This is a genomic window from Nitrosomonas sp. (genome assembly GCF_019752415.1).
Taxonomy (GTDB): domain Bacteria; phylum Pseudomonadota; class Gammaproteobacteria; order Burkholderiales; family Nitrosomonadaceae; genus Nitrosomonas.
The window spans coordinates 57,672-113,158 of the sequence record NZ_JAIEME010000035.1 but is presented as its reverse complement, the minus strand read 5'-3'; the positions used below and the strand labels follow the sequence as shown (position 1 = coordinate 113,158).

The window sequence follows — 55,487 nt, the reverse complement described above, 5'->3', positions numbered from 1 at the left end:
TGCATAACTTCTAAATGTGTTGTAAGCCTTACGGAAAGAAACCTGTAAGCGACTATTCGATTTCCGGCAATAAAATAACATTTCACAAGAGCCATTTTCTTTGAAAAATGGAGCGGGAAACGAGGCTCGAACTCGCGACCCCAACCTTGGCAAGGTTGTGCTCTACCACTGAGCTATTCCCGCAATATGAAGTTGCTGTGCGACTGGTATCACTTCAGAAACGAAGGGTGGATTATAGAGATGCTGTACGTTTTGTCAAGAAAATGCAGATTGCGATTGTTTGGCTTAGATCGAATTTTGGCGGGTAATCGATTCGTTTGGATGATTGTGTATGTATTTCTAGCACTGGATTGCTACAGTTTTAGTTGTAACAAGTGGAAGACATTTGTCAATAAAGCATCCCGCCGCAAGCAGCGAGGTATTACTTGCGCTCTTCAATCTGCTGGATTTTAACCGACTTTCTCCCCAAGGGGCGTGGAATTGAGCCTGTAGAGATAAAATGCTCTATCATAAGCATCATCAGATGATCTGTAACCAATTTGCCGTAATAGTCGCCTAGGATCAGATTAAAACGTGCAGAAATAGCAATATTAGCCTGTTCTTTTGTTTCACTTGTTGCATGATTGTCTGTTCGCCAATGAAGATACTGGTTAACTTGCTATTCCCCGTGGTCTTGCCGCGGGGATAGGTGCAGGGTACGCGAAGCAAATTTATTGTGTATTTACTTAAGCTAATGATCCGAAACGCTTCACTGTGCTTGTGCCGTATCATTGACGCTACTCTGCTGTTTGGGAAACAAATCAAGGCGGCGTGGTTTGATAAATACTTCATCGCCTTTTATCAGTTGTAACTCACGAAAACGTTCCTTACTGATTTCAACTTGAATCGGGGTTTTGTCTGCATCGTCGATGCGCATTACCTCCAATCGCACGATCGGACCCACGGAAAGAACGTGAACGACACGGGCTGCCAATGCCGCTTCACCATTCTGCGTGCGTTCAACTTCGATCTCATGGGGGCGAACGTAGGCGACTGCCGTGAGTTCGTCAGCTTCCGCGTGCTCTGGTACGTCCACTTCGATGTCACCAATCCAGGCGCGTCCACGATGCAGACGACTATGAAACAAATTCACATTGCCGAGAAACTCATACACGAAGGGACTGGCGGGTTGCTCATACACCTCATCCGGGGTGCCGATTTGTTCAATCCGGCCTTCATTCATGACAACGACCCGATCGGCGACTTCGAGTGCTTCTTCCTGATCATGCGTCACGAACACACTGGTGATATGCATATCATCGTGCAATCTGCGCAACCAGGAACGCAATTCCTTGCGTACCTTAGCATCCAATGCGCCAAAAGGTTCATCCAGCAATAACACTTTGGGTTCTACCGCCAGTGCTCGTGCCAACGCAATACGTTGACGTTGACCGCCTGAGAGCTGATGGGGATAGCGATCTGCCAGCCAATCCAGCTGCACGAGATGTAATAATTTCATAACCCGATCACGGATTTCCGTTTCAGAAGGACGAAATTTCTTGGGGCGCACGCGCAAGCCAAAAGCAACATTTTCGAAAATAGTCATGTTGCGAAACAATGCATAGTGCTGGAATACGAAACCAACTTGACGTTCACGGACATGTTGATCGGTGGCATCCTCACCGTGGAATAGCACTTGACCGCTATCGGCTGTTTCAAGTCCGGCGATCACACGCAGTAACGTGGTTTTTCCCGAGCCGGAAGGCCCCAGCAATGCCAGCAATTCACCGGAGTGTACTTGCAGGTTGACATCATGCAGCGCAGTGAAGGTGCCAAATTGTTTTGAGAGATTAAGGACTTCAATGCTCATTCGTGACCTCTTGATTTTTGATGTTGTTTGTTGCGGAATTCGATCAGTGTTTTTAATGCCAGCGTCACCAATGCCAGCAGTGCCAGCAATGAGGCCACTGCAAAGGCGGCTGCAAAGTTGTATTCGTTGTAGAGAATTTCGACATGTAGCGGCATCGTATTGGTACTGCCGCGAATATGCCCTGATACCACCGATACCGCGCCAAACTCTCCCATCGCCCGGGCATTACACAAGATTGCACCGTACAGCAGTCCCCATTTGATATTGGGTAACGTAATTTGATAAAAGGTTTGCCAACCGCTTGCTCCCAGCACCACGGCCGCTTCTTCTTCTTCAGTGCCTTGCGCTTGCATCAGTGGAATCAACTCACGCGCGATAAACGGCACCGTCACAAAAACAGTTGCCAGCACGATACCGGGAACAGCAAAAATAATTTTCATGTCATGCTCTGCCAACCAAGGCCCCAACCATCCTTGCAGGCCAAAGACAAGCACATAAATCAACCCTGAAACCACCGGAGATACGGAGAAAGGCAAATCGATCAGCGTGATCAATAGGTTTTTGCCGCGAAATTCAAACTTGGCGATCGCCCAAGCCGCGGCAACACCGAACACCAGATTCAACGGCACCGCGATAGCCGCTACGGTCAGTGTCAATTTGATGGCGGAAACCGCATCAGGGTCGGTGATTGCAGCAAAATAAACTTCTGCGCCTTTTTTGAATGCTTCATAAAAAACCGAAATCAGTGGAATGAAAAGAAATAGCGTTAGAAACGCTAGTGCCAATCCAATCAAGGACCGGCGTACCCAGGCGGGCTCTTGTGTGGCTCGTTGCCTAAAAGTTTCACCGGATGCGGGAAATGTAATCGTGGACATAGTTGTTCTCAGGTAATAGTACTGCGGCGACGGCTCCACCATTGCAGCAGATTAATGATCAGTAACAAAATAAAAGAAATCACCAGCATCACCACCGACAATGCCGTGGCGCCTGCATAATCATATTGTTCCAGTTTGGTGACAATCAGTAGCGGGGTGATTTCGGAGATCATCGGCATGTTACCGGCAATGAAAATCACCGATCCGTACTCGCCAATCGCACGTGCAAAAGCCAGTGCGAAACCGGTCATCAATGCAGGAAAAATCGCCGGAAAAATTACCCGGGTAAACGTTTGCCAGCGATTGGCGCCGAGTGTCGCTGCCGCTTCCTCCAACTCGGACTCGATATCCTCAAGTACCGGTTGCACGGTACGCACTACGAATGGCAGGCCGATAAAAGTCAATGCCACAAAAATACCGATCGGCGTGAAAGCCACCTTGATGCCAAGCGGTTCCAGAAACTGGCCAATCCAGCCATTGCCTGCGTACAGCGCGGTCAACGCGATGCCGGCCACCGCAGTTGGCAGGGCAAAAGGAAGATCCACTAATGCGTCGACTAATTTTTTACCGGGAAAATGATAACGCACCAACACCCATGCCACTAACAGCCCAAATACCACATTGACGCATGCGGCGGCGAATGAAGCACCAAATGTTAGTCGGTACGAAGCGACGACTCGCGGCGTGGTGACAATGGACCAAAATTCCGGCCAGGTTAACTCGGCGGTACGGATAAACGCTGCCGAAAGCGGAATCAGTACGATTAAGCTCAGATACAGCAGGGTAAATCCCAGCGCCAGATTGAAGCCCGGCAGAATGCTGTGTTGTTTAAAGGTATTCAAATCTAACTCCTGTTAAATTCATTGTGTTCTTGTTTACACCTGTTTATGTGTTAATTTTCTGGAATAGGTAATAGTTCGATCATTCCAATTGCATGTGCCGGTTTACCGAGTAAATTTCCTTGCAGATAATCCGCGTCAGTCTGTCTGGCAGCAATTAATTGCTCGGGTGTTTCGATATCCCGAACCAATAAGCTTGCGCCAAAGCTATGTATGGTATCTGACAGTGGCGTAATTGCTTCATGCAATACCAGATCTCGTGCTTCAATACGTACGATATCCGGGTATAGACTCCCCAGTTCCGTCATCCAATCGCTACGTGTACCGGTGTAATTAGCCGCAATTTGATAGCCACGAGAACGATAGTTGGTGATGACATGCTGGAGCAGTTTCCAGTTGCGATTAACGATGGCTGGAATTTCGATGACTACTCGTGAGGTTTTTATACCAATCAAATCGAGAAAATTTTCAAATGCGCGACCGTGATCGTCTTTAACGCTTTCCAGAAGTCGCGGATGCACATCGACAAACAAACTGTCTACTTTGGAATTACTATTGAAATAGTAATTCAGCGCGTGAATTGCCCGGCATAACCGATCCAAATCAACCAGTTGTGCATCTTTTGATGCCAAGGAAAAAACCTGCCAAGGCCAAAGCGCGACTTCTCCGTTTGATAGGGAGCGGATATAGGCTGCGTGACCAATAGTTTTTCTCTGAGCGATACTAAAAATGGGTTGAAAAACACTGGTTAGTTCGCAATGATAGAAATGTCCGCTTATCCAGCCATTCTCAGCACGATTCAGAGAATAATCGGTCGCTGATTGGATCAGCTCAAATTCATCTCCAACAACGAAGGTATTGTTTGTTGATGCATTCATGGAACAACTCCCACTTAAGTTGATGTCGCTAGCGATAGATCAAACCAATTTTTTTGAATTGGCTTGATCTGTCATTTTTGTCTGCTGCCAATTAGACCCATTAATGGAATTTTTGAAATTGGCTTTTGGCTTCGCAAAAACTTCTACAACAACAATCCTCATCCGTTTGATGCGTATTCAACTTGTCTTTCAGCTCGTTGACAGAACGGTGGCAAAACATTAATGGGATACCGCCACGATTTGCTTTCTCTTTCACTGAATTGGCAAGGGAATGATTAACAAAGTCGCAAATAACAATAACTAACCGGGTTTCGTTTGGAATCTGCCGCTTGTTAAATCCTTTCTTGCGGCCGTTCCAATGCTCGACACGCGCATAGTTCTGGGTGGAAATGAGGTGTTTGAACGATGTCACATAATCCCCGCCGACAATTAGAACGCTCATGTTCAATCCTTTATAGGTTGTAGCGCACCGCGGTGCGCTACGTTGTTATTACTTCAAGTAAATCTGATCAAATGTGCCGCCATCCGCAAAGTGGATTTTGTGTGCATTCTTCCAGCCGCCAAAGGCATCGTCGATTTTGAATAGCTCAACCTTTGGAAACTTACCGGCATGTTTTTCAGCAACCTTCGGATTAGTAGGGCGATAGAAATGCTTGGCAACTATCTCCTGGCCTTCTTCGGAATAGAGATACTGAAGATAGGCTTCAGCGACTTGGCGTGTGCCTCTCTTATCAACCACTTTATCGACTACCGCTACTGGCGGTTCTGCAAGAATACTCAATGACGGAATTACAATTTCAAATTTGTCCGAACCATATTCCTTGAGTGCCAGAAAGGCTTCGTTTTCCCAGGAAATGAGCACATCCCCAACGGCGCGTTCCACAAACGTTGTGGTTGAACCGCGCGCGCCGGAATCGAGGACAGGTACATTTTTGTATAGGCTACTGACGAACTCTTGTACTTTGTCTTCACCATATTTCCGTTTGCCAAATTCCCATGCCGCCAGGAAATTCCACTGCGCGCCCCCGGAAGTTTTCGGATTGGGTGTGATTACAGCTACGCCAGGTCGAGCCAGATCATCCCAATCTTTAATCCCCTTGGGATTGCCTTTGCGTACCAGGAAAATGATTGTCGAGGTATACGGCGTGCTGTTGAGTGCTAATCGTTGTTGCCAATCCTCGGGAAGCAATTTGGCTTTCTCGGCGATGGCATTGATATCATTGGCCAAAGCCAGTGTCACAACATCTGCTTCCAAGCCGTCAATCACTGATCGCGCTTGTTTTCCTGAACCGCCATGCGATTGCTTAATTGCGACGGTTTCTTTGGTTTTCTCCTGCCAATGCTTGGCAAAAGCAGCATTAAATTCCTGGTAAAGCTCACGGGTTGGGTCATAAGAAACATTGAGCAGTGTTTTTTCTGCTAATACGTTGCTGCTAATTATCAAACTTGCCGTCAAGAAACTTGTTGTTAGCCATGTTTTAATTGTCATGATTTTTTCTCCAATAAGAAATTTAAGATTATTTACAAGAGACTGATTAATACTTCAAAGTACAAGAAGTCAGTGTTGCCTGAGCGCTGGTCGACGCAAGGGTGCGTGTTAGTAGTAGCGCAGGAATGTGCTGCGATACGGTTTTGTACGAATTCACCCGACGTAAAATGGGTATAGCCGAGGATAGTATTAATTCGTGGTGTGGGTTGATAGCGTATGCGTCCTTCCAATGCATGGCCACCGAAATTACCGCTTTGTCCAGTGCGATCCCGATTGAATCCAGGATCCTGGACGGTATTGCTGATGTTGCCGTCGAGAATATCGAACATGCGGTCGGTTTTGCTGGCCAGCCAATAGGCGCCATAACCTACCTCAAATCCTAGTTTCTGAGTCGGACTAATCTCAAACCTGAGTTTGGGTGCCTTCAGGTTCTCATAAACCACATAGTGATCGGCTGACCAAGGCCGTGCAAATCCAAAAAAGCGATCAAACCGGTTGTCAACATTGTCATTGGGATCTTTGTCACCGCTGGCGTAGCCGTAAAAAGCACTGAGGCGGGGTTTCCAAGCATGCTCAAAGCCGCGACCTACTTCGATGGTATATCCTTGTGCATCGACACGATTGGGGCCGGAATACCCTAGCTGGTGGTTGTAGCTGACATCGAAATCAAGAATGCTACCAGCCTTGCCGTAAACGCGGAACCCAGGCATATGAATTTGCCGATCCAGCCGATTGGTAGCTGTAAAACCATCGGGATTAGCCGTTTGTTTCTGACCATGGTAATACGCTTGAAAAGTAGCGATTTCAGACCACTTGCGCCAAGTGCCGATCCCTCCAAAAAACCATAAATGATCATTGGCCTTATCAAATTGGGTTTGCAGACGCAAAACGGGTTGCAAGCCAAACAGATCAAGCTCCCAATCATTGGCTTCGCGTCCCAGATTCAGGCGAAAGCCTTCAAACGTATTGGTGGTGTTGCGCCACTCGTTACGTGCGATAAAACGCCGGTCCGTTGTTTCATAAGCCATGCGTCCTACGCGAAATCTGATCGGACGGTCATTACCTCGATCATCGGCTCCGAGCGCTTTTTTGAAATGTAATTCACCGTAGGCATTGAGCAGGTCGTACTCATTCCTTTCTTGATCTGTGATGGCATGCTTATTGTTATAGACGCGGGAATCCTGAAACTCGACTGCGAAACGGAATGGATCCAAAATATCCTTGATCCCAATCCATGCACGATTTCGTAAAAAGAAGGGGTTATCCTCGCCACCTTCAATACGGCGTATATCATTATTGCGCCATTCATAACGTGTGCGGTGTTCGAGACCGACATCCAGCCAGGTAATATCTTTAAATCGCTCAACACCTATATCGCTTAATTGACGTACATAACGTGGCGGATCCGATTCAGGGTTGGTAGCATAGCTGTTGGAACGCTGGTGATAGCTGGTCGGTTTTTTTGCATCCGCCACTTTTGCTTCCGGTACAATGGCAGGCAATGATTTTTCCAGCTCAGATGGTTTAGCCTGCCCCGATGATTTATCGATTAATGGCTTGCCGGTATCAACTGAAGTTTGTTGGGATACCCGGACAATACTTGGGAGTATTGCTTGGGAATCTACAGACGATTTACTGTCTGAAGATGCCTTGGTTGGGCTGACTGTGAATGTGCTCAACGCTACAATGTGTAAAATAAACCAAATAAACTTCACTATATTCTCCTTAATGAACTTCCCGATATTCCGGTTGAGTCACTGCTGATTTTTTACTCTTTTACCACCAATTTTGTTGGCCGGTGTCATGTTGCTATTTGTGAAATGGGTTTGATCTTGAAGTGTCAGACCCAAAACTTATTCAACTATGATTTCGATGTTTTGCGTCCAGAACTGCTTTGACCCACACGAATTTTTTCCCGACATTCTATTTGTACAACTTTATTCTCGTGTATGACGACTTCAACCGATCCATATTCGATGCTGGCCACAGCGCGCAGAATTTCCTGAGCAACATCAATAGGTATCTTTTTGTCAGTATTCTTACCTGTCATAATTTCTGGATCCAAACCGGGGTTAATAACTATTTATACTTCCCAATGAAGTAGTGGATGTTAACGGAAGCGTAAGATAACAACTTTACGATATAAATAGAAATACTATTTATTGATTAATTTATAACTATAAGTTATAAAGAAATTGGATTCTGAATGTGCACCAGAACAACGCAATAATGAAATGATTCCAGTAGAATTAACACGTGAGATTATGAGAATATTCATAATCATTTGATTCTTTAGCTACCCGATCAGGATTTACTCCTGAAGTCTTCGGATTAACAATAATGCTCACTGAAACTTATTGACGGAGACGGAGACGGAGACGTAGATGAATAACATTAGGATAAATATGATTAGTTTAAGAAAATTTATATTCTCTGCTGCACTATCGGCTGTATTGGCTATCTCAGTTTCCGGGTGTTCTGTTTTTATGGCGGCAAAACAACCCGAAAAGAAAGATATCAGTCTATTAAAAGAAGGCGTATCGAGAGCTGTGCTGATCTCTGAATTTGGTGCCCCTGTAGTCAGTGAATATAAAAATGATAAAAGGTTTGAAATCTTCAAATTTGTGCAAGGGTATAGTACAGGCGCCAAGGCAGGCAGGGCTTTTTTTCATGGTGCAGCAAGTGTTGCTACGTTGGGATTGTGGGAGCTTGTTGGTACGCCTGCTGAAATAACGTTTAATGGCGATGAGATGGCCTTTCAAGTCAGTTATGATGAAAATGATCTGGTTGATGAAGTAAAGTTAATAACCAAAGAATAAATTGCGTATTGCGTTGAATGATTACAAGCCGTTTTGCAGTCCTGGTATACCGATGCGCTGTATATGGATAGCATTGTTCCCTTCTTCGTAAGCGAGCAATTTCCCTTCTTTTTGCCAGAGACGGAATGCCAAGGAGTAGGATAATACCCGAATTGGGTAGTCGCGCGGCAGCGTTTGTAGATAGGGCTGAATCGTAGTGAAATTGGTGGCGCCGTATTGCTGCATGATAAAGCGCAAACCGCCGTTGGCCGGGCCGATGTTATAGGCTAATAAACCCAGAAAGAGGTCGCCGTTCATTTCGGCTAGGTAGTGTTTGAATGTGGCTGCACCGACAAAGGCGTTGTGCCGGGGATTTTCCAGCGAGATTTTTTCAGTGCCCAGCCGTTTATGTGCTTGAACCAAGACTGTTTTCGGGACTTGGGTGATTTGGAATAAACCGCGCCCGCCGTCACTACTGTCTCTGGGTATGAATGACGATTCTGTTGCTGCGATGCCCTGTAATAGATTGACATCGACATTGAACGATCTGGCGGCATCTTCGATGGCTTGTTGATATTCTTGTGACCGGCTAATCATTTTTTGCAGTTGTGTTGAACTGTGCCTGCGATAAGCTGCATAGACTTGATGTGAGATTGTCACCCGGCTTGCTTCTTCCTTTCCGCCTACCAATGTACGGAAATTTCCGTAAGCCAGAGTGAATTGGTCATGGGTAACCAAAAAAGCGATTAGCAGGGCAAATGCAAGGGATAGGATCGGGGTCAATAACTCAGAATGGGACTGTAGCCATTTTCTCAGTTTCCACCAACCGATGAGAAAAACGCAGGCAACCAACACCAATGCTAACACGCCGATCGCGAACGGAAGTAGGCTGCTGAAAAAACTGGTGCCTGAGAACCGGCTTGCGGAATAGCCTAATAGCACGATGATGGCAGAAACCGCAATAATGCTCAAACCGAGGATCTCTAAGCTGATCAGCAATAAATTCCACTTGAATTCACCAACCTGCTTTTTTCTCAACCGTTTCTGTGGCTTATCTTTGCCAGAACGCACTGCTGCACTACGTCTTCGCCTGGGTTTAGGCTTTGTATTGTTGGACTCTGGGTTGTTGAGATGAGCCATCTTATCCATTGGCATAAGAATCGATACGTTTAATAAGTCAATAGAATCGTGACAGATTAACAAACATCTGTAGCGAAGTTCAAAGTATTTGTTGGATGTCCTCTCTCTTGGGCGTAAAACGATCTACGCCGTTTCCTAGGATAATACCTGCTGAAGCTAAGATTTTCTCATAATGTGACACGGACTGAAGTGGAACGACAGCTTAGAGTAATCTCAACCCAAAGCGAGTAACTGGGATAAGGGATATACACAACTACAAATTTCACATATGCTCATACCAATCAAATAATTGGGTACGAACCTGATGTTTAGCACGGAAATAATCGGTTAAACGACATTGATGGCATCTAAAAAAAGACTTCGCAATGTATCCAATTTTATTTTATCGTAATGATGAAAGCCTGGTTCAATAGGCTCATACAAGCAGTGATGTCTTTTATCAGATCGATAAAAGAGGAGGTTTTCGCAAGAAAACATGATTTGTACGGTTAATGAAAATTGATCGATCAGGTTCCTGTGGTATCAACCGAGGAGATAAAAAATGAAAGCGTTAGTTTCTTCCATTCGCCAGTTTGATTAAGGCAATGCAGTTTCCAATTTGCAGCAGGCACTCACTTCCTTAGGTTTTCTCATTTCGGATGATGAGTAGATTGCGTCTTTTTTGGTGATACAACTTCCTGCGCACTGAGGCGTTTTCAGGAGTCTTTTCAAATCCCCGCAACAGATAGCGTTAATGAGAACACTGCAAAAACTCTGAATGAGTTTCTGAGGATAAGCAACTGCGTTCTTGCAGAACCATTAATTAGAGTTTACACAGAAATTCAGCGATCAGATATGCGCTGCCAAGCAGGAATTCCGGTTTGAGATGACTTGGCGGGCATGACCAGGTCATGTTTCCCTTTTTTTTTAGAATGTAGAGATGGTTATCAGCGACTAATCACTGAATGTCTATGTTTTATTTTTGAATACCTAATTGGCTAATAATTTCTTTATTCATAACTTAACAAAGTAAATTGAAATAAATTTGCGTCGTTTAATTGCATCTTCACATTTTTAACCACTGTAGAAGCGTTGATCATGACGGATGGGATGTGCAATTGGCCATTCCCGCTCGAAAAAGTTGCGATATTCACAGGATTGCTTGGCAATGAAGTAACACTGGCGGGATCAAGCTCAAATACATAGGCTGGCTTATCTCCAATTAACAGTAACTTAACTGCTAATGCTTCGCCCGTTCCAATATCTACAGCAAAAGTTAGAGCGCTCTCACTAAATACACCAGTTGTATCGGTTACCTCTACTTGGTTAATTTGGACGAGGTTGTCAGTAGAAATTGATGAGTCGCTTGTACCTATCGTTGGTGTGGCAGTCAGGCTGCTGCTACCCAGGTTGGCTATTGGTAGTTTTTCAATGGCATCAAAGACGTTCATTCCATCAAAAATAATACGCCCGAATACCGTAAAGCCGCCATTCTGATTATCCAGATTCAGGGAATTATCTGCGAGATTGACAAACCATTGACTGGTTGCGCTGTTTGGATTGCCCGAAAGTTTCGCCATGGCAACAGTTCCGCGTGTATTGGAGATATTAAATTCATTGGTAATCGGGGCAAATGTATTAACGGGAGCGAGCGTTTTTCTAGTGGTACCATCAACGATCTTGAAGCCGCCGCCTTGAATAACAAATTTAGGAACACTGCGATGGAAGATTCCGTTTGTATAGGCGTCGCTATTGATGTAGTTGAGAAAGTTGGCTGTGGTAATTGGTGTTTGTGTTTCAAACAATTCGATACAGAATTGACCCATATTGGTATTAAAACAAGCGACTGAGTTAGCTTGGGTATTGTTTGCCAAAAAGAACAAGCCGACAAATAATGCTGTTTTATAAGATGTTGGAATAAGGCGCATAGTGATTGAGCGTGTAGTAAGAATAAAATTGGATTGTCTGATAGAACTTAAAGTGAAGCAATCGTTTTATGATTGATAAGTCTTAGTTTTGTTGTTTAAAGGTATCCTGTATTAGTCAGAAAACAGATCAATTACTCAGATTCAACTTGCGATTCCCCGTGGACTTGCCACGGAGTCGTTTATTGCCTTTCCTTCAGACTTATTTCTGGATTGGAATATACTGGAAGAATCTTTTCAAAGTAGAAATCGTATATCGATATTGGCTTACTGAAAGCCATCGGCGCGATTGGATGCCGTGAAAACACTTGGTAAATCAAGTCTTTAATAAACTGGCCATCGATTTTTAAAATATCGACGGCTAGATTCTTCGAGTAACCGAACGACGATGCCCCCGCACCAAAATCATCGAGCGCAACACGCACACCGGGACGACTGACTTGTTCAATAAATGATGACGTATCCGCCAAGTTCATAACGGCAGCGGTTTCGGTAATTTCCAGACAAATTTTCGCGCAAATAGTTGATCCGGCTTTTCTGAGCATATTGGTTGCGTGGCTATGAAAGATACGATCGCCGATAGATTGCCCTGAAAGATTAATACACAGCATATCAATAGCAGGGGCATCTTCAGAGCGTTCAGAAAGCCATTGGATGACACTGCGTAAAACCAAGAGGTCGAGGAGAGATGCCAGGTGGAATCTTTCCACTGCGGGTAGCCCATTGATGGAGTGTAATTAAAGTTTCGGTTTATTCAGTCGTAAAAAATCCAAATATAAATAGTATGTTTGCCAAGTATGCTCAGAAAAAACTTAAGACTTTTGGCTATCGCTTTCTCGAAAGAAGACGAGAGATTTTTGTATTCTCAGTTAAATAATATTCATGTGTATAAGAACACAAATAATCTTTCGGATATACATTCTGCCGTGTGGGAATTAGATTGGGACGTGATACTTTTTAATCATGACAAATCTTGCCTTGATTACAACGCTGCACTGAATGTATTAGAGGAAAGTGGAAAGGATATTCCGTTTATTATTTATTCGGATGACACCGATGAGGATGCTGTTCATTCTGCCTTATATTCTGGTGCGCATGACTATGTCCTTAAGGGTAATACTTTGCATCTGGCTCATGCCATTGAGAGGGAAATAGGAAATGCCGAAATCCGGAAAGCAAAAGCTAAAGCTGAGGATCAAATATATCACTTGGCTTATTACGATGGATTAACCAACCTTCCCAATTGTAATTTATTTTCTGTTAAAGCTTCGGCCATGCTCGCGAGACTAGCTGTGTCCGATACTATTGCGGCATTGTATTTAGTAAATTTTGATCGTTTGCCTTATATCAATAGTACCTATGGCTCTGGTGTCGGTGATCGGATAATTCAACAATTTTCGCATCGATTATCTGATTATAGTAATGAGAACTGCTGGTTGACCCGGATCGAGGGTTGTAAATTTGCTTTTTTTAATGCGAGTGTAACGGATGCAGAAAGTGTGCAAGAGTTTGCCAGTCAAATTATTAAATTGGTGATTTCTCCGATCACTATTGATAGCTTGGTATTTTATCTGCGACTTAGTATCGGGATTTGCGTGTATCCGGCAGGTGGCAACAGTATTTCTAAGCTATTGGCTAATGCTGAAAGTACCTTATCGCATACCAGCTATCTGTGGAAAAATACTTGTACGTACTACACAAAAGAAACAGAAGAAGCTGCAGTAAAGCGTTCAGTATTGGGAGAATCGTTACGCACCGCAATTGAGAAGAATGAGCTATTATTGCATTATCAGCCTATTGTAGATCTCCAATCCGGTGCTTTGTTTGGAGTGGAAGCACTGGTCCGCTGGAATCACCCTGAATTTGGTTTATTGCTACCAGAAAAATTTATTCCATTGGCGCAAGAAACCGGACTCATTATTGATCTCGGTAGATGGGTGTTACGGCAAGCATGCAGACAAGTCGAGTTATGGCACCAAGCAGGCTATGGATCGCTATCGATTTCAGTCAATATATCTGCAATTGAATTTGATCAAATGCAGCTGATTAGTAGTATTTCGTATGCGCTTACCGAGACAGGCATTTCTCCTGAATTGCTGGAGCTGGAAATTTCTGAATCAACTTTGATGCGAGATGCTGAAACAAGTACCCAGATTTTGCAAGCATTAAAAGATATGAATGTTAAAATCGCGATGGATAATTTTGGTACTGGCTATTCATCATTAAGATATTTAAAGCATTTTTCCATTGATATTCTTAAGATAGATCGCTCCTTAACACATGATATTATTATTGATCCTGATAGCTCAGAAATTATTGCAGCAATCATCGCAATGGCTAAAAATCTTGATCTATCTGTACTGGCAACAGGAATTGAAACTAAAGAACAGTTTGACTTTTTACATCATTTACAATGTGACCGTGCCCAAGGCTTTCTTTTCAGTAAGCCAATGATCGCTCAAGATATGCTGCATTTACTGGCGCAACGTAAAATCGCGACACTTGCTTAGTCTCCGTATCTCTAAGAAACTCCAATATCCAATAAAATTCTGTTGCTTTCGCGTAGGTAAAATTCCTACATTGCGATAGGAATAGCACCTAACTTCGTTTAGGCTGAACTTCCATTTACTTCCGATGCTGCATAATCGAAAATCTACACCTACGCATTTACATTTTTGATTAAAACTTTATTTAGTCTAAAGGGGTATTGAAATGGAGACAAATCAAATTCTTGATGAAATCAGAGACATCAATTTGAGTTATTTATTGCTGGCTAAACAGATGTTGCGCGATGATAGGGTATCGGCAATCTATCGACTGGGAATTAACCAGGATCTCGCTGATATTTTGGATAACTTAAGTTCGGCACAATTAATCAAAATGGCTGCTTCAAACATGTTGCTTTGCCGTTTTCGTTTTGATGACCGTCTAATTGCTGAAATGTTAACCAGTGATAATCGTGAGCAAGCGGTTATTAGGTCTCATGCAGCGATACTAATGGCAGGAAAGCCGGCGGAAGCTATAGTTTAAGAAATTAATCGACGGGAAAGGGATATATTATGCGCAATCGAAGTATTATAACTGAGGCCAGGCAAATTCAGCTTGCCACTGAATTAATCGAGTTGGGTGCGCGCTTACAAGTTCTGGAAATGAATACTGATTTGAGTCGTGAAAGACTGGTTAAGTTGTATAAGGAAATTAGAGGCGTATCCCCACCTAAAGGTATGTTGCCTTATTCAGAAGATTGGTTCATGAGCTGGCAGCCCAATATGCACTCTTCACTATTTATTAATATATACAATTATATTGCAGTGAATGCTGGGATTGATGGCATAGACGCGCTGATTAAGAGTTACAAACTTTATATTGAACACATCAATGTCAATAAACTTGAGAAGGTATTAAGTTTGACGCGTGCCTGGACTTTAGTACGTTTTGTTGACAGTGGCGTATTGTGTATAGCACGGTGTGTGAGCTGCCATGGCAACTTTGTTGTGCATACGCTGGAAATTCATTCAAATCACGTGTGTGGTCTTTGCAATGTTCCGTCACGAGCTGGGAAAACAAAAAAGGCAGCTATTGCCGCCGCTCTACATTAAGCAAGTGTAGTTTCTTCTACCGAGTCAGATCACTTAAGCAAGTTCTTAATACGATTTAATGCTTGCTGCAGATTTTCCAATGAAGTAGCAAAAGATAAGCGAATATAGCCTTCACACCCAAAAGCGGAACCTGGAACAACAGCGACACCCGCATTTTCCAGGAGATACTCGCTGAACATAATATCGTTCTGTGCACCAATCAAGTTTCTTTTATAGAGATTCTCGATTGATTGGCGAACATCAGCGAATGCATAAAATGCACCATCGGCAGATAAGCAACGAAAGCCACGGATTTGATTTAATTGCTCGGTGACAAAAATGTTGCGTTCTTTGAATGCGGCAACCATTGGGTTCATACACGATTGATCGCCATTTAGTGCGGCTTCAGCGGCCGCCTGTGAGATCGAGCTGGGGTTTGATGTGCTTTGCGACTGAATATTCTCCATCGCGGTTATGATATGGGCAGGCCCGCCACAATAGCCGATTCGCCATCCGGTCATAGAATAAGCTTTGGATACACCATTCAGAACCATCGTTTGCGGAAATAATTCCGGGCACGCATTGACGATATTAATAAATTTCTGATTCGATAACAGAATATGTTCATACATATCATCTGTGGCGATGAGAATTTGCGGATGTTTGCGTAATACCTCACCCAATGCTTTGAGTTCATCATGGGTATAAACCGCTCCCGATGGATTGCTGGGGCTGTTGATGACAAACATTTTTGTTTTGGGAGTAATTGCTGCTTCCAGTTGTGCCGCAGAAATTTTGAAATTCTGTTCGATCCCGGTATTAATGAATACCGGCTTGCCTTCCGCGATTAAAACAATATCCGGATAGGAAACCCAATAGGGTGCCGGGATAATCACTTCATCCCCGGGATTGATCATGGACAATACCAAATTAAAGAAGCTCTGTTTGCCGCCGCATGAAACTAAAATTTGTTTAGCTTCAAAATCAAAGTTATTTTCACGTTTAAACTTCGCCACAATGGCATTTTTTAAACCAGGTGTACCACCGACTGCGGTATATTTGGTCAAACCCTTATTAATCGCAGCGATTGCAGCATCTTTAATATGCTGTGGAGTATCAAAATCAGGTTCGCCTGCGCCCAGTCCTATAATATCTTTGCCTTCCGCTTTTAATTTAGCAGCTCGAGCGGTAACAGCAAGGGTAGGGGATGGCTTAATGGTTTGAACGCGATTAGAAAGTTCCACAAAAAATCCTCACACAAAAATAGGTGGACCGGCATGTTAAAATGATAAAAGAAACAAATCAATCTTGGAATTATACCTGTGATCGTAACCTTCCCCAATAGTCCGTACAAATTACATCAATCTTTTGAGCCAGCAGGCGATCAACCCCAGGCAATTACCAAGTTGGTCGACGGTATTCATGATGGTCTTGCGTCTCAGACATTACTAGGCGTTACGGGTTCAGGGAAAACCTATACGATTGCCAACATGATTGCACGTCTCGGCCGCCCGGCAATTGTGATGGCGCCGAATAAAACACTCGCAGCTCAGTTGTATGCTGAGATGCGCGAATTTTTCCCTGAAAATGCGATCGAGTACTTTGTTTCTTATTATGATTATTATCAACCTGAGGCATATGTGCCGTCACGCGATATTTTTATTGAAAAAGATTCGAGTATTAACGAGCATATTGAGCAAATGCGTTTATCCGCCACAAAATCATTGCTGGAACGGGACGATGCAATCATCGTCGCCAGCGTATCGTGCATCTACGGTATCGGAGATCCTGTTGATTATCATGGCATGATTTTGCATTTGCGTAGCGGCGAGAAAATCACGCAACGTGAAATGATTAAACGTCTGACTGAAATGCAATACGACCGTAATGAATTAGAGTTCAAACGCGGTGTATTTCGCGTTAGAGGCGATGTGGTGGATATCTTTCCAGCTGAAAGCTCTGAAACGGCTGTGCGTGTTTCGCTATTTGATGATGAAGTCGATAGCATGTCGTTATTTGATCCGCTAACGGGTCGCATATTACAAAAATTATCACGTTACACCGTATATCCTTCCAGTCATTATGTAACGCCTCGGAGTACTACGCTGCGTGCAATCGAAACAATCAAAGTTGAGTTACGTGAGCGTTTAGATTATTTCTATCAGGAGCACCGGTTGGTTGAAGCGCAACGCCTTGAGCAACGCACACGATTTGACCTGGAAATGCTCAATGAATTGGGTTTTTGCAAAGGCATTGAAAATTATTCACGTCATCTTTCCGGCAAGCAACCGGGCGAACCACCTCCAACGCTTCTCGATTACCTGCCGCGCAATGCCTTAATGATCATTGATGAAAGCCATGTCACCGTGCCACAGGTGGGCGGAATGTATAAAGGCGATCGTTCGCGCAAAGAGAATCTGGTGAATTATGGTTTTCGCTTGCCATCCGCATTGGATAATCGTCCTTTAAAATTCGAGGAATTTGAAAAAAGGATGCCGCAAACTGTTTTTGTATCGGCAACGCCAGCTGATTATGAAAAAATAAACAGTGGTCAAGTTGTGGAGCAGGTTGTCCGGCCGACAGGATTGGTTGATCCAATCATTGAGGTGCGTCCAGTGGCAACGCAGGTTGATGATTTGATGTCTGAGGTCAGCTTGCGGACAGCTAAGAATGAACGAGTTTTAGTCACTACCTTAACGAAACGCATGGCCGAGGATCTGACGGATTATTTCTCCGATCATCATATCAAAGTGCGTTACTTGCATTCGGATATTGATACCGTTGAACGAGTCGAGATTATTCGTGATTTGCGTCTTGGTAAATTTGATGTGCTGGTTGGCATTAACTTATTGCGCGAAGGATTGGATATCCCGGAAGTTTCATTGGTCGCCATACTGGATGCCGATAAAGAAGGCTTTCTGCGCTCGGAAAGATCATTGATTCAAACCATTGGCCGGGCTGCTCGTCACATCAATGGCACGGCAATTCTTTATGGAGACAGAATAACCAAATCAATGCGCTTTGCAATCGATGAAACCAAACGCCGGCGTGATAAGCAAACGCAACATAACCTGCAACATCAGATAACACCGCGATCTGTCCATAAGCGGATTAAAGATCTGATCGACGGTGTGTACAATTATGAATCCGCACAACAGAATCATAAAGCGGCGCAAGTACAGGCGCGTTATGATGCCATGAGTGAAACCCAGTTAGCCAAGGAAATTCAGAGAGTTGAAAAGCAAATGCTGAATGCCGCAAAAAATCTCGAATTCGAGCAAGCAGCATCGTATCGGGATGAATTAAAAAGCCTCAAGAATAAATTGCTGATCGGTTTTACCGATGTTTCCTAAAAAATTATTTCTTAACTTCGGTAGAAGAAACAAAAATGACGGTACTGAAGGTGCGATTCAACGATTTGCTGGTGAAGTTAGTCATCACCATACTTTCAACGAAACGGATATGGTCACCTTTGCTGACTTTGGTCGTAGGCGCTGCAATCCAGAACTTATTGCCACCATTCTCTAATTCCATATACGTATAACCGGTTGTATCGAGGATAGCGATGACTGTTCCTTCGTTGGTAGCTAATTTTCCAGCGGATCCTTGACTGTTCGGCGGTTCATGGTGAAGTGCCATGACATTGACCGGATTCAATAGCAAACATCCAACCAGGGCGATAAGGGATAAAAATAAATTTTTCATGCAAGCTCCAAAAATACAGTGTTGTTCGGCGCAGTATAATACACTGCTGCATTATTTAGTTCCAATATTGGAAAATTCTGTTGATGCCCTATCCTGACGTACTTTTTCAAAAAAACAAATGGCAGCTGCAGCTGCAGCATTGAGTGATTCGGTTTTTCCAGGCATGGGAATAGAAATATTCTCGTTGGCCGCTTGGATCATTTCTTTCGACAATCCGGCTCCTTCGTTACCGAACACAAAGGCTATCGATCCAGCTAATGAAATCTCAAAAAGCGTTTTTGTGGCTTGTATGGAAGTGGCAATGACAGTCCCAGAACATTCCTGCGCAACTTTTTGTAAGTCACAGTGCTCATGAATGTGCAGAAAAAAATGCGCCCCCATGGAGGCTCGGAGTGTTTTGGGAGACCAGGCATCGGTGCATTGTTTTGAAAGATAGACATCTCTAACGTTAGCGGCGGCTGCTGAACGTAAGATGGAGCCAAGATTTCCAGGATCTTGAATTGTCTCAAGAAAAACACTAAAAATTTCTTTTCTAGAATCACTTTCTTTCTTCAATTCAGGAATTTCAATGAGCGCGAGAATTCCTGTCGGTGTCTTAACAGGGGATATGCCACGAAGCAGGGCATTACTGACAATGGTTATTTTAGGGCGCGTATTGCCAAATAGCCTATCTAGAAAACGCTTGTTTTCTAGATCTTCATAATAAGTTTGACCGACAATCAGATTCTCCGGCGTGCCCAGTACCGAGCAATAGATCTGAATGAGATGCACGCCATCCAGCAACGTTAGCCCTGTTCTTTTACGGTACTGTGATGATCCTTCTAACTTGATTAGTTGCTTGATGAGCGGATGTTCGCGCGAAGTAATAACTGGCATGACTATATCCCGCAGTTATCGAGAAGTGATTACGATAGTCATCCCCGGCTTATCGATCTTTATAGCGATACTCTGCTGACATGGCATGCGCTTGTAACCCTTCTCCATGCGCTAAAACAGATGCAATTTCTCCGAGTTTTGCAGCGCCTTGCTGAGAGACTTGAATGAGGCTGCTGCGCTTTTGGAAGTCGTATACGCCCAATGGGGAAGAAAATCGCGCTGTTCGTGATGTGGGTAGAACATGGTTAGGACCGGCGCAATAATCTCCAAGCGCTTCACACGCATTGCGGCCGAGGAAAATAGCGCCGGCATGGCGGATTTTATCCACCCAGATTTCCGGCTGATCGACAGATAACTCCAAGTGCTCAGGCGCAATTCTGTTGGCGATCGCACACGCTTCACCGAGGCTTTGTACTTGAATCAAAGCGCCGCGATCTTCCAGTGACGCGCGAATGACAGCTTTGCGTGGCATGTCGGATAACAAGCGATTAATGCTGTGCATTACTTGATCCAGGAATTCGGTGTCGGGCGATAACAGGATTGATTGCGCCATTTCATCGTGCTCCGCCTGCGAGAATAAATCCATGGCAATCCAGTCGGGATCTGTTTTGCCATCGCAGATAACCAAAATTTCAGAAGGACCGGCAACCATATCAATACCGACGACACCGAATACCCGGCGCTTGGCGGCAGCGACATAGGCATTTCCGGGACCCACGATCTTGTCAACCTGCGGTATCGTTTCAGTGCCATACGCCAGCGCGCCGACAGCTTGCGCACCGCCGATGGTAAAAACCCGATCAACCTGACTGATTGCAGCCGCCGCCAGAACCATATCATTTCTTTCCCCGCCCGGTGTCGGCACAACCATGATCAGTTCCTTCACACCAGCCACCTTCGCGGGGATGGCATTCATCAGAACGGACGAAGGGTAGGAGGCTTTGCCGCCAGGGACATAGAGGCCGACGCGATCCAATGGGGTTATTTTTTGACCTAACAGCGTACCATCGGAATCCGTGTATTGCCATGAATTCAATGGCTGTTTCTCATGGTAGCTGCGAACGCGTTCTGCAGCTTGTTCCAATGCATTACGCTGGATTGACGGTAATGCTTCCAAGGAATGACGCAAGTTTTCCTGCGTTAACTCGAGATCCTTACCGGATGTTGCAGAGAGCCGGTCAAAACGGTTGGTGTATTCGATCAAGGCGGCATCTTTTCGGCTTCTGATGTCGGCAAGAATCTTGGCTACTGTGATATCGACCGCATCATCTTGCGCATTTTCAAAAGCCAATAATTTTTCAAGATTGGAATCGAAATCAGGATCGGTTGAATTGAATCGTTTAATTCGGATCATGGTATGAGGTGAATTGAATTCCTGATGAATGCGATTTGCTGGCAGGTTTTATTGTTTCACGGCTTCAGAAAACGCATCCAATACGGGTTGAATAATATCTCGCTTTAGCTTCAATGCGGCTTGATTAACAATCAATCTTGCCGAGATTGGCATGATTTCTTCGACAGCTACAAGATTATTTGCTTTTAATGTGTTGCCGCTTGAAACCAGATCAACAATTGCATCAGCCAAACCCACCAGTGGAGCCAGTTCCATCGATCCATACAATTTGATCAGATCGACATGGACGCCTTTGCCAGCGAAGTGTTCACGAGCAGTCTGGACATATTTAGTGGCAATGCGCAGTCGTGCGCCTTGCCGCACGGCGGAGTCGTAATCAAAACCTTCAGGCACGGCTACCATCATGCGGCAGCGGGCGATATTCAAATCCAGCGGCTGATAGAGACCGGAGCCGCCATGTTCGATCAATACGTCTTTTCCGGCAATGCCAAGATCCGCCGCACCATATTGCACATAAGTCGGCACATCCGATGCGCGCACAATAATCAAGTGAACATTGGCGCGATTGGTGGAGAGAATCAATTTGCGCGATGATTCCGGATCATCCAGCGCAATGATTCCCGCCGCTTTTAACAAAGGCGCCGTGTCCTCAAAAATTCGCCCTTTTGACAGGGCGATTGTAATATCAGTCATAAATCAGGAAATTATCCAAGATTAGCTGCGGCAAAATCCCAATTGATCAATTTATCCAATACCGTATTCACATAGTCGGCACGGCGATTTTGGTAGTCCAGATAGTAAGCGTGTTCCCACACATCAATGGTCAATAATGGGCGGACATTTTTAGTGAGCGGTGTTTCAGCGTTGCCGGTTTTGGCGATAGCAACCTTGTCTCCATCCAACACCAGCCATGCCCAGCCACTTCCAAATTGTGTCAATGCTGCTTGAGCCAAATCTTTTTTGCACGCATCCAAGTTGCCAAACGACGCTTCAATTTTTTGTTTGAGCGCAGCGGATGGCTCGCCGCCGCCGTTGGGTTTCAGGCTATGCCAATAAAACATATGATTCCAGATTTGCGCGGCATTATTAAAAATTGCAGCCTTATCAGCTTGTCCGGCGGTTGCCCTAATGATCTGCTCCAGCGATTGTCCTGCCAGATCGCTGTTTGCCAGCAGATTGTTCAAGTTATCGACATAAGTCTTGTGATGTTTGCCATAGTGAAAGCTGAGCGTATTGGCGGTGATCACCGGCTCCAATGCATTATTTGCATACGGAAGGGGTGCCAGCACATATTGCGAACCGGATTGGGCGGCTTTGGAAAAATTATCGAGATTGACAGCGGACATAGGAGTCTCCTTAGAATGAAAAGTGAGTTTATTGTAATAACTTTTAATTAATTCAATCATGATCGGGAATAATCCTCAGTGAGCATTATTGGTTTCCGTGGTGAATGTGATTTTATTGTAACCTGCCAGCCGGGCAGCTTCCATCACTGTGATGACAGATTGATGCGCTGCTTTGGCATCCGCATTGATAATAATAAACGGATCCGGTTGATTCTTGGCTGCTGAGAGCAACGCATCGCGCAAGCTTTCGATACTGGAAAACTTGATCGGTACCAGATTGATTGTATAGTCTCCTAGTGCGTTGACAGTAATATCAATGCTATTGGGTTTGTCGATATTTTTGTCGACTTTCTCCGCATTGGTCTCGGGCAAACTGATTTCAAGTTCAGCAAATTTTGAATACGTGGTCGTAACAACCAAAAATATCAGTATCACCAGCAATACATCAATCATCGGTATCAGATTGATTTCCGGGTCGTTATTTTGTTTTCCGCGTTGAAAATTCATTCCGGTACAGGTCGTGTTTAAGGATAATCTAAATAGCAAAACGTTATACAGCAATATTTCATTCAATGAGTAGACGCATTGCTAAAGCAGATTAGTATAATACCAATTGTATTTTTTATTGAAGCTATCGAAATAATCACACAATTATTGCACAGACTTATAAAATAGCCAGCCGTGTTTTTATCGTTTGCTCGTGCACGATCTTTTCAATAGTTATTTTCTAATTTTTAGCCGACTAATGCCAAATGATTAAACCATTAATAAGCGTAGTGATGGGCAGTAAAAGCGATTGGGATGTGATGCAACACGCCATTGCAATATTAGACGAATTCCATATTGCTTATGAAGCCAAAGTGGTCTCGGCGCATCGTACGCCGGATTTGATGTTTCAATTTGCCGAAGCAGCCAAGGCACGCGGGATCAAATGCATTATTGCCGGCGCGGGCGGTGCTGCACACTTACCCGGCATGATTGCCGCAAAAACCACGCTACCGGTTCTGGGTGTGCCAGTGAATTCAAAACATTTACAAGGACTGGATTCACTGCTCTCCATTGTGCAGATGCCGAAAGGCGTGCCTGTGGCTACGTTTGCCATCGGCGAAGCGGGTGCGGCCAACGCGGGATTATTTGCTGTTGAATTGCTGGCGGTGAATAACAGTGAATTGAGTGCGCAACTGGACGAATACCGGCGGAAACAAACCGAATCTGTTCTTAACGCAGAGCTGCCAAAATAATGCGCATCATGCCTGGGGCGATGCTGGGTGTTCTTGGAGGCGGGCAGCTCGGACGCATGTTTGTGATGGCGGCTCAGCAAATAGGATACCGGGTGACGGTATTGGATCCATTGCCGGATAGTCCTGCCGGGCGTACCGCGGATGATTTTATCTGTGCCGATTATGCCGATCAATCGGCGCTGGAAAAACTCAGCATCCAATGTGCCGCTATTACCACCGAATTTGAAAATATCCCTGCGAATTCGCTACGAAAGCTGGCCAAATTTTGTGTCGTCAGTCCGGATGCATACAGTGTTTCGATCGCACAAAACAGGATTGCAGAAAAACAATTTTTGGGTACCAATGGTTTTGCCATTGCGCCGTTTGCGGTCATACAGCAGCAGGATGACTTTGCCACGCAGGATGTCGCGGACTTGCTTCCCGGTATCCTGAAAGTCAGCCAGTTCGGTTACGATGGCAAAGGCCAGAAATCCGTTGCCGATGAATCAGAATTGTTGGCCGCCTATGCGCAACTGAATCACCCGGTTTGCGTGCTGGAAAAATTCATGCCGCTGAAAAGCGAGCTATCGGTTGTCGTGGCGCGTGGCGGGGATGGCGAATTGAAGATTTTTCCAGTATCCGAGAATCAGCATGTCAACGGCATTCTCGATATCAGTATCGTGCCAGCCAGAATTTCACAGGAATTGGCTGAGAAAGCCCAGGCCATGGCCTGTCAGATTGCGGAAAAACTGAATTATCAGGGCGTTTTGTGTGTCGAGTTTTTTGTATTGCAGAACGATGAATTGCTGATCAATGAAATTGCGCCGCGCCCGCATAACAGCGGACATTATTCGATCAACGCCTGCGTCACCTCGCAATTCGAACAGCAAGTGCGCACCCTGTGCGGCTTGCCACTGGGAGATACCACGCAACATAGCGCCGCCGTGATGGTCAATCTACTGGGTGATTTGTGGCAAAACGGCGAACCCGATTGGAGCCTGGTTTTGCAGAACCCATCGGCCAAATTACACTTGTACGGTAAAACCGAAGCACGCCCAGGCCGCAAAATGGGACACTACACCGTGTTAAGCACCGATATCGACACGGCGTTACAACAAGTCACCGCCATTAAAAAACAACTTGAACACCATTCAATCCAAAAGCCATGACGCAACCCTCTGCATTATTTGAAACCAGCATCAAAAGCCTGCCGTTTTTGCATCGCGGCAAAGTCAGGGACATCTATGCCGTCGATGACGATAAGCTGCTGATCATTCAAACCGATCGCTTATCGGCATTTGACGTGATTTTGCCGACTGCGGTGCCGGGGAAGGGGAAGCTGCTGACGGCACTGTCCGATTTCTGGTTCAAGAAACTGGCACATATCCTTCCCAATCACTTGACCGGCATTTCACCGGAATCGGTCGTGGCCGAGGATGAGCGTGAACAAGTGGAAGGGCGCGCATTTGTTATCCGGCGCTTAAAACCGTTGCCGATCGAAGCGATTGTGCGCGGCTATGTGGTTGGATCAGGATGGAAGGATTACCAAAAATCCGGAACGATTTGCGGGATTCAACTGCCCGCAGGATTGAAACTGGCTGAAAAACTTCCCGGCGGCGCGATTTTCACCCCCTCGACCAAAGCGCCGGCCGGTACGCACGATGAAAACATTTCCTTAGCGGAAGTGGAAGCCCAATTAGGCAAAGCGCTGACCGCCAAAGTCAGCGAAAAAGCCATCCGCCTCTACACCGAAGCAGCCGATTACGCCGCACAACGCGGCATCATCATCGCCGACACCAAATTTGAATTTGGGCTGGATGATGCCGGTGAACTGTATCTGATCGATGAAGTGCTGACACCTGATTCATCCCGCTTCTGGCCATCTGATCGCTATCAGGCCGGACAAAATCCACCGAGCTTCGACAAACAATTCGTGCGTGATTGGCTGGAAAAGCAAGATTGGAACAAGAAAGCCCCGGCGCCTGAATTACCGGAAGATATTTTGCGGCAGACGATGGAGAAATATCAGGAAGCTTTGCGGTTGTTGACATGATAAACTTTTACGCAAGCGCAAATGACAATTATGATCGTCAATAAAGGCGAATGCACAACCAACGACAGTTGATATCATCATGGGGAAGAATAAGATTCTTGATTATGGACCTGGCCCCAATGGTGCGTGACTGGCTGGAGCAACAAGATTGGATCAAGAAAGCCCCGGCGCCTGAGTTGCCGGAAGACATTTTGCGGCAGACGATGGGAAAGTATCGGGAGGCGTTGCGGTTGTTAACGTAACCACGAAACATACAAAAATTGATGTTATTTTTAATGCAATAGATTGCGTCATTTCGGAAGATTAATTGTAGTTAAGACTCACTGAGAAGGGGGAGTCACTATGTCGCCAAGAATCTTGCTCATAGGAATTATCGCTATGCTCATCGGCTGCGCTATGTCGAAGGAGATGTATCTCCCCGATGGCTCGAAAGGTTACAACATCAGCTGCGACGGCAGCGCAAACAGCATGGGTAACTGCTTTCAGAAGGCTGGGGAGCTCTGTGGCTCAAAGGGCTACTACTTACTTAATCGTGAAGGCCAAGCCATTCCGTTCGGTACAAACGTTGGATCGGCGAGCGTCGTTCTTGGTGGTGGTTCGGCAGGTTACGTCGCTCAAACTGGAATGATGGTTACACGCAGCTTGTTCATTAAATGTAAGGAGTGAAGCTCATTCGTTATGCCTGCTGTATCCATGCCGCGCGCTCTTAGAACACCAGATGATCTTCGACGTGCGTCCGTTGAAATCTGGTACGAATACTCGATGTTTTGTCAGCTCGCGAAGGGTCTTGCTTCCGGTGTTCTTGGAGAAGGTCCTATAAGAAACGCGGCACTAGAGGCATTTCTTCTCCATACGCGTGCGCTCACGGAGTTCTTCTATCAAGCTTCTCCGCGCTCGGATGACATTGTTGCTCAGGATTTCATGTCGGTTTCTGTCACTTGGATGGGAATCTGTCCTCCAATTAGCCCAGCGCTCGAAAAGTTGCGTCATCGTGCAGGCAAGCATCTCGCTCACCTTACGTATGATCGACTTGAGGTAAAACCAGAAACAAAACCGTGGCCATTTCTCGAGATTCTCTCTGGGGTTGCAGCGCCCTTGCAGGTTTTCTTACTGCACGCGTCAAAGGAAGTGCTGGCCGATGACTGGTTCGACAAACTGCAAGTCTAGCTTTAGCACGGTAAATTGGTGCAAGCATGGGGCCAGGTCTAGAATTGAGAATACAGCCGATGGATTCAGTATGATTTTTATTGTGTGATCTGGTGGTATGTGCACTGTGCCGGTATTGGATTCGTGATTCGGTACTCGATAAGCGCACAAACACGAGGTCTACCATCGTATTTTGCAGGATGACAGGCCCCAGAATCCTAGTTTAATATAGCAAACGGACGGGGATGTGGCTCATGGGGTCAGCGCTGGGATTCTGGTTTGCTAGACTTGAAATGCCGTCCCCGTCCTCCTGCGTCATCCGGTGTGTCGTTCGGGATGGTGCCGATCAGTAGATTGTGGCTCTGTATGTAGACGAGACCGACGGATGATTTATCGGTTTAGTTGTAATAGTGCGGAGGCCCCATGATCATGAACAATTCTCCACAAATTTATGTCAGTGTTGATATTGGTTGTCGTCAGCACAGTGTGGCAATAGGCTTGTCCAATGGCGATGTGCTGGATGAGTTTGCCATTCTCCACCGCCCGGAAGGTTTTAAACAATTCTCAAAACATCAACAGGCCAAAATCTGCTTCATTTTGTAAATCGAATTTTTAGAGGTACTCATAAGTAATCGTTTCCACGTGTAACACTATCAAGGAAGGCTGCGTAGGGAAAAAGCTGACTCAGTCGTGAAAAGAGTGGATCGCCCGATTGCAATCCACTCTTATGAGCTGAATGCTCTATGAAGAACTGCGACTATTTTTGTGACAGTCTTACGGTTCCAGCGCTGTCCAAATATGCACCGAGGCGTTTTGCTAAGGCAGTTTCCACGGCGCCTGTTGATGTACTGGTTTTGGTTTCCAAGCCCACGCCACAAGCCCATAACTGTGCATCTAAGATAGCGATGCGGGAATTGTGGTTTTCATTGATTGACTTAGCCTGAAAATTGGCATAGGTATTGTTTGCTCCTTTAGAGGTATCAACAACGACAGTCCCATCAGGAAGCGTGATCAGAACACGGCCATTCGTTATCAGTGCTGCGACTGTGTTAGCTTCATTGAGTAATGTAGTGTAGGTAGGCTCGCCTGTAACTGCATTCAGTCTGTTTCTGAATTTTGTTACTTGTGCAGGCGTCAATATGGCGTTTAGACTTGCATAGGCAGGTTCGGTTAATTTGGTTAGAACTTGATCCCCGCATGCGGCCATTACATTGAAACTAACAAACAATAGTACAGCAGCTAACGACAATAAAGACATTTTTTGCATTTTCATGTGAAATCTCCGATGTGTTTTTAAAGTATTACCAGATACATTACGATCACTGAATGTGTTCAATACGCATCTCCTTACCCGCATACATCAAACATGTGAGGAGCGTGATGTATGCGAAGGCCATGCTAGCAAGCGTGCATGACATGTCGATGTCATCAAAGTTACAGGAGCATTAAATTTTTGTGATCTTGTTGTGTGCATTGTCGGTATTGGATTCGGTATTCTGTACCTGAATCCAACGGCTTGAAAGATTGGATTAAAAGTGTAATTGATGGCGCCGTTTGTTTGCCTAGCAGTCTGTCGGACTTAAGGTCAATCTACTGCGCCAGTGGGATACCGGTTCATATTTCCTCTATTTCTCGTTGCATAGATCGACTATGCGGCTACAAATAAAGAAAATATGCACTCGCTCTCCCACTCGGTTGGCTACGATTGCTTAAGTCCGACAGACTCCTAGTAGGGGAATTTCGAGAAGTATAGGAAAATGTCGCAGATTGAGAATAGGAAAGATAAATTCCGTGGAATTTATCTTTTATGATGCTGTAAGTGTTCGCGGTATTGGATTCTTGATTTTGTATCTGAGTCTAGCGATGTGTGTAGGCCAAGTAAGTTTTCCTCATGCCGGGCAGGATAACTGGTCGCTTAACGCAAGCCGCAATTCTCCGTCAAAAACCATCTCAATTACTTTCGGTATCGTTTCGATTGACTCTTTCTGGTACACCATTCCTCGCGCACCGCAAGAGACTGCTTGATCAATCACGCTCTGATTTTGTGCTCTGCAATAAATTATGATGCGTGTATCGCCATTATTGGTAAATTCAGAAATAAAGCTTGCACAATGATCATCAACCAAAGAAATATTGAGTATCAAAATATCCGGTCTTTTTTCCATAATCAGTTCTTCGGCAGCATAAATGTTTGTTGCTACCCCAACAATCTCCATGCGAGGCTTCTGATTATTGATAAGGTTCTCCAGTCCCCAGAGCACAATTGGTTGATTATCAACTAATAATACTCGGATAGGGTATGTAGAAAGCTGTTTTTCCGGTTTCACTTCCTCTGCAATCTCATCATCTCTTTTAAGGTCAGAATCACTATAATAGCGGCTTTTCTCACTACCACCTCGGTTGGTTCTGCAACCCAAGGCGGAGACTAATTTCTCGGCGCGTCGTGCGATTGATTTTGTGGTATACGATGTAAAATAAATACAAAGATTGGGGATCTCGAGTGGCAGATTCAGTCGATGGTCTAAACAAATGTTGTCGCCTTCATCCAATGCCATGTCAGTCAGAATAAGATCAGGTTTATCGATTGTCATTCTGAGTGACGCTATCTCTTTTGAATTGTAAATGCCAGTGACTTCGTATTCCCAACCATTAAGAATATTTTTCGAGTATTCACCAGGGATATGGTTGCGAATCAGAATTAATATCCGTGGGACTTTTGTTTTGTTAAGAGAGATTCTCTTTGATGCGAATTCTATTTCCTTAGCCATTGGTTTATACCTTTTAAAAACGCTATTTTTGTTTTTCTGTTTTGTGTGCACTGCATAACTGCATATATCTAATACACACTACAAAATAATCCATACTTTTGGCTATGTTAATTCCACTTGTTAGGATAAAGGTTTCAATGGCAAACAAATAAATCGACATTCCTCCGATTATTCCACCGATAAATTTTGTTTACCACGAATCAGCTTAATACCCCTAGTTAGAATCTGTGATAAAGAACGGTATAAACATTTTGTTATCAGTATTTATTGTTAACGAAACTCTGAATAACTGTCATTTCGAGCAGAGCGAGAAATCTATCACGTTGACTCACATATCCCAACCGCCTGATACCAATCGGTTATCCCAATACTGTTGTAAAAATTATTACACGCACGGAAACATTTGCGAAATTTGCAGCTTTGTATAATTTAATTATTTTTTTGTATAATTATTCGTGTACCATTGGTGCCGTAGCGATTTGTACTAGACACTAGATATAGTGGTTTTGAGAGAAAAATGATAGTACATTGAATCAATGGAAATTTATTTTTTCTCGCGTGAATAATCAGTCAGGAGAGATCATCGATGCAGCTTACGACAGAACATATCAACCTCAAGCCTGTTTCCGGAAGTCAAAGTTTTACTGATCCCAGTCACCAAAATTCCCTTTTTTCCCAATATCGAGTCATCCGCCGTAACGGTGCGGTGGTGGCTTTTGAGCCGGGCAAAATAACGGTTGCGATGACCAAGGCGTTCATCGCGGTCGATGGCGGTCAGGGTGCGGCGTCGGTCAGGGTGCGTGAGGTAGTTGCGGGGTTGACCAATGATGTTGTGGGCGCATTGCTGCGCCGCCAGCCGGATAGCGGCACTTTCCATATCGAGGATATTCAGGATCAGGTTGAGCTGGCGTTGATGCGCTCCGGCGAACACGATGTGGCGCGTGCGTATGTGCTGTATCGTGAAGACCGTGCGCGTGAAAGAGCCAAGCTTAAACAGAAATCCGCCGCCGAAGTGGCGGCAGAAACACTCTATGTTGTGGATAACGGGCAAAGAGTGCCATTGGATATGGCCCGATTATCCGCATTAATCGAATCTTCCTGCAGCGGGTTGGGAAATACCGTCGATGCCTCGCTGATACTGAAAGCCACAATCAAAGATTTGTATGACGGCGTGCCGCTGGATGAAGTCAGAAAGTCCGTGATTCTTTCGGCGCGCGTTTTGATCGAGAAAGACCCCGCCTATAGTTATGTCACTGCACGATTACTGTTGAATAACATGCGTTATGAAGTGCTGGGCGAGGAAGTTTCCCAGCAAATGATGCAAGCGCAATATAAGGATTACTTTCCGGTTTTCATCAAACGCGGCATTGAGGCCGATCTTCTGGATGAACGCCTGGCGCAATTCGATTTGACGCGTCTGGCCGAAGTACTCGATGCGGCGCGCGATCTGCAATTTGATTATTTGGGGCTGCAAACCCTGTATGACCGGTATTTCCTGCACATCAAAGAAAACCGTATTGAATTGCCGCAAGCATTCTTTATGCGCGTGGCAATGGGGCTGGCGCTGAATGAAATTGACCGCGAAGCGCGCGCGATTGAGTTTTATCACGTGTTATCCAACTTTGATTTCATGAGCTCGACGCCGACTTTGTTCAATTCCGGCACTTGCCGCTCGCAATTGTCTTCGTGTTATCTCACCACAGTGCCGGATGATTTGGACGGCATTTACGAAGCGATCAAGGAAAATGCCTTATTGGCCAAATATGCCGGCGGATTGGGCAATGACTGGACCGCGGTGCGTGCCATGGGCGCACGCATCAAAGGCACCAACGGCAAATCGCAGGGTGTCGTGCCTTTCCTTAAAGTGGTATCGGATACGGCAGTCGCGGTGAATCAGGGCGGCAAGCGCAAAGGCGCGGTATGCGCGTACCTGGAATGCTGGCATCTGGATATCGAGGAATTTCTCGAATTACGCAAAAATACCGGTGACGACCGCCGCCGTACGCACGACATGAATACCGCCACCTGGATTCCCGATTTGTTCATGAAACGGGTGATGGACGGCAGCGACTGGACCTTGTTTTCGCCTTCCGATGCGCCGGATTTGCACGAAAAATTCGGCCAGCAGTTTGAGCAAGCGTATTTAGCGTACGAAGCCAAAATCGAGCGCGGCGAGCTGGAATTGTACAAAAAAATCCCGGCGGTGCAATTGTGGCGCAAGATGTTGAGTATGCTGTTTGAAACAGGACATCCCTGGATTACTTTTAAAGATCCGTGCAATATCCGCTCGCCGCAGAATCATATCGGGGTGGTGCACAGCTCGAATTTATGCACGGAAATCACCTTGAATACCAATGACAAGGAAATTGCCGTGTGCAATCTCGGTTCGGTGAATCTGGTGGCGCATTTGAAAGACGGCGCGCTGGATCTGGACAAACTGAAACGCACTGTGAGTATTGCGATGCGAATGTTGGATAACGTCATCGATATCAATTTCTACGCAGTCGCCAAAGCCAGAAATGCCAACCTCAAGCACCGGCCGGTCGGATTAGGCATTATGGGGTTTCAGGATTGCCTGCATCAACTGGGCATTCCGTATAGTTCTGATGCCGCAGTGGAATTTGCCGATCGTTCGATGGAAGCGGTGGCGTATCAGGCTTATTGGGCTTCCACCGAACTGGCGGAAGAACGCGGTTGCTATAGTTCGTACAAAGGCAGCTTGTGGGATCGCGGCATTCTTCCGCATGACACGCTCGAAATACTGCGAAAAGAGCGTGGCGGTTTTGTCGAAGCGGATCTATCCACAACGCTGGATTGGGATGCACTGCGTCAGCGCATCAAAAATCATGGCATGCGTAATTCCAATTGCCTGGCGATTGCGCCTACCGCTACGATATCCAATATCATCGGGGTTTCAGCCAGTATTGAGCCGACTTACCAGAACTTATACGTCAAATCCAATCTGTCCGGTGAATTCACGATCACCAATCGGTCCTTGGTTGATGATTTGAAGAAACTTAATCTGTGGGATGAGGTCATGATCGCGGATCTGAAATATTTTGACGGTGCCATCAGCAAAATAGACCGTATTCCGGAGAGTATCCGTACCTTGTACGCCACCGCATTCGAAATGGAACCGTATTGGCTGATCGAAGCCGGTGCGCGGCGGCAAAAATGGATTGATCAATCGCAATCGCTGAATATTTATATGGCGGGCGTTTCCGGTAAAAAACTGGATGACACGTATAAATTGGCTTGGATTCGTGGCCTAAAGACCACTTATTATTTGCGCTCGATGGGTGCGACAGCCGCTGAGAAATCGACTGTGCGTGCGGGTTCGCTGAATGCAGTGCCTGCCGATGGCGGCATGGCCAAAGTGGCGATGGAAGTATCGGCTGTCGAAATCAAATACTGCGCGATCGATGATGAAAGTTGCGAATCGTGCCAATAACCGATGAATGGATAAGAAGAAAAGGAAAAGGAGTAAAACATGCTGACATTTGAAGATGAACCCGTTAAAGCGCAAGCGCCATTACCTATTGATCCATCGTTTCAAACGAACGCACAGGATTTTGATTTACGGCCGCAAACGCCGTTGCATGGACAGGGTGCTTCTGTACACGCCAACGCAGCAATTGCCGATGAAGCCGTAGCAGGAAGCGCCAACCGGCGTGTCTCGGTAGAGGACAAGCAAATCATCAATTGCAACGCCGATGTCAATCAACTCGTGCCGTTTAAATACAAGTGGGCGTGGGATAAATATCTGGGCGCGTGCGCCAATCATTGGATGCCGCAGGAAATCAGCATGAGCCGCGATATTTCTTTGTGGAAAGATCCTAATGGCTTGACCGAGGATGAGCGCCGCCTGATCAAACGCAACCTGGGTTTCTTTGTGACGGCGGATTCATTGGCAGCGAATAATATTGTGCTGGGCACTTACCGGCATATTACCAATCCGGAGTGCCGCCAGTATCTGCTGCGCCAAGCATTTGAGGAAGCCATTCACACGCATGCGTATCAATATATTGTCGAATCGCTGGGTCTGGATGAAGGGGAAATCTTCAATGCCTACCATGAAGTGGCTTCTATCCGCGACAAGGACGAATTCCTGATTCCATTTATTGATACGCTGACAGATCCGCATTTCAAAACAGGGACACAAGAAACCGATCAGCAATTACTCAAAAGCCTGATTGTTTTCGCCTGCATTATGGAAGGGCTATTCTTCTATGTCGGTTTTACGCAGATACTCGCGCTCGGCCGGCAAAATAAGATGACCGGCGCCGCTGAGCAATATCAGTATATTCTGCGGGATGAATCGATGCATTGTAACTTCGGTATCGATGTGATCAACCAGATTAAAATGGAAAATCCGCACCTATGGACCAAAGCATTCCGCGATGAAATCAATGAATTGATGCATAAAGCCGTGGCGCTGGAATACCGCTATGCCGAAGACACCATGCCCCGCGGCGTATTGGGTATGAATGCGCCGATGTTCAAGGAATATTTACGCTATATCGCCAATCGCCGCTGCCAGCAAATCGGCTTGGATATCCTTTATCCGAATGCCAATAATCCATTTCCCTGGATGTCGGAAATGATCGATCTGAAGAAAGAAAAGAATTTCTTTGAGACGCGGGTGACCGAGTACCAAACGGGGGGGGCGTTGAGTTGGGATTGAGTGTTGTAGCAGTCAGTGCAATCAGTTTATGCGAAATTTTTTAGCGTATATATTACGTTAGGTATCAGAACCAATCAGTTTCAGAGATCTCCCACAAATGTCTACAAATCCGAACCAAGTTCTCTACGACTACATCGCTCATCAAGTTAACCGCGAGGACTCGCTGGTCAACAACAGAATGGGTTGGGTCCTGCAGCTTAACGGTTTCTTGTTTGCGGCTCTGGCGCTGGCGGGAAAGGATATGCCGCTACATCTGTCTATGTTCTTCCAGCTAACAATTCCCATAGTTGGGCTGATTACGAGTATTGCTGGTTTCATAGGTGTGCGCGCAGCGCATCGACAGCTTGACTACCTCAAGTCTCTGTGGAGCATTCAAGCTTTTCCGGATTGGCCGAGGCCCTTCGGCGATCCTAAGGCCTTCCGCCTTGGGTCATACGCAGCGTTCTGGCCAGCAGCTACGTTGTGCATCTGCTGGTCCACTTTCTTCGTCTATCAACTGTGGACTATTAATGCCTAACCCCATTCGGTCAAGCCGACGTGCTCCGGGCTACGCCCTCCGCACGCGGCTTACCTCAAACGTTCGGTGACAAATCATGCCTGAAGAAACCAACAACTCATTGATAAGTCGTGGCAAGGGTAAAGGGGTCTTCCCCCTTTTTGCCCTTTTTACCGTTTTTCCCGTATCCACCATCCGAGTATGAACGACAGCACACGGCCCAACAACCCGCCAAGCACCGGTCAAACCGCCTCCGAGAGCTCGCGGGAAAGCACATCACCAATTACGCTTGCTGCGTATGTGAGTGTTTTACGGAGAGCGTCAAAGGAAATCTTGCCGTCACTGCATAAAATCGAGGGGCCGGAGCGTCGAATGGTGAAGGAACTCATGGACGCCAGACTGCTCTCCGACGCCAGAGTAACTTTTGGTGGTAGCGGGCCATCAATCGTAGATTCCATAGTCCTAACCCCTGCAGGGGCGTCTGCTTTGGCAGAGTGGTCTGAGTTTCTCCGAAAGGAAAGTTTTGGGTATAAAATTGGTGACACAATCCTTCGTGTACTTTGGGTGTTGGTCGGTGCTTTGTGCGCATTGCTTCCAGACATCATTCGTGCCCTATCGTAGTCAAAATGGCTAACCCATCCATCACACGGACGCTGCGCGATGAAACCGCGCAGCACCGGTTATGTCAAATATGCAATGAATGAAATGTCCAACTGGAATCTTAGCTCGTAGGTTGGGGTGAGGCACGAACCCCAAAATCAACAAGGTCGCCAATCGTTGGGTTTCATTTCATTCAACCCAACCTACGGGTTGTTGCCATTGAAGATGACGCGGTGCTCGGCGGCAGTATGGGGTTTTTATATTCCGCTCATAATGTTGGTTGCAATCGCGAGGAGCCTTGTAATCGGATAAAACGTTTAGCGGTCGTGTCAACTCGGACAGAAAACGTCATATATGCAATGAATGAAACGTTAAACCGGAATTTTATGAAAACACTAAATTATTCGTCACACCGGCGAAAGCCGGTGTCCAGTTCTTTGATTTTTCTGGATTCCGGCCTTCTCCGGAATGACAAGTTTAGAATAATTCAGCGACTTTTTAGTTAACCAGCAACCCAATTCATTCCATTTAGTGAGGTAGCTACCCATGCAAACCCGTGAAGAACGCGACACCATGGGGCCGGTGCAAGTGCCCGCCGAAGCATTATGGGGCGCGCAAACGCAGCGCTCGTTGCAGAATTTCAAGATTTCAAGCGAGCGTATGCCAGTGGCGTTAATTCATGCGCTGGCCAAGGTCAAGCGTGCGGCTGCCAAGGTCAATCACGATTTGGGATTACTCAATGCAGCCAGCACTGCGGCGATTATCGAAGCCGCCGATGAGGTGATCGCCGGTCATTTCGACGACCAATTTCCGTTGGTCGTATGGCAAACCGGTTCCGGTACGCAGACTAACATGAACGTGAACGAAGTATTGGCCAACCGGGCATCGGAAATTCTCGGCGGCGGGCGCGGCGCCAGCCGGATCGTGCATCCGAATGACGAGGTCAACAAAGGTCAATCGTCCAACGATGTGTTTCCGACCGCGATGCATGTGGCTGCGGTGCAGGAATTGCAGCAACGGCTGATTCCGGCGATTCAGCAATTGCGTGACACGTTGGCGGGCAAATCGCAGGCGTTCGACAGCATTGTCAAAATCGGTCGCACGCATTTACAGGATGCCACGCCGTTGACGCTGGGACAGGAATTTTCCGGTTACGTGGCGCAACTGGATCATGGCCTGCGCCATGTTGAAGCTGCAATGGCGCATGTGTGCGAACTGGCACTGGGTGGCACGGCGGTCGGCACCGGATTGAACGCGCACCCGGAATTCGCTGTGCGCGTAGCCGCTGAATTGTCGCGTCTGACCGGTTTGCCGTTTGTCACCGCGCCGAATAAATTTGAGGCGCTGGCGAGTAACGATGCGTTGGTGCATGCGCATGGCGCGTTAAAAACGCTGGCGGCGTCACTGATGAAAATCGCTAACGATATCCGCTGGCTGGCGTCCGGGCCGCGTTGTGGCATCGGTGAATTACGCATCCCTGAAAATGAACCGGGCAGCTCCATCATGCCGGGTAAAGTCAATCCGACGCAATCGGAAGCCATGACGATGGTGTGTTGCCAGGTCATGGGCAATGATGTGGCCATCAATATGGGTGGTGCGATGGGTAATTTCGAATTGAATGTGATGAAGCCGCTGATTATTCATAATTTCCTGCAAAGCGTGCGGCTGCTCGCCGATGCCATGGTCAGTTTCAACGAGCACTGTGCCGTCGGCATCGAGGCCAATATTGAGCGTATCGATATGTTGATGCATCACTCCCTGATGCTGGTGACGGCATTGAATCCGCACATCGGCTACGACAAAGCCGCTGAAATTGCCAAAAAGGCGCATCGCGAAGGCATCACACTCAAAGCGGCGGCGATTGCCACCGGCTATGTCACTTCAGAACAATTTGAATCCTGGGTTATTCCGGAGAAAATGGTAGGAAAGTAGGGCGGTTTAATTGCCCTGCTTTACGGTACACACCATGCCATCAACCAGCAAAAAACTCGATCCAGCAACTCGACGTGAACGTTTTGCGTGGTGTATGTACGATTTTGCCAATTCGGGCTACACCACCGTCATACTGACCGCTATCTTCAATGCTTATTTTGTCGGCGTGGTGGCCGCTGAGAGCGGTAATGGCTATGCCACATTACTTTGGACATTGACCATGGCTTGCGCCAATGCGCTGGTTTTGCTCAGTGCGCCGGTGGTAGGGGCTATCGCCGATTATTCCGGTGCAAAAAAACGTTTTCTGGTTGTTACGACAGTGGGCTGCGTGCTGTTTACCGCATTATTGAGCCTTGTCGGTCCTGGCGATATTATCCTGGCGGTTATTTTAGTTATCCTCGCGACTTATATGTTCGCCAGCGGTGAGAATCTGATTGCGGCATTTTTACCTGAAATCAGCACGCCTGAGACGATGGGGCGGCTTTCCGGGTATGGTTGGGCGCTGGGTTATTTAGGCGGCTTGCTTTCTCTGGTTTTATGTCTGGCTTATGTGACGTATGCTGAAAATAAAGGATTGGATGCCACACATTACGTGCCGGTTTCCACGTTGATTGTCGCTGCTTTATTTGGTATCGCCGCTTTACCGACGTTGCTGTGGTTGCGTGAGCGCAGCGGTATCTCAAATTCAATCCAAAATGTACATGTGCTACGGAAGGGGTTCGAACGGCTAAGAATTACGCTACGTTATGCCAACCGTCACACTGATTTATTCCGCTTTTTAATCGCATTAACCACTTATTATTCCGGTATTCATATCGTTATTGTGCTGGCGGCAGTGTATGCGCAAGAAGTGATGGGGTTTAAAACCCAGGATACGATTATCCTGATTATGGTAGTGAATGTAACGGCTGCTATCGGCGCCTTTCTGTTTGGCCATCTGCAGGACCGGATTGGTTCCAGTCGATGTATCGCCATTACTTTGTTGATCTGGATTGCGGCGATTATTTGCGCTTATTTTGCCACGGATGAGAGTTTATTCTGGATCGCTGCCAATTTAATTGGCACTGCACTGGGTGGCGCACAATCTGCGGGCAGGGCATTGGTAGGGCAGTTTACGCCGTCCGGGCGTCAAGGGGAATTCTTCGGTTTATGGGGGTTGGCTACAAAACTATCAGCGATCATCGGCCCGCTTACTTATGGCGGAATGATTGTCGTATTTGAGGGGGATCACCGGATAGCGATACTCAGCACACTGGTATTTTTTATCCTCGGACTTATGCTTCTTGCGACTGTGAATGAGAAGAGAGGGCGGGAAATGGCTAAAATCGAGTATTAAGCGACTTTCTCTAAACTAAAGATAAAAACCAGAATAATTTTATGATTACGAAGATGGGTTTATTTTTTAAAGCGCCTGTAGGAACAACTACAGATCCTACAGGGTATCATCTAAGTCAATTACACGACATTTAACGATAAATTATTTCTATTGCTATAAACTACTATTGCTTAGGTGGAAGCTCATTACGACCTTCAGCTGGTTGACCTTCATGTGTTGTTCCGTAACTCGCGTCACTTGCACTTTCTGGTACTGTTGGTTTGCCACAAGCTACTAATGTTAATGCAAAAAATGTTGCAACTAAAAATGCTGAAATTTTCATTTATGGGGACATCCTTAAAATTTATAAAAAGTAACACTAGTTTTTCTTTGTCACAATGAAACTATAGCATGTTACGCGTCGTAACCTTGCATTAAATTAATTTTAGATAAATTATTCAGATGAAAAAATAAGCTTGATCAGTTGAAAAGTTTGTTGCGATTAGCTGCTGAAAACTTCTGGATGACGTCGTTTTTACGTATCGTCCAGATGTTCGACAACACTTACTTATGACCGTTGAAAGCGAGTTACATCTACCACTGCGCATCATTTTATTTGACACATACCCGTAATAAGTACGTAACAAATCTCCTTTAGCATCTCTTAAAGGCGATGAATTTCGATGTAGTCGATGCAATTTCATTGCCTGGAAAACAATATAACCATTCCAAGTTTTTAATGACTAAAGGTTTTTTATTATGAGATTAAGTAATCAATGGATGTGTTTCACCAAAAACACCTTGAGTTTAGGTGTCATCGCGGCGCTTTCAGGTTTTGCAGTAGCTGATTCCTCAGATACCGACAAATCATATTTTCAACGTATCGCTACCTATCTGGTATGTGAGAATACCAGTTGCGATAGAAATTTGTTTGGTGATACGGTGGCTGAGATTGTTGCAGCTACTGAAGATGGAAATACCCTGATTTATACGGATAGTCCCACAGGAAAAATTGGCTTTGTAGATATTCGCGATACCGAAAACCCAATCGGTTTAGGGACGCTGAATACAGCCGGAGAACCCACATCCGTTACAGTTGCTGGCAATTATGCCTTGGTTGGGATCAATACATCAGCTAGTTTTCAGGAGCCCTCAGGAATTTTAGCGGTGTACCATCTACCTTCTTGCTTGGCGAAGATTTCCAATTGTTCACCTGTTCGTGAAATCAACATGCAGGGTCAGCCGGATTCTGTGGCTATCAGTCCAAACGGGCGATATGCAGCAGTTGTCATCGAAAATGAGCGCGATGAGGATGTCATTGTGGCCGGTGTGGAAGGTGGTTTGCCGCAGTCGCCAGCAGGCTATCTGAACATTATCGATGTGGTGGGCGCACCCGAAAATTGGGCAGTACGCCAAGTCGATCTGACAGGTCTGGCGTCGTATGGTGGTGATGATCCTGAACCGGAGTTTGTCAGCATTAATCACAACAACATTGCCGCTGTGACGATGCAAGAAAACAACCACATCGTGTTCGTGAATCTTGTCAGCGGCAAGGTAGTGCGGGATTTCAATGCCGGCACCGTCACGCTGGACGGTATTGATACTGCTGATAATAAATTAATTGATTTCACCAGTTCTTTAATCGATGTGGCACGTGAACCCGATGGTGTTGCATGGCTGGAGAATAATAAGATCATCACTGCTAACGAAGGAGATCTTTTTGGTGGTAGCCGCGGATTCAGCGTATTCAATCGTAGCGGCAAAGTGATCTATGATTCTGGCACTGAATTCGAATACTTGGCTGCTTCAGCAGGACATTATCCTGAGAAACGTTCTGATAACAAAGGAACTGAACCGGAGAGCGTCACAACTGGCCGGTATAAAAATGAGCAATTTATTTTCGTGGGATCCGAACGTGGCAATTTTGTCGGCGTGTACCAAGCGGATGATAATAAATTGGATTATAAGCAGATATTGCCAACGGGCGCGGGTCCGGAAGGCTTGCTTGCCATTCCAAGCCGCAATCTTTTCGTTGCCGCTACCGAAGTGGATTCACCCGTGCGCTCTCAAATCAATATCTTCCGCCTAGAACGTAAGCAAGCTGCATACCCTCAGATCAAATCCATAAGGCAGTCCGATGGCAAACCAATTGTCTGGGGCGCATTGTCGGCCCTATCTTCCGATAAGTACGATGGAGAACGACTGTATGCTGTTCATGATAGCGTTTATAACGAAAGCCGCATCTATAGCATTGATATCAGCGATTTTCCAGCAAAAATTACCCACGCAACGCAGCTATTGAAGAATGGTGCGGCTGTCAACTATGATCTCGAAGGGATAGCGCAACGTAGTGATGGCAGCTTCTGGCTCGTATCTGAAGGAGCCGGGACGTCGACGACTCGCAATTTACTCATTGAGGCGCATCGTGATGGTAGGGTGGTTCGCGAAATTCGCTTACCAACTGCGGTTGAAGCATTACAACAAAGTAATGGCTTTGAAGGTGTCGCCGTAATCGGAAAAGTAGGCAGGAATGAGCAGGTTTACGTGGCTTTTCAGCGGGAATGGAAAAATGATCCGGTTGGCATGGTACGAATCGGTCAATATACGCCAGCTTTGGACCTGGATCCATTTACCGAAGAAGGGGAATGGAAATTCTTTTACTATCCCCTTGATTCTGTCGAATCTCCGGCAGGTGGCTTTGTGGGTTTATCCGAAATTACCGCGCTGGGAAATGATAAATTTGCAATTATCGAGCGTGATAATCAGGCAGGCCCGGATGCGCGAATCAAACGTGTTTATCACATAGATATCAATGGTGTTATGCCCAAAACACAAACAGAAGGTAATTTTCCGATATTGAACAAGACCCTGGCGATCGATGTATTGCCCGCAATGCAGGCTGGTAAAGGTTGGGTTCACGATAAATTGGAAGGATTGGCACGAGCAGGCGACGGAACGGTTTATGTCGTTACCGATAACGATGGCGTTGACAACTCTACGGGCGAAACGCAATTCCTGAATCTAGGTAAAGTATTCAATTAATTCACTACGCATTCCCAGCAAGGCGCTGCTGAGCAATCGAAGCGGCGCCTTTTATGAGAATAGAGTACTTTTTGTTTTACCAAGCTTTAAAAAATCCACCTAATAGCAATTAATAGTTGCGAATATTGTTTTTCTAACAGCCTAATTTCTTACGCCAAGAAAGTAAAAAAAGAGATATGTTCTGGATACTTCGGTGATTCTATACAACCACAAAGCGATATACAGCTTTGAAGATACTGATGTGGTCATTCCACTTACTGTGCTGGAAGAATTGGATCATTTTAAGAGGAATAATGACATCAAGAATTTCGAGGCGAGGGAGCTCATACGAATCATGGGTCATTTCAATGTGGGTATGCAAGAAAAGACTAGATGTCAAAGCCAGCACTGGTTAATCAGCTATCATCTCAGAGTCAAATTTGATTAATTTCCGGGAGTGCAGAACCCATAGTGGCGCAGAGGAAGGGTGTAATTTTATGAATTTTCCGGCACTGAACAAATTTACGATCAAAATTTCTTTCTCATTGCTTAGCTACGAGCAATAACATGACCCGTTGCTGAATCATTTGCCTGCAACTTGTAACGTATTTGTATTCAGATACGATGGTATTAATACACGGATTGGTCTTGGGCTGATGCTAAAATCGACCGTGCTTTCCGCCTCAATATCACGATTGCGGAAATAATCACCATCGACTTGCAAGGGATAAGCCTGGTCATGCAATGTACATGAGATACTTTTACCGGAAAAATATTGCATAGGTAAGCTAGCTGGCTTACGCTGCAGAATTCTCATGGCTTTGATCAGTTCATGCTGATGCCGTGCGCCTGGTAAGAAACCAAGAACAAGTTCGTTTTTTGATGGGTTAGCAGCAGGAACAAGCTGTAAATTTCTTGCATACGCTGAATTGTTGGCTACGATGATATAGCCAGACCCATGATCAATGACTTGCTCGCCATCCACACTGACGGAAACAGTAGGATGATGCAATGAACATAAAGCTTTTAATCCATGCCAAATATAGATCGAGTCATTGAGCGGGCCTTTTCTTTTGCCAATATTTTTGACGGTGAGTGAATCCAAACCCATCGATGCCATATGGAAAAAAGGTTTCTCACCTTTGATGCCTTTACCGCTGATCAGACCATAAAATTGCTGCAGGCATGTTCCCGAGGCTATTGCCCGGAGTAAATCATCGGCATGGATGCTCATTTCATAGGAACGTGCAAACAACGATTCATTTCCACCCGGGATAGCATAAATAGGCGTGTCCGTTTTATTGATAGCATCTAACAATTTTCTTATCGTTCCATCTCCGCCGACTACGACGACAAGTTCACTCGTAGCGATGTTATCTGAAAGGCGCGTATATCCTTTCATCTTTTTTTCAGAGGTGCATACTTCAACATTCTTTCCATGGAGGGTAAGTTCCATTTCCAGCTGACAGGCAAGTGCTTCTGTGTTTCCTGCGCTGGATATCGGGTTAAAAATAATTAATATTTTTTCCGGGGAGGGTATTTTAATAACCATCTGATTAGTTTGGAATAAGAGATCGTCTTTCATGGATGGTGTTGAGTGTTTTTAAAATCATGGATTGAAAGGTAACTTTAGTGAGTGCATCCGATCAGATTAAGACCAGTCAACCGGTATTACCTTTACGTCTGCCCAGATCTGATTACACCAAGACTGATCAATCGGCGGCATGCCTTCCTTTATCCATTGCACCAGATATTTGGCGGTGTTGGGATAGGTAACTCGAATGGCTTTGGTTTCATACAGCCATTGCTCAATAATCCTGGAATCGACTGTGTGCATCATTTTTCCATAGCCTAATGTTTGCAAAGCGGCTGCATTAGAAACTTGTTCCATCTGCGCATGTAGCGGTTTTACCAGGATTTTCTTACCTAATTGTAAGGATTCGCTGGCCAGTTCAAAGCCGGCATTGCAAATGATTCCGGCGCAATCCGATAGATCTTTCTGGAATCCTTGCAGGGATAACGGTTTGCAATGCACATGCGCATAAGAAGAGGGTACAACCTCTGGAGAATACATAAAAAATTCAAATGCTTTAAATGGCGCTAACAGTGCCGCCATACGATGTTGATCCTCGAATGGCAGATAGACAATAATTTTATTTTTTTGTATTTGCTGGGAGATGATGGGGGTTTCAATAACCGGCGGCAATATGGGCTGATCGAAATGATGCCAGTGCAAACCAATGCCGATATCGACAGGAGCGAAATTTTTCATAACCGCCTCAGAGAGCGGATCATTGCCTGCACGCGGTATGTTATGGTGGAATGCATACTGATGATTGATGCCGATAGTTTCCTTATTTTGCCGGCGTGCTGCCCATGCGGTTACGGGCTCGTAATCACAAATGACCAGATCGTAACTGCTTAAATCCAGTTGCTTGATGTCTCTAAGAAAATTGAACGGTTTGGATTGCAGTACTGTTTTGATAGGACTGAGTTTGCCGTTTTTTGTGCTGAAAGTTAAACCATCACGCCATTGATAGCCATTAAAGACTTCCATATCAAAAAATTTATCTTGCGGCCTGCCGGTAAACTGATAGGTAACCTCAAGATTTGCAGCCTGAAATTCCCTGGCCATAATCCGGCCGCGCGTGATATGACCATTGCCCGTTCCTTGAATACCATAAAATATTTTCATTTCAGCACGGCCCCTAAACGGATGAGTACGGCACTGATATCCAAACCAAATGATTGGATTGCATTGTGGAAGCTTTGTGGGATTGTTGGTGGCCGTGTATCAATTGACCACTTGAATAGCATTAAATTATTTTGATGAGCGTTTTTCTGTGGCTTCATAGTCTCAACTTTGTTGAATGAAACCAGAGCAGTTTAGTGATTTGATATGACAAGAAAATGACCGATATTTTGCTTTTATGTGACAGTTTTATTAATGCGCATGCAGCTAAACGGGAGAAAAAACGCCAACGTCAGTTTTGCATCCAGTGCTGGATTTGTTCGCGTTGATTGGCATACCATAGCTTGCCGATATCCAATGCTTTTTGTTGGAGCGCCGAATTATTGGCGGAATCCATATTGCCGGGCATATCGTAGTTTTTCAGATAATGATTGATATACAGCACACGATTACCCAAAACTTCTTCGGTCATTCTGACATTCGCCATCATCTTCTCTCTGAGAATGATGGAGGCGATGCCTTTCGCCGACCATTGCACACCGCCGTATCCGCACGCTTTGGCACCGCTTACTGCAAAGCTGCGCCAGCCCGATCCGATGGAGAGCATTTTTATTTCATACTCTTTCCAGTATTGCTTGGCATGAAGATACGCGCTTAAGCCGGGATTATTCATGCCGACACCGCCATCGATTCGCCAGTTACCATCTTGCATTTGCACGGGCGGGTAGAACGATGGGGCAGCAGTGCAGGCATCGGCTATCTCGCTTAACAAAAAATCCGTTTGACTGTCATTGGTGAAAACTTCCAGTTGATCCTGATCCAGATTGAAACAAGGAATAAATATCCGTTTGTTGAGTGACGAGAGCCTCAGATTTTCCAATTCCTTTTGTAGGGTTAGGTTTTTCGAGTCACCTTTGAATTTGGGATGAAGTTGCAGCGTACTGAATAACCGGCGCAACCAGTGCTCCGCCATCATTTTTTCCAGCAATCTTTCTTGTAAAACCTTTTGAATGATTTCTGTTGCACTCAAACGTCGTCCCAGGATCAAGCAGGTGATTAATCCGCCCGAAGAAGAACCGGCGATCAGGTCAAAGAGATCATAGGTTGAGGCGCCAGTGTCCTCTTCCAGACATGCCAATACGCTCAATTGAATCAACAGATGGCTGCCGCCGCCGTCCAGGCTTAAAACCGTTTTGGGTAACAGTGAGTGTTTCAAATTGTTTTAAGCTGCCTTTCTATTGGCCAATAATTCTTCTTGCAACAGGCTTTTATATTGCTCAAACCGCTCAGACCAGAAAACCAATTCCAACGAGCCATCGTTATGTTCCAGCAAAGTCGAACAGCTTTCTACCCAATCGCCGTCATTGCAGTAAAGGATCGAATTGATTTCTCTTAATTCAGCATGGTGAATGTGGCCACAGACGACACCATCGACACCGCGATCTTTTGCCAGATGTGCCAATGCGTCCTCAAAACTGCTGATGTAGCTGACCGCATTTTTAACGCGCAATTTTAAGTAGGCCGCGAGTGACCAATAAGAAAACCCGAAGAACTTTCGCATGCCATTGATATAATGATTCAGATCCAGCAGGGTGTCATAAGCGACATTCCCCAGTTTCGCAAGCCAGCGGCTATTTTTGACGATGACATCAAACTCATCGCCATGCATTATCAACAGCTTTTTACCTTCAGTCGTGGTGTGTACATAATCTTGATGAATTTCAACATTACCGAATACATGACCGATGCAATCCCGCATTCCTTCATCATGATTCCCCGGTATGTAAATTACTTTAGTGCCATGCTTGGCTTTGCCTAAAATAGACCGGACCACGTTGGTATGCTCTTGCGGCCAGTAAGGATTCTTTTTAATACTCCAGAAATCAACAATATCGCCAACCAGGAAAAGATAGTCGGTTTCAACCGAATGCAGGAAATGCAACAATGCATCAGCCTGACAACCGCGAAATCCAAGGTGAACATCTGAAATCCACACGCTTCTTACTTTGATAGGGGCTTTATTCTTCACCATATATGCCTTTTAATTGGATTAGTGATGGCATGACAGCATAAAGCGCCTTTGTTAAGCTTCTTTGAAGTATTTGTTAAATATTCATGAAGTATTTATTAAAAAAGACAGTAGGGGGAGTTTTGCAATGATTCTTTGATGCGTATGAGCATATTCCAGTAAGATCCGCTTTTTATGGTAACTATTTTTACGGTAAGCACTTTAATACACAATGCACGCCACAACCGCCCTGAAGCTATCATTACCTGAATTGCAACAAGTTGAAGCGATTATTCAGGAGGATAATAATGTACATCTACACAGTAAGGTGCTTTGTCATGTGCCTTGCGATGATGATCTACTGCCAATTTACGCGCTGACACTCGGGAATATCGCGCAAGATATTCCGTGTGTGACTTATGTTGCCGGTATCCATGGTCTGGAGCGCATTGGCACGCAAGTAGTCATTGCTTTTCTGGAAGGTCTGCTCGAACGCCTTAAATGGGACCGGGTCCTGGCTGATATTTTGCAACGGGTGCGGATCAATATTTTACCCATCATCAATCCGGTCGGCATGCTGAACGCTACGCGTGCCAATGGGCAGGGTGTCGATCTCATGCGCAATGCGCCGGTGGATAGCCACGAAAAAACCATCTGGCTGGCTGGAGGGCACCGGATTTCATCGGTGTTGCCGTGGTATCGGGGAAAGTCCGGTGACGCCATGCAACCGGAAGCACAAGCACTGTGCGATTTTATTAAGCAGGAAGTCTTACCTGCACCGTTTAGCCTGGTCCTGGATTGCCATTCCGGTTTTGGTTTTCGCAACCAGATCTGGTTTCCGTATGCCAAAAGCCGGCTGGAGCCGATTAAACATCTCAAAGAAGTTTATTACTTGCGCCAGCTCTTTATGCAGACTTATCCGCATCAGGATTATTTGTTTGAGCCGCAATCACAGCATTATTTGACCCATGGTGATCTGTGGGATTTTCTTTATCAACAATCGCTGGCGAGCAACAATGTTTTCTTGCCCTTAACGCTTGAAATGGGCTCGTGGCGGTGGATTCGCAAAAATCCGCTGCAGTTGCGCCGATTGCAGGGTTTATATCACCCGGTCAAACCCCACCGGTTGAATCGCGTGCTGAGAAGCCATTTAATTCTGATGGAATTTCTGTTGCACGCGACCTTGTCGTATCAGAACTGGCTCAATCAAAGCGAGATGCCGGGATTGGAACAACAAGCACGGGCGTTATGGTATTCATGAGGGATAGCGAGCATTTCGTGCTGATTCGGGGATTATTGCGTGAGGCACGGCACTGGGGAGAATTTTCCGGAAGTCTGCAACAGCAATTTCCCTGCGCCATGATCAGCACACCGGATATTCCGGGAAATGGCCAGTTGCATCAGGCCATCAGTCCAAAAACCATTGCGGAGATGACTGAAGCATTGCGCGAGCAAATCAATACAACCCAGCCACTCCGATTGATCGCGCTTTCCATGGGCGGAATGATCGCGATGGATTGGATGACGCGGTATCCGGACGAAGTGGAAGCGGCAGTTCTCATCAACACCAGCGCAAGACCGTTATCGCCGTTTTACCATCGTTTGCGCTGGATGGTTTACCCCCAAGTCATCCAAATGATTTTTCATGCGGCTGCACAAAAGGAAGCGGATATCCTGAGTCTGACTTCAAATCGTCACAGTCACGACAGAAAACTGCTGGAATCCTGGCAACAGTGGCAACAACAAAATCCGGTATCAAAGGCCAGCGCCAGAAACCAGTTTCTGGCCGCTGCAAAATTTTCCATCACGAACAAACCGCAGCAACCCATACTTATTGTGACCAGTATGGCTGACCGTCTGGTGGATTATCGTTGTAGTCTGAAATTGGCGGAAACTTGGCAAATCGGCTATATGCAACATGAGACGGCCGGTCATGATTTGCCGCTGGATGAACCGGAGTGGTTGGCTGGTGCTATCAAGCAATGGTTTGAGCTGCAGATGGATGTTTAAGTTGTAGCCGAAGAGCCGACCATATTCCGGTTGAGTGTGATGTGGTTTTATTATGCGCTATTGAGCAATAACTCAGGCAGCAACTTCAATATACTGAACGATACTTGTTGGTTGTGGTACAGGCAAACCATCTCCAATCATCCCTTCGATATGCAGTCCAATTGCTTCACGAATTTCCCGCTCTGTTTCTTCAATCGTAGAGCCGGTCGCGATGCAACCAGGCAAATCGGGCACATAGGCTGAGTAGTTATTTTCTGCTTTTTCGACAACGATTGCATAACGCATGATTTACTCCTTTAGTTTTGCTTGCTTGAGTATGCTATTCAAAGTGCCCGGTGCTAAATCATCGCCAGGTTTCCCAGATACAGTTACGCGACCGCTTTTGTTTTGATTGGATGCTTGAATTGTCGATGGCTTCCTCGCATTGTGACAAGATACCAGCCATCTTGTTTCAGCATTCTCAATATTTCATTAACTTTCATGTAAGTAGGGTAGTAAATTACAATAATTTTCCCATAATTCCTAATGTGATGGTAAGTACACAGTTAGCCAAACCAGAATCAATGACAGAACGATACAACTGTTACCAGATAATGCGTGTCTTTGATTACCATCTGCTGGTTATTATGTTTGATTGCAAGACTCGATCCTTGCTCCTGTTCAGTGATATCGAGAAAGATTAGATCGAGTGTTACGTTAGATCTATCCACGTTTCCAGTTAGTGAGAGAAATTTTTGGTTTTTTCTGAATTTCTTCGATTTGTTTCTTGTAAGTATAAACCACAAAGAAAAGGACAATAATTGCACCAATTAATAGGAGTACTGCTGGCAGCAGCGATAATGATAATTTCTGCGCCCATTCTAGCGGCAAGAGCTTATCAATTTGCAACCACTCAAGGAGAACATGAAGCGATCCTGAGAGGAATGAAAATAGCCACGCTGCCCATTTAGCTGAAGTACTCGGCAGGAAATCGATTACTTTGAATGGAGGTTCCATGAATTTCTGCCTTAACAAAAATTAAACTTCAGAAATGGATGAAAATTATCTCGTCAGAAGTGAGTTCCAATACAGTAAGCCTTATGATGTTTCCTTGTGTTTTATGGCGGCAAGTTAAATTATTTTGATCATACCAAACTTTGCAAGCTCCACAGAGATAAGACCAATAAATCAGTAAAAAATTGAACGTCATTCTTTTGTCACATTGATCCTCTATCTTATCAGCATTCAATTGCTATGCTGGGAGCGGAATTATGCTTGACGTGGATACCTTGCTGAAAGATTATTTTCAAAATACGGATGAGACGAGTGATAAGCCGCTGATGAAGGCTGCTGCTTCGGTCTTGAAGAAGCTATTTCATCAGAAAGAAATCAACGCATTCATTGAAACACACCGGCATTTGGAAGGGTTGGAGTTCAATGATGCGGTGCTGGAGCATTTTAATTTTAGCTTTCAGGTTTCCAGCAAAGATCGTGCACGTATCCCTGATCAGCGCCGGGTGCTGATTGTCGCAAATCATCCGCTCGGTTCTCTGGACGGGCTGGCGCTGCTTAAGTTGGTGTCGGAGATCAGAACCGACGTGAAGATTGTCGCAACGACTTTGTTGAACTGCATTGATCCGCTGCAAAGCTTGTTTCTTTCGGTGGGTAATTTAGCGGAATCCGCGAATCATCGTGACAATTTGAACCAGATTGTTGATGCATTGGAAGCGGAGCAGGCTGTTATTCTATTTCCGACCGGGGAAGTATCGCGTATTTGCCCGCTGGGTGTTCGTGACGGCAAATGGAAAACCGGGTTTTTATCGCTGGCCAAGAAAACCAAAGCACCGATTGTTCCTGTTTATATTGGCGGCAAAAATTCCACACTATTTTATGGTCTTTCGAGCCTCTACAAACCGCTGGGTACGATGATGCTGGTCAATGAGATGTTCAACCAGAAGGGCAGTGAAATTTCATTCCGGATTGGTAAACCGATCCCATGGGAATCCATTGCGGCAATGGATTTATCTAAGAAAGCCGTGGCAAAATTGATGCGCAAGCAGGTCTATTTATTAGATAAAAAGAAGAAAAAAGAACTGTTTAAGCCGATTGAAAATATTATCCACCCCGTCCGCACCAAATTAATCCGCAAGGAGCTGAAGGCGTCGCAACTGATCGGTAAAACCCAGGACGGCAAACATATTTATCTGTTTGACTATATGCCGAATTCCAGTGTGATGCGTGAGATTGGTCGGTTGCGCGAATTATCTTTCCGGCAGGTGCAGGAAGGTACCGGCAATGCGTTGGATATCGATAGCTATGATCGTTATTACCGGCACTTGATTCTGTGGGACGAAGACGAATTGGAAATTATCGGCTCCTATCGCATTGGTGAAGCATCCAAAATTCTTAAGGAACATGGAGAATCAGGGTTGTACACCCATAGCTTATTCGAGTTTGATTCAGCGTTTGTTCCTTATCTTGAACATGCCATCGAACTGGGGCGCAGTTTCATTCAACCGCGATACCAGGGGAAACGCAGTCTGGATTATCTCTGGTACGGGATTGGCGCGTATCTATATCAGCATCCAGAAATACGTTATATGGTTGGACCAGTTTCGCTGAGTACTGCTTTGCCTGAGTCTGCGCAAAAAGTGATTGCAGGTTTTTATACAGAACTTTTCGGTAAAGACGAGCTACTTGCTAAACCCAGGTTGCCGTTCGAATTTGAGCAAGTAGAGGATTTTACGCCATTCAAGAAGGTTGCGGATGAGGTTGAGTACAAACAAGCTTATACGATTCTGAAAGAAAAAATGGATGAATTCGGCGTGAAGGTTCCGGTACTCTATAAGCAATATGTGGAACTATGCCAGCTGGGCGGTTGCGAATTTCTGGGGTTTAATATCGATCCAACCTTTTCTAACTGTGTCGATGCGCTGATTCTGGTGCATATCGATACCATTAAAGAAAAGAAAAACCAACGCTATATTGAAAGCCATGCAATGGTCATGCAGAGTCTAAACTCCGCATAGTGAAGCTTATGAACATCCGGGCATTTTTATAGGTGGCGTGCGATGACTTGATTGCCGCCATTTGATTTGGCTTGATTAATAGCATCATGGGTGGCTTTAAATAATTCAGGGAAACTTTCGATCGAATCCGGTTGCATCTCTGCGACGCCAAGGCTTGCGGTCACATTCAGGTCTGATGGATGCAAATTTTCAATAGCTTGCCGTATTTTTTCTGCAATGATCGTTGCATTAGAAATATTGCAGTGGGACAGTAACAAAACAAATTCTTCGCCATCATAACGCGCAACGATATCTTCTTTGCGAGTAGGTTTAACTAATTCGGAAGCAATCTCTTTCAATACCAAATCACCCGTTAAGTGACCGTAATTCTCATTGATTATATTGAATTTATCGATATTCACTATAATCAGGCTATAGGGAATACTATGACGTGTTGCTTCGCGCAATCTTGATGAAACAGCTTCCATCATAAAGTAGCGATTATACAAACCGGTCAATGGATCCTTTACTGTTAATTCCTGCATGACATGTTGCTGGGCGACTGTCTTATCCAGTAACTTCTTACTGGTAATTAGATTGCTGACTCTTGCAAGCAATTCTTCTTGGATTAGGGGTTTGGTAACGTAATCATTGGCTCCCAAGCGCAACAATTCTACTTTGTGTGCGGTATCATCAAGCACCGAGAATACCAATAAGGGCACATATTTTTTATTATCCTCAGCAAGGTGCCGTAATGCTTTGACAGTTCCCTGGCCATTTAATTTGCCTTTGAGCAATATATCGGTCAACACTAAATCGTAGGCATTCTTCTGGAATGCTTCTAACCCCTCTTCACCCGTGGCGAAATGATCGACGGTATAGCCGTTGTCTCTTAACACCGCCGATGTTAAGTTGACAACTGATGGACTGCCTTCAATATATAAGATGTGCCCCGACATGGTTTTGCTGCCGTTTTTTCTAGAAAACTGAGCAGCATAACTGGTGATTTTGTCCAATTCATGTTTAGCAAATATTTTTGTTACACCTGCTGAAAATGCTTCGTCCAATAATTCTTTATCTTCATTCGAAGTAACCATAACCAGCGGTATTTGCCGGGTGCGGGAATCGGCACGCAGATGTGACGAAAACTTTGGACCATCCATATCCTGTAAATGCATTGCAATAAATACCAAATCAAAAGGCTGCTGCTTAAGCAATGTCAGGGCTTCTTCGCCGGTTGAAACCTGCTTTGTTTCAAGTCCGCCAGATTCAATCGCAGACGATAGAAGTTTTTGATACGTTCTGGATGGTTCAACGATAAGTCCTTCCATATTCTAATACCCCTTCAATCACATAAATCTGGTTGCAGACTGTCAACAAAACCGGTCTGTTACGATATGAGAAAGGATATCGACATCAATATTGATTTCTTTTAGAAAGTTTGTGAAATATGAAATTTATTTTTGGATGTTTGGACTTAAGGTTGTCGAGATGTTACGCATCCTGGAAATAATCATGGCAATCGAGCGGGAATTCGAAGTGTGATCAACCATATAGCGTAACCATGCTATGGTTTAATTTAGAATGTTTACGCGATTTAAAAAACAAAGTGCGACAGCGAACAGACACGTGCCAGGAGTTTACGCGAAAATTTTATTTTAACACTTCATGAAGATATCTTATGACTACTTCTAATACCGCAACATCTGACGTACTCAAACAAGAAAAAACTGGTATCACTACTGTTCCTATACAAACGCAGGCAAGTGCAGTTTCTTGGGGTGCTATCGTGGCTGGAGCGGCAGCAATTGCTGCTCTATCGCTTATCCTTCTTATTTTGGGAACAGGTTTGGGACTATCTTCGGTATCGCCGTGGTCGCACAACGGGGTCAGTGCTATGACTTTCGGTGTATCAACCATCCTTTGGCTGACCTTTACACAACTTTTTGCTTCCGGAATAGGCGGTTATCTTTCCGGCAGACTGAGGACAAAGTGGATTGCAGTACATTCGGACGAGGTTTACTTTCGCGATACCGCGCATGGTTTCTTGGCTTGGGCTGTCGCTACGCTTGCAACTGCAGTGATACTAACTACGGTAATCGGGTCGATCATCAGCGGCGGAATACAGGCTGGAGCTACCGTGGCGAGGGGTGTTGCCACCACTGCGGCGGCTGCAACTGTAAGTGTTGCTTCCACTGCAGGGTCTGGGATAGTGAATTCCAATTCTGAGAGTAGCTCAATGGATTACTTCATTGATTCACTGTTCAGGAAAGATGTGAGCACAGATTCAAGTGCGGTTATACCCGCAACCGGAACACTCGAAGTTGCCCGTATTTTCATAAATTCCATACAAACGAAAAACCTCCCCGAAGAAGACATTCGTTATATAGGTCAAGTGGTAGCACAGCACACCGATTTGACTCAACAAAATGCTGAGAAGCGGGTAAGAGATACATTTACCCGTATCCAGGAAAAACTACAAGATGCTGAAACAATCTCAAAAGAAGCGGCTGATCAAGCACGTAAAGCTTCCTCTTATGCATCGCTGTGGTTGTTTATCTCGCTACTTATCGGTGCATTCGTTGCCAGTTTTTCGGCCACCTACGGCGGTCGGCAACGGGACATGTAATTACACAACTAACTCATTAAGGAAACAAACAAAATGCGTTCAATACTTTTATTTCTTATAGGTGTCCCCATTCCTATTATTATTCTCATAGCGTTATTCGTGCACTAGGGCCTGTTAACGGTATTTCATATCATATGTTCAGAAAAATTTGGGATGCCGTACCGGCTTTTTCCAAAATTCAGATGAATATGTTCATAATTTATTTAATCCTAAATAAGGAGTAGAAAATGTTTAATTGGGCTCTTACATTTTTAGTTATCGCATTAATTGCAGCTGTTTTAGGGTTTAGTGAAATCGCAGGTACTGCTACGGAAATAGCATGGATTGCATTCATAGTCGGTATCATCATGGCTATAATTTTCTTTATAACAGGTAGACGTACTCCCCCCCCATAATCAATTTGATCTACTTGAGATTCCTCTTGGCAATACAGCGGAGAATCTCAAGTTCAACCGGACAGTTTTCAGCGGGGAATTTGCTTCGCAAATTTTGTGCTCTTCTGCACAAGGTCTTATGCCTGCAAGCTGGTTCCGCTCAGTCGGTTATCTTAGAGTTAGTTGCATATATGCACGAGAATCAAACTGAAATCTTAATAAATCAGTTATCAGATTTTCCGATTCGGTGAACAGATATCTCAAGCGTGCGGTGCAATTTGATTTTTGGGGCTGGTTGACAGATGGGCCAATTCGCAAGGTTCTCAGGTTGACAAAAGCTTACATTCGCAAGGTTAATTGACAAAAGTCGATTAATGCAAGGTTGTGGATGGCAATGTTAATTTTTCAGCCCTCATTTGTGGTCGAGAAAATCAACAATAGTTAATTAGAAATGATAAATGTCAAAAATTAATACACCGAATCATATTGGGTTTATACCGGATGGTAATCGTAGATGGGCGTTAAGCCATGGATTAACGAGAGACGCAGGTTATTCCCATGGAATCGCCCCAGGTTTATTATTATTCGAAGAATGTAAAAAAAGAGGAATTAAGGAAATATCTGTTTATTGCTTTACTCAAGACAATACCAAACGACCAAATATACAAAAAAAAGCCTTTAGTACCGCTACTTTAACATTTGTAAATGAAATTTCTGATCGAGGGGCTGCATTGCTAGTTGTGGGCGATGATTCTTCATTACAATTTCCTATCAGTTTAAAACAATTTCGACAACGTAAAGGAAAAGGTATTAAAGTAAATTTACTGGTTAATTATGGTTGGGAATGGGATTTAAATGGCCTTAAAACGGGCAAGTTACGATCGGAAGATGTTTCTAGAATCGATTTGATTGTTCGTTGGG

At 45.2% G+C, this 55,487-nt stretch carries 55 protein-coding genes, 1 tRNA gene and 1 pseudogene (1 of these 57 only partly in view); 26 read left to right on the top strand and 31 right to left on the bottom strand.

The features are described from left to right. Window positions 1–108: 108 nt before the first annotated feature. The 9 genes from K2P83_RS07105 to K2P83_RS07065 all read right to left on the bottom strand — a co-directional run bounded on the left by K2P83_RS07105 (window position 109) and on the right by K2P83_RS07065 (window position 7,980). Window positions 109–183 (bottom strand) — tRNA-Gly (locus K2P83_RS07105). 565 nt (window positions 184–748) lie between these two features. Further along, window positions 749–1,849 carry a sulfate ABC transporter ATP-binding protein gene (locus K2P83_RS07100; protein ID WP_292927702.1) on the bottom strand — a complete coding sequence of 367 codons (1,101 nt, stop codon included), beginning with the start codon at window positions 1,847–1,849 and terminating at the stop codon, window positions 749–751. Continuing rightward, complete coding sequence (gene cysW, locus K2P83_RS07095; RefSeq protein ID WP_292927700.1) at window positions 1,846–2,724, bottom strand: sulfate ABC transporter permease subunit CysW; 879 nt, start codon at window positions 2,722–2,724, stop codon at window positions 1,846–1,848. Before cysW ends, K2P83_RS07100 begins: the two co-directional genes overlap by 4 nt. Window positions 2,725–2,732: 8 nt before the next feature. Further along, window positions 2,733–3,566, bottom strand: coding sequence for a sulfate ABC transporter permease subunit CysT (gene cysT, locus K2P83_RS07090; protein WP_292927698.1), 834 nt, complete (start codon window positions 3,564–3,566; stop codon window positions 2,733–2,735). 50 nt (window positions 3,567–3,616) lie between these two features. Beyond that, complete coding sequence (locus K2P83_RS07085) at window positions 3,617–4,441, bottom strand: EAL domain-containing protein (RefSeq protein ID WP_292927696.1); 825 nt, start codon at window positions 4,439–4,441, stop codon at window positions 3,617–3,619. Between the two features lie 100 nt (window positions 4,442–4,541). Further along, window positions 4,542–4,883 (bottom strand): DUF2325 domain-containing protein, encoded by a 342-nt coding sequence (locus K2P83_RS07080; protein ID WP_292927694.1) that lies wholly within the window; start codon window positions 4,881–4,883, stop codon window positions 4,542–4,544. 48 nt (window positions 4,884–4,931) lie between these two features. Continuing rightward, complete coding sequence (locus tag K2P83_RS07075) at window positions 4,932–5,930, bottom strand: sulfate ABC transporter substrate-binding protein (RefSeq protein WP_292927692.1); 999 nt, start codon at window positions 5,928–5,930, stop codon at window positions 4,932–4,934. Between the two features lie 32 nt (window positions 5,931–5,962). Beyond that, window positions 5,963–7,645 carry an alginate export family protein gene (locus K2P83_RS07070; RefSeq protein WP_292927690.1) on the bottom strand — a complete coding sequence of 561 codons (1,683 nt, stop codon included), beginning with the start codon at window positions 7,643–7,645 and terminating at the stop codon, window positions 5,963–5,965. Window positions 7,646–7,791: 146 nt separating this feature from the next. Then, complete coding sequence (locus K2P83_RS07065) at window positions 7,792–7,980, bottom strand: YezD family protein (protein WP_292927688.1); 189 nt, start codon at window positions 7,978–7,980, stop codon at window positions 7,792–7,794. A gap of 334 nt (window positions 7,981–8,314) precedes the next feature. Here K2P83_RS07065 and K2P83_RS07060 point away from each other — a divergent pair, with 334 nt between their 5' ends. Next, the gene (locus K2P83_RS07060) at window positions 8,315–8,749 is read left to right on the top strand and encodes a hypothetical protein (RefSeq protein WP_292927686.1); all 435 of its coding nucleotides are present in this window, start codon (window positions 8,315–8,317) and stop codon (window positions 8,747–8,749) included. Window positions 8,750–8,770: 21 nt separating this feature from the next. Here the strand turns inward: K2P83_RS07060 and K2P83_RS07055 are convergent, their stop codons facing one another. The 3 genes from K2P83_RS07055 to K2P83_RS07045 all read right to left on the bottom strand — a co-directional run bounded on the left by K2P83_RS07055 (window position 8,771) and on the right by K2P83_RS07045 (window position 12,482). Beyond that, complete coding sequence (locus K2P83_RS07055) at window positions 8,771–9,883, bottom strand: transglycosylase SLT domain-containing protein (protein ID WP_292927684.1); 1,113 nt, start codon at window positions 9,881–9,883, stop codon at window positions 8,771–8,773. 974 nt (window positions 9,884–10,857) lie between these two features. Beyond that, on the bottom strand, window positions 10,858–11,775 hold the full coding sequence (locus tag K2P83_RS07050; RefSeq protein ID WP_292927682.1) for a peptidylprolyl isomerase: 918 nt from the start codon (window positions 11,773–11,775) through the stop codon (window positions 10,858–10,860). A 179-nt stretch (window positions 11,776–11,954) separates the two neighbouring features. Next, entirely contained in the window at window positions 11,955–12,482 is a 528-nt protein-coding gene (locus K2P83_RS07045) for an EAL domain-containing protein (protein ID WP_292927680.1), read from the bottom strand. Window positions 12,483–12,698: 216 nt separating this feature from the next. Between K2P83_RS07045 and K2P83_RS07040 the strand changes: the two genes are divergently transcribed. From K2P83_RS07040 to flhC, 3 genes are all read left to right on the top strand, one after another. After that, a complete protein-coding gene (locus K2P83_RS07040) occupies window positions 12,699–14,282 on the top strand; it encodes an EAL domain-containing protein (RefSeq protein WP_292927678.1) in 1,584 nt (527 codons plus the stop codon). Between the two features lie 202 nt (window positions 14,283–14,484). Then, window positions 14,485–14,802: a flagellar transcriptional regulator FlhD gene (flhD, locus tag K2P83_RS07035; protein WP_292927676.1), complete on the top strand. Its 318-nt coding sequence runs from the start codon at window positions 14,485–14,487 to the stop codon at window positions 14,800–14,802. A gap of 29 nt (window positions 14,803–14,831) precedes the next feature. Beyond that, window positions 14,832–15,371: a flagellar transcriptional regulator FlhC gene (gene flhC, locus K2P83_RS07030; protein WP_292927674.1), complete on the top strand. Its 540-nt coding sequence runs from the start codon at window positions 14,832–14,834 to the stop codon at window positions 15,369–15,371. 29 nt (window positions 15,372–15,400) lie between these two features. On the opposite strand, the gene K2P83_RS07025 is transcribed toward flhC, so the two are convergent. Further along, window positions 15,401–16,594 (bottom strand): pyridoxal phosphate-dependent aminotransferase, encoded by a 1,194-nt coding sequence (locus K2P83_RS07025; RefSeq protein WP_292927672.1) that lies wholly within the window; start codon window positions 16,592–16,594, stop codon window positions 15,401–15,403. A 78-nt stretch (window positions 16,595–16,672) separates the two neighbouring features. On the opposite strand from K2P83_RS07025, the gene uvrB reads away from it, so the two are divergent. Beyond that, entirely contained in the window at window positions 16,673–18,703 is a 2,031-nt protein-coding gene (uvrB, locus tag K2P83_RS07020) for an excinuclease ABC subunit UvrB (protein WP_292927670.1), read from the top strand. A 4-nt stretch (window positions 18,704–18,707) separates the two neighbouring features. Here the strand turns inward: uvrB and K2P83_RS07015 are convergent, their stop codons facing one another. The 6 genes from K2P83_RS07015 to K2P83_RS06990 all read right to left on the bottom strand — a co-directional run bounded on the left by K2P83_RS07015 (window position 18,708) and on the right by K2P83_RS06990 (window position 23,138). Beyond that, window positions 18,708–19,055, bottom strand: coding sequence for a hypothetical protein (locus tag K2P83_RS07015; RefSeq protein ID WP_292927668.1), 348 nt, complete (start codon window positions 19,053–19,055; stop codon window positions 18,708–18,710). A gap of 51 nt (window positions 19,056–19,106) precedes the next feature. Then, entirely contained in the window at window positions 19,107–19,931 is an 825-nt protein-coding gene (locus K2P83_RS07010) for an RNA methyltransferase (RefSeq protein ID WP_292927666.1), read from the bottom strand. A gap of 49 nt (window positions 19,932–19,980) precedes the next feature. Next, entirely contained in the window at window positions 19,981–21,282 is a 1,302-nt protein-coding gene (gene hisD, locus K2P83_RS07005; RefSeq protein WP_292927710.1) for a histidinol dehydrogenase, read from the bottom strand. Between the two features lie 51 nt (window positions 21,283–21,333). After that, the gene (hisG, locus tag K2P83_RS07000) at window positions 21,334–21,978 is read right to left on the bottom strand and encodes an ATP phosphoribosyltransferase (protein ID WP_292927664.1); all 645 of its coding nucleotides are present in this window, start codon (window positions 21,976–21,978) and stop codon (window positions 21,334–21,336) included. Between the two features lie 11 nt (window positions 21,979–21,989). After that, window positions 21,990–22,631, bottom strand: a complete 642-nt coding sequence (locus tag K2P83_RS06995; RefSeq protein ID WP_292927662.1) for a superoxide dismutase — start codon at window positions 22,629–22,631, stop codon at window positions 21,990–21,992. Window positions 22,632–22,706: 75 nt separating this feature from the next. Further along, the gene (locus K2P83_RS06990; protein WP_292927660.1) at window positions 22,707–23,138 is read right to left on the bottom strand and encodes a biopolymer transporter ExbD; all 432 of its coding nucleotides are present in this window, start codon (window positions 23,136–23,138) and stop codon (window positions 22,707–22,709) included. A gap of 245 nt (window positions 23,139–23,383) precedes the next feature. On the opposite strand from K2P83_RS06990, the gene purE reads away from it, so the two are divergent. From purE to K2P83_RS06955, 7 genes and pseudogenes are all read left to right on the top strand, one after another. Continuing rightward, complete coding sequence (gene purE / locus K2P83_RS06985; RefSeq protein ID WP_292927658.1) at window positions 23,384–23,872, top strand: 5-(carboxyamino)imidazole ribonucleotide mutase; 489 nt, start codon at window positions 23,384–23,386, stop codon at window positions 23,870–23,872. Further along, on the top strand, window positions 23,872–25,020 hold the full coding sequence (locus K2P83_RS06980; protein ID WP_292927656.1) for a 5-(carboxyamino)imidazole ribonucleotide synthase: 1,149 nt from the start codon (window positions 23,872–23,874) through the stop codon (window positions 25,018–25,020). The genes purE and K2P83_RS06980 overlap by 1 nt, the downstream gene beginning before the upstream one ends. After that, window positions 25,017–25,904: a phosphoribosylaminoimidazolesuccinocarboxamide synthase gene (locus K2P83_RS06975; protein WP_292927654.1), complete on the top strand. Its 888-nt coding sequence runs from the start codon at window positions 25,017–25,019 to the stop codon at window positions 25,902–25,904. The genes K2P83_RS06980 and K2P83_RS06975 overlap by 4 nt, the downstream gene beginning before the upstream one ends. A 122-nt stretch (window positions 25,905–26,026) precedes the next feature. Next, window positions 26,027–26,146 (top strand): annotated as a pseudogene (locus K2P83_RS06970) (phosphoribosylaminoimidazolesuccinocarboxamide synthase); the annotation flags it as partial. Window positions 26,147–26,246: 100 nt separating this feature from the next. Next, window positions 26,247–26,570, top strand: coding sequence for a hypothetical protein (locus K2P83_RS06965; RefSeq protein WP_292927652.1), 324 nt, complete (start codon window positions 26,247–26,249; stop codon window positions 26,568–26,570). Between the two features lie 12 nt (window positions 26,571–26,582). Next, window positions 26,583–27,071: a hypothetical protein gene (locus K2P83_RS06960; protein WP_292927650.1), complete on the top strand. Its 489-nt coding sequence runs from the start codon at window positions 26,583–26,585 to the stop codon at window positions 27,069–27,071. Between the two features lie 408 nt (window positions 27,072–27,479). Beyond that, entirely contained in the window at window positions 27,480–27,653 is a 174-nt protein-coding gene (locus K2P83_RS06955; protein ID WP_292927648.1) for a hypothetical protein, read from the top strand. A gap of 154 nt (window positions 27,654–27,807) precedes the next feature. Here the strand turns inward: K2P83_RS06955 and K2P83_RS06950 are convergent, their stop codons facing one another. Together K2P83_RS06950 and K2P83_RS06945 are read right to left on the bottom strand one after the other, a co-directional pair. Then, window positions 27,808–28,323 carry a hypothetical protein gene (locus K2P83_RS06950; RefSeq protein ID WP_292927646.1) on the bottom strand — a complete coding sequence of 172 codons (516 nt, stop codon included), beginning with the start codon at window positions 28,321–28,323 and terminating at the stop codon, window positions 27,808–27,810. 616 nt (window positions 28,324–28,939) lie between these two features. Next, window positions 28,940–29,818 (bottom strand): response regulator, encoded by an 879-nt coding sequence (locus K2P83_RS06945; protein ID WP_292927644.1) that lies wholly within the window; start codon window positions 29,816–29,818, stop codon window positions 28,940–28,942. Window positions 29,819–30,404: 586 nt separating this feature from the next. Between K2P83_RS06945 and K2P83_RS06940 the strand changes: the two genes are divergently transcribed. From K2P83_RS06940 to K2P83_RS06915, 6 genes are all read left to right on the top strand, one after another. Next, the gene (locus K2P83_RS06940) at window positions 30,405–33,269 is read left to right on the top strand and encodes a ribonucleoside-diphosphate reductase subunit alpha (RefSeq protein ID WP_292927642.1); all 2,865 of its coding nucleotides are present in this window, start codon (window positions 30,405–30,407) and stop codon (window positions 33,267–33,269) included. A gap of 39 nt (window positions 33,270–33,308) precedes the next feature. Further along, window positions 33,309–34,502 (top strand): ribonucleotide-diphosphate reductase subunit beta, encoded by a 1,194-nt coding sequence (locus K2P83_RS06935; RefSeq protein WP_292927640.1) that lies wholly within the window; start codon window positions 33,309–33,311, stop codon window positions 34,500–34,502. A gap of 97 nt (window positions 34,503–34,599) precedes the next feature. Next, the gene (locus K2P83_RS06930) at window positions 34,600–35,019 is read left to right on the top strand and encodes a hypothetical protein (RefSeq protein ID WP_292927638.1); all 420 of its coding nucleotides are present in this window, start codon (window positions 34,600–34,602) and stop codon (window positions 35,017–35,019) included. Between the two features lie 312 nt (window positions 35,020–35,331). Continuing rightward, a complete protein-coding gene (locus tag K2P83_RS06925) occupies window positions 35,332–35,619 on the top strand; it encodes a hypothetical protein (RefSeq protein ID WP_292927636.1) in 288 nt (95 codons plus the stop codon). A 525-nt stretch (window positions 35,620–36,144) separates the two neighbouring features. Next, complete coding sequence (fumC, locus tag K2P83_RS06920) at window positions 36,145–37,530, top strand: class II fumarate hydratase (RefSeq protein ID WP_292927634.1); 1,386 nt, start codon at window positions 36,145–36,147, stop codon at window positions 37,528–37,530. Between the two features lie 34 nt (window positions 37,531–37,564). After that, window positions 37,565–38,866, top strand: coding sequence for an MFS transporter (locus K2P83_RS06915; RefSeq protein ID WP_292927632.1), 1,302 nt, complete (start codon window positions 37,565–37,567; stop codon window positions 38,864–38,866). Between the two features lie 163 nt (window positions 38,867–39,029). Here the strand turns inward: K2P83_RS06915 and K2P83_RS06910 are convergent, their stop codons facing one another. After that, on the bottom strand, window positions 39,030–39,188 hold the full coding sequence (locus K2P83_RS06910; RefSeq protein WP_292927630.1) for a hypothetical protein: 159 nt from the start codon (window positions 39,186–39,188) through the stop codon (window positions 39,030–39,032). 416 nt (window positions 39,189–39,604) lie between these two features. On the opposite strand from K2P83_RS06910, the gene K2P83_RS06905 reads away from it, so the two are divergent. Both K2P83_RS06905 and K2P83_RS14310 read left to right on the top strand, forming a co-directional pair. Continuing rightward, the gene (locus K2P83_RS06905) at window positions 39,605–41,887 is read left to right on the top strand and encodes an esterase-like activity of phytase family protein (RefSeq protein WP_292927628.1); all 2,283 of its coding nucleotides are present in this window, start codon (window positions 39,605–39,607) and stop codon (window positions 41,885–41,887) included. A 181-nt stretch (window positions 41,888–42,068) separates the two neighbouring features. Next, the gene (locus tag K2P83_RS14310; protein ID WP_363279435.1) at window positions 42,069–42,314 is read left to right on the top strand and encodes a PIN domain-containing protein; all 246 of its coding nucleotides are present in this window, start codon (window positions 42,069–42,071) and stop codon (window positions 42,312–42,314) included. A 135-nt stretch (window positions 42,315–42,449) separates the two neighbouring features. Here K2P83_RS14310 and K2P83_RS06900 read toward each other — a convergent pair whose 3' ends face one another. The 4 genes from K2P83_RS06900 to K2P83_RS06885 form a co-directional block, all read right to left on the bottom strand. Continuing rightward, window positions 42,450–43,451 (bottom strand): diacylglycerol kinase family protein, encoded by a 1,002-nt coding sequence (locus K2P83_RS06900; RefSeq protein WP_292927626.1) that lies wholly within the window; start codon window positions 43,449–43,451, stop codon window positions 42,450–42,452. A gap of 66 nt (window positions 43,452–43,517) precedes the next feature. Then, window positions 43,518–44,561, bottom strand: coding sequence for an MJ1255/VC2487 family glycosyltransferase (locus K2P83_RS06895; RefSeq protein ID WP_292927624.1), 1,044 nt, complete (start codon window positions 44,559–44,561; stop codon window positions 43,518–43,520). A 289-nt stretch (window positions 44,562–44,850) separates the two neighbouring features. Then, complete coding sequence (locus K2P83_RS06890) at window positions 44,851–45,774, bottom strand: patatin-like phospholipase family protein (RefSeq protein ID WP_292927622.1); 924 nt, start codon at window positions 45,772–45,774, stop codon at window positions 44,851–44,853. A 6-nt stretch (window positions 45,775–45,780) separates the two neighbouring features. Further along, window positions 45,781–46,590 carry a UDP-2,3-diacylglucosamine diphosphatase gene (locus K2P83_RS06885; protein WP_292927620.1) on the bottom strand — a complete coding sequence of 270 codons (810 nt, stop codon included), beginning with the start codon at window positions 46,588–46,590 and terminating at the stop codon, window positions 45,781–45,783. A 208-nt stretch (window positions 46,591–46,798) separates the two neighbouring features. Here K2P83_RS06885 and K2P83_RS06880 point away from each other — a divergent pair, with 208 nt between their 5' ends. Together K2P83_RS06880 and K2P83_RS06875 are read left to right on the top strand one after the other, a co-directional pair. After that, window positions 46,799–47,827: a M14 family zinc carboxypeptidase gene (locus tag K2P83_RS06880; RefSeq protein ID WP_292927618.1), complete on the top strand. Its 1,029-nt coding sequence runs from the start codon at window positions 46,799–46,801 to the stop codon at window positions 47,825–47,827. Then, on the top strand, window positions 47,824–48,576 hold the full coding sequence (locus tag K2P83_RS06875) for an alpha/beta hydrolase (RefSeq protein ID WP_292927616.1): 753 nt from the start codon (window positions 47,824–47,826) through the stop codon (window positions 48,574–48,576). The genes K2P83_RS06880 and K2P83_RS06875 overlap by 4 nt, the downstream gene beginning before the upstream one ends. A gap of 72 nt (window positions 48,577–48,648) precedes the next feature. On the opposite strand, the gene K2P83_RS06870 is transcribed toward K2P83_RS06875, so the two are convergent. The 4 genes from K2P83_RS06870 to K2P83_RS06855 form a co-directional block, all read right to left on the bottom strand. Further along, window positions 48,649–48,861: a type II toxin-antitoxin system HicB family antitoxin gene (locus K2P83_RS06870; RefSeq protein ID WP_292927614.1), complete on the bottom strand. Its 213-nt coding sequence runs from the start codon at window positions 48,859–48,861 to the stop codon at window positions 48,649–48,651. 3 nt (window positions 48,862–48,864) lie between these two features. Further along, complete coding sequence (locus K2P83_RS06865; RefSeq protein WP_292927708.1) at window positions 48,865–48,981, bottom strand: type II toxin-antitoxin system HicA family toxin; 117 nt, start codon at window positions 48,979–48,981, stop codon at window positions 48,865–48,867. After that, window positions 48,945–49,034 carry a type II toxin-antitoxin system HicA family toxin gene (locus tag K2P83_RS06860; protein ID WP_292927612.1) on the bottom strand — a complete coding sequence of 30 codons (90 nt, stop codon included), beginning with the start codon at window positions 49,032–49,034 and terminating at the stop codon, window positions 48,945–48,947. The genes K2P83_RS06865 and K2P83_RS06860 overlap by 37 nt, the downstream gene beginning before the upstream one ends. Window positions 49,035–49,278: 244 nt before the next feature. Continuing rightward, window positions 49,279–49,572: a hypothetical protein gene (locus tag K2P83_RS06855; protein WP_292927610.1), complete on the bottom strand. Its 294-nt coding sequence runs from the start codon at window positions 49,570–49,572 to the stop codon at window positions 49,279–49,281. A gap of 254 nt (window positions 49,573–49,826) precedes the next feature. Here K2P83_RS06855 and K2P83_RS06850 point away from each other — a divergent pair, with 254 nt between their 5' ends. After that, a complete protein-coding gene (locus tag K2P83_RS06850) occupies window positions 49,827–51,584 on the top strand; it encodes a lysophospholipid acyltransferase family protein (protein ID WP_292927608.1) in 1,758 nt (585 codons plus the stop codon). A gap of 26 nt (window positions 51,585–51,610) precedes the next feature. On the opposite strand, the gene K2P83_RS06845 is transcribed toward K2P83_RS06850, so the two are convergent. Next, window positions 51,611–52,894 (bottom strand): diguanylate cyclase, encoded by a 1,284-nt coding sequence (locus K2P83_RS06845; RefSeq protein WP_292927606.1) that lies wholly within the window; start codon window positions 52,892–52,894, stop codon window positions 51,611–51,613. Between the two features lie 350 nt (window positions 52,895–53,244). Here K2P83_RS06845 and K2P83_RS06840 point away from each other — a divergent pair, with 350 nt between their 5' ends. From K2P83_RS06840 to K2P83_RS06830, 3 genes are all read left to right on the top strand, one after another. Further along, window positions 53,245–54,192: a hypothetical protein gene (locus K2P83_RS06840; protein ID WP_292927604.1), complete on the top strand. Its 948-nt coding sequence runs from the start codon at window positions 53,245–53,247 to the stop codon at window positions 54,190–54,192. Window positions 54,193–54,419: 227 nt separating this feature from the next. Further along, window positions 54,420–54,587 (top strand): DUF1328 domain-containing protein, encoded by a 168-nt coding sequence (locus K2P83_RS06835; RefSeq protein ID WP_292927602.1) that lies wholly within the window; start codon window positions 54,420–54,422, stop codon window positions 54,585–54,587. A gap of 437 nt (window positions 54,588–55,024) precedes the next feature. Continuing rightward, on the top strand, window positions 55,025–55,487 hold the 5' portion of the coding sequence (locus K2P83_RS06830) for an undecaprenyl diphosphate synthase family protein (protein WP_292927600.1). The gene runs 152 nt beyond the window's last position; 463 of the gene's 615 nt are visible here — the first part of the coding sequence; it begins with the start codon at window positions 55,025–55,027; its stop codon lies off the right edge, out of view.

Excerpts from the sequence above, each read along its gene's own strand:
- K2P83_RS07100 (WP_292927702.1), bottom strand. The coding sequence starts at position 1,849 with ATGAGCATTGAAGTCCTTAATCTCTCAAAACAATTTGGCACCTTCACT.
- cysW (WP_292927700.1), bottom strand. The coding sequence starts at position 2,724 with ATGTCCACGATTACATTTCCCGCATCCGGTGAAACTTTTAGGCAACGA.
- K2P83_RS07085 (WP_292927696.1), bottom strand. The coding sequence starts at position 4,441 with ATGAATGCATCAACAAACAATACCTTCGTTGTTGGAGATGAATTTGAG.
- K2P83_RS07080 (WP_292927694.1), bottom strand. The coding sequence starts at position 4,883 with ATGAGCGTTCTAATTGTCGGCGGGGATTATGTGACATCGTTCAAACAC.
- K2P83_RS07075 (WP_292927692.1), bottom strand. The coding sequence starts at position 5,930 with ATGACAATTAAAACATGGCTAACAACAAGTTTCTTGACGGCAAGTTTG.
- K2P83_RS07065 (WP_292927688.1), bottom strand. The coding sequence starts at position 7,980 with ATGACAGGTAAGAATACTGACAAAAAGATACCTATTGATGTTGCTCAG.
- K2P83_RS07060 (WP_292927686.1), top strand. The coding sequence starts at position 8,315 with ATGAATAACATTAGGATAAATATGATTAGTTTAAGAAAATTTATATTC.
- K2P83_RS07055 (WP_292927684.1), bottom strand. The coding sequence starts at position 9,883 with ATGCCAATGGATAAGATGGCTCATCTCAACAACCCAGAGTCCAACAAT.
- K2P83_RS07050 (WP_292927682.1), bottom strand. The coding sequence starts at position 11,775 with ATGCGCCTTATTCCAACATCTTATAAAACAGCATTATTTGTCGGCTTG.
- flhD (WP_292927676.1), top strand. The coding sequence starts at position 14,485 with ATGGAGACAAATCAAATTCTTGATGAAATCAGAGACATCAATTTGAGT.
- flhC (WP_292927674.1), top strand. The coding sequence starts at position 14,832 with ATGCGCAATCGAAGTATTATAACTGAGGCCAGGCAAATTCAGCTTGCC.
- K2P83_RS07015 (WP_292927668.1), bottom strand. The coding sequence starts at position 19,055 with ATGAAAAATTTATTTTTATCCCTTATCGCCCTGGTTGGATGTTTGCTA.
- K2P83_RS07010 (WP_292927666.1), bottom strand. The coding sequence starts at position 19,931 with ATGCCAGTTATTACTTCGCGCGAACATCCGCTCATCAAGCAACTAATC.
- hisG (WP_292927664.1), bottom strand. The coding sequence starts at position 21,978 with ATGACTGATATTACAATCGCCCTGTCAAAAGGGCGAATTTTTGAGGAC.
- K2P83_RS06995 (WP_292927662.1), bottom strand. The coding sequence starts at position 22,631 with ATGTCCGCTGTCAATCTCGATAATTTTTCCAAAGCCGCCCAATCCGGT.
- K2P83_RS06990 (WP_292927660.1), bottom strand. The coding sequence starts at position 23,138 with ATGAATTTTCAACGCGGAAAACAAAATAACGACCCGGAAATCAATCTG.
- purE (WP_292927658.1), top strand. The coding sequence starts at position 23,384 with ATGATTAAACCATTAATAAGCGTAGTGATGGGCAGTAAAAGCGATTGG.
- K2P83_RS06980 (WP_292927656.1), top strand. The coding sequence starts at position 23,872 with ATGCGCATCATGCCTGGGGCGATGCTGGGTGTTCTTGGAGGCGGGCAG.
- K2P83_RS06975 (WP_292927654.1), top strand. The coding sequence starts at position 25,017 with ATGACGCAACCCTCTGCATTATTTGAAACCAGCATCAAAAGCCTGCCG.
- K2P83_RS06965 (WP_292927652.1), top strand. The coding sequence starts at position 26,247 with ATGTCGCCAAGAATCTTGCTCATAGGAATTATCGCTATGCTCATCGGC.
- K2P83_RS06960 (WP_292927650.1), top strand. The coding sequence starts at position 26,583 with ATGCCTGCTGTATCCATGCCGCGCGCTCTTAGAACACCAGATGATCTT.
- K2P83_RS06955 (WP_292927648.1), top strand. The coding sequence starts at position 27,480 with ATGAACAATTCTCCACAAATTTATGTCAGTGTTGATATTGGTTGTCGT.
- K2P83_RS06950 (WP_292927646.1), bottom strand. The coding sequence starts at position 28,323 with ATGAAAATGCAAAAAATGTCTTTATTGTCGTTAGCTGCTGTACTATTG.
- K2P83_RS06945 (WP_292927644.1), bottom strand. The coding sequence starts at position 29,818 with ATGGCTAAGGAAATAGAATTCGCATCAAAGAGAATCTCTCTTAACAAA.
- K2P83_RS06940 (WP_292927642.1), top strand. The coding sequence starts at position 30,405 with ATGCAGCTTACGACAGAACATATCAACCTCAAGCCTGTTTCCGGAAGT.
- K2P83_RS06935 (WP_292927640.1), top strand. The coding sequence starts at position 33,309 with ATGCTGACATTTGAAGATGAACCCGTTAAAGCGCAAGCGCCATTACCT.
- K2P83_RS06930 (WP_292927638.1), top strand. The coding sequence starts at position 34,600 with ATGTCTACAAATCCGAACCAAGTTCTCTACGACTACATCGCTCATCAA.
- fumC (WP_292927634.1), top strand. The coding sequence starts at position 36,145 with ATGCAAACCCGTGAAGAACGCGACACCATGGGGCCGGTGCAAGTGCCC.
- K2P83_RS06915 (WP_292927632.1), top strand. The coding sequence starts at position 37,565 with ATGCCATCAACCAGCAAAAAACTCGATCCAGCAACTCGACGTGAACGT.
- K2P83_RS06910 (WP_292927630.1), bottom strand. The coding sequence starts at position 39,188 with ATGAAAATTTCAGCATTTTTAGTTGCAACATTTTTTGCATTAACATTA.
- K2P83_RS06905 (WP_292927628.1), top strand. The coding sequence starts at position 39,605 with ATGAGATTAAGTAATCAATGGATGTGTTTCACCAAAAACACCTTGAGT.
- K2P83_RS06900 (WP_292927626.1), bottom strand. The coding sequence starts at position 43,451 with ATGAAAGACGATCTCTTATTCCAAACTAATCAGATGGTTATTAAAATA.
- K2P83_RS06895 (WP_292927624.1), bottom strand. The coding sequence starts at position 44,561 with ATGAAAATATTTTATGGTATTCAAGGAACGGGCAATGGTCATATCACG.
- K2P83_RS06885 (WP_292927620.1), bottom strand. The coding sequence starts at position 46,590 with ATGGTGAAGAATAAAGCCCCTATCAAAGTAAGAAGCGTGTGGATTTCA.
- K2P83_RS06880 (WP_292927618.1), top strand. The coding sequence starts at position 46,799 with ATGCACGCCACAACCGCCCTGAAGCTATCATTACCTGAATTGCAACAA.
- K2P83_RS06875 (WP_292927616.1), top strand. The coding sequence starts at position 47,824 with ATGAGGGATAGCGAGCATTTCGTGCTGATTCGGGGATTATTGCGTGAG.
- K2P83_RS06870 (WP_292927614.1), bottom strand. The coding sequence starts at position 48,861 with ATGCGTTATGCAATCGTTGTCGAAAAAGCAGAAAATAACTACTCAGCC.
- K2P83_RS06860 (WP_292927612.1), bottom strand. The coding sequence starts at position 49,034 with ATGCTGAAACAAGATGGCTGGTATCTTGTCACAATGCGAGGAAGCCAT.
- K2P83_RS06855 (WP_292927610.1), bottom strand. The coding sequence starts at position 49,572 with ATGGAACCTCCATTCAAAGTAATCGATTTCCTGCCGAGTACTTCAGCT.
- K2P83_RS06850 (WP_292927608.1), top strand. The coding sequence starts at position 49,827 with ATGCTTGACGTGGATACCTTGCTGAAAGATTATTTTCAAAATACGGAT.
- K2P83_RS06845 (WP_292927606.1), bottom strand. The coding sequence starts at position 52,894 with ATGGAAGGACTTATCGTTGAACCATCCAGAACGTATCAAAAACTTCTA.
- K2P83_RS06840 (WP_292927604.1), top strand. The coding sequence starts at position 53,245 with ATGACTACTTCTAATACCGCAACATCTGACGTACTCAAACAAGAAAAA.
- K2P83_RS06835 (WP_292927602.1), top strand. The coding sequence starts at position 54,420 with ATGTTTAATTGGGCTCTTACATTTTTAGTTATCGCATTAATTGCAGCT.